37 protein-coding genes (1 of these 37 running past the window's edge) are annotated in these 42534 nt (G+C 64.6%); 27 read left to right on the forward strand and 10 right to left on the reverse strand.

Annotation, left to right across the window (positions count from 1 at the left end; all coding sequences use genetic code 11):
• From rplJ to KVY23_RS03160, 16 genes are all read left to right on the forward strand, one after another.
• Positions 1 to 74, forward strand: partial view of a 50S ribosomal protein L10 gene (gene rplJ, locus KVY23_RS03085; RefSeq protein WP_206509364.1) — the final stretch only. It extends 478 nt beyond the left edge of the window; the window shows 74 of its 552 coding nt (coding positions 479-552); its start codon lies beyond the left edge, outside the window; its stop codon occupies positions 72 to 74.
• A gap of 79 nt (positions 75 to 153) precedes the next feature.
• A complete protein-coding gene (gene rplL, locus KVY23_RS03090) occupies positions 154 to 540 on the forward strand; it encodes a 50S ribosomal protein L7/L12 (RefSeq protein WP_206509365.1) in 387 nt (128 codons plus the stop codon).
• A 314-nt stretch (positions 541 to 854) separates the two neighbouring features.
• Entirely contained in the window at positions 855 to 2072 is a 1218-nt protein-coding gene (locus KVY23_RS03095; protein WP_230555244.1) for an ABC transporter ATP-binding protein, read from the forward strand.
• 5 nt (positions 2073 to 2077) lie between these two features.
• Positions 2078 to 2872 (forward strand): ABC transporter permease, encoded by a 795-nt coding sequence (locus KVY23_RS03100; RefSeq protein ID WP_230555245.1) that lies wholly within the window; start codon positions 2078 to 2080, stop codon positions 2870 to 2872.
• Positions 2873 to 2877: 5 nt separating this feature from the next.
• A complete protein-coding gene (locus KVY23_RS03105; RefSeq protein WP_230555246.1) occupies positions 2878 to 3738 on the forward strand; it encodes an ABC transporter permease in 861 nt (286 codons plus the stop codon).
• Entirely contained in the window at positions 3735 to 5099 is a 1365-nt protein-coding gene (locus KVY23_RS03110; RefSeq protein ID WP_230555247.1) for an MCE family protein, read from the forward strand. The genes KVY23_RS03105 and KVY23_RS03110 overlap by 4 nt, the downstream gene beginning before the upstream one ends.
• Positions 5096 to 6163, forward strand: a complete 1068-nt coding sequence (locus KVY23_RS03115; protein ID WP_206509370.1) for an MCE family protein — start codon at positions 5096 to 5098, stop codon at positions 6161 to 6163. Before KVY23_RS03110 ends, KVY23_RS03115 begins: the two co-directional genes overlap by 4 nt.
• Positions 6160 to 7173, forward strand: coding sequence for an MCE family protein (locus tag KVY23_RS03120; RefSeq protein ID WP_206509371.1), 1014 nt, complete (start codon positions 6160 to 6162; stop codon positions 7171 to 7173). Before KVY23_RS03115 ends, KVY23_RS03120 begins: the two co-directional genes overlap by 4 nt.
• Positions 7173 to 8471: an MCE family protein gene (locus tag KVY23_RS03125; protein ID WP_075837616.1), complete on the forward strand. Its 1299-nt coding sequence runs from the start codon at positions 7173 to 7175 to the stop codon at positions 8469 to 8471. The genes KVY23_RS03120 and KVY23_RS03125 overlap by 1 nt, the downstream gene beginning before the upstream one ends.
• Positions 8472 to 8569: 98 nt before the next feature.
• Positions 8570 to 9835 carry an MCE family protein gene (locus KVY23_RS03130; RefSeq protein WP_075837651.1) on the forward strand — a complete coding sequence of 422 codons (1266 nt, stop codon included), beginning with the start codon at positions 8570 to 8572 and terminating at the stop codon, positions 9833 to 9835.
• Entirely contained in the window at positions 9832 to 11079 is a 1248-nt protein-coding gene (locus KVY23_RS03135; protein WP_230555248.1) for an MlaD family protein, read from the forward strand. The genes KVY23_RS03130 and KVY23_RS03135 overlap by 4 nt, the downstream gene beginning before the upstream one ends.
• Positions 11080 to 11211: 132 nt before the next feature.
• A complete protein-coding gene (locus KVY23_RS03140; protein ID WP_230555249.1) occupies positions 11212 to 11946 on the forward strand; it encodes a hypothetical protein in 735 nt (244 codons plus the stop codon).
• Between the two features lie 78 nt (positions 11947 to 12024).
• Positions 12025 to 12756: a hypothetical protein gene (locus KVY23_RS03145; protein ID WP_230555250.1), complete on the forward strand. Its 732-nt coding sequence runs from the start codon at positions 12025 to 12027 to the stop codon at positions 12754 to 12756.
• A 205-nt stretch (positions 12757 to 12961) separates the two neighbouring features.
• Positions 12962 to 15520 (forward strand): aminotransferase class III-fold pyridoxal phosphate-dependent enzyme, encoded by a 2559-nt coding sequence (locus KVY23_RS03150; protein ID WP_230555251.1) that lies wholly within the window; start codon positions 12962 to 12964, stop codon positions 15518 to 15520.
• 426 nt (positions 15521 to 15946) lie between these two features.
• On the forward strand, positions 15947 to 19453 hold the full coding sequence (locus tag KVY23_RS03155; RefSeq protein WP_230555252.1) for a DNA-directed RNA polymerase subunit beta: 3507 nt from the start codon (positions 15947 to 15949) through the stop codon (positions 19451 to 19453).
• A 96-nt stretch (positions 19454 to 19549) separates the two neighbouring features.
• Positions 19550 to 23506: a DNA-directed RNA polymerase subunit beta' gene (locus KVY23_RS03160; protein WP_230555253.1), complete on the forward strand. Its 3957-nt coding sequence runs from the start codon at positions 19550 to 19552 to the stop codon at positions 23504 to 23506.
• A gap of 120 nt (positions 23507 to 23626) precedes the next feature.
• Here KVY23_RS03160 and KVY23_RS03165 read toward each other — a convergent pair whose 3' ends face one another.
• Both KVY23_RS03165 and KVY23_RS03170 read right to left on the reverse strand, forming a co-directional pair.
• On the reverse strand, positions 23627 to 23983 hold the full coding sequence (locus KVY23_RS03165) for a DUF2568 domain-containing protein (protein ID WP_075837619.1): 357 nt from the start codon (positions 23981 to 23983) through the stop codon (positions 23627 to 23629).
• A gap of 13 nt (positions 23984 to 23996) precedes the next feature.
• On the reverse strand, positions 23997 to 25619 hold the full coding sequence (locus KVY23_RS03170) for a GMC oxidoreductase (protein ID WP_230555254.1): 1623 nt from the start codon (positions 25617 to 25619) through the stop codon (positions 23997 to 23999).
• Positions 25620 to 25755: 136 nt separating this feature from the next.
• On the opposite strand from KVY23_RS03170, the gene KVY23_RS03175 reads away from it, so the two are divergent.
• Complete coding sequence (locus tag KVY23_RS03175) at positions 25756 to 26709, forward strand: endonuclease/exonuclease/phosphatase family protein (protein WP_206509380.1); 954 nt, start codon at positions 25756 to 25758, stop codon at positions 26707 to 26709.
• Here the strand turns inward: KVY23_RS03175 and KVY23_RS03180 are convergent.
• Positions 26706 to 27071, reverse strand: coding sequence for a VOC family protein (locus tag KVY23_RS03180; RefSeq protein ID WP_206509382.1), 366 nt, complete (start codon positions 27069 to 27071; stop codon positions 26706 to 26708). The genes KVY23_RS03175 and KVY23_RS03180 overlap by 4 nt on opposite strands.
• A 105-nt stretch (positions 27072 to 27176) precedes the next feature.
• Here KVY23_RS03180 and KVY23_RS03185 point away from each other — a divergent pair, with 105 nt between their 5' ends.
• Both KVY23_RS03185 and KVY23_RS03190 read left to right on the forward strand, forming a co-directional pair.
• Positions 27177 to 28178 (forward strand): MsnO8 family LLM class oxidoreductase, encoded by a 1002-nt coding sequence (locus KVY23_RS03185; protein WP_206509974.1) that lies wholly within the window; start codon positions 27177 to 27179, stop codon positions 28176 to 28178.
• Between the two features lie 26 nt (positions 28179 to 28204).
• Complete coding sequence (locus KVY23_RS03190; RefSeq protein ID WP_075837621.1) at positions 28205 to 28408, forward strand: hypothetical protein; 204 nt, start codon at positions 28205 to 28207, stop codon at positions 28406 to 28408.
• 1 nt (position 28409) lies between these two features.
• Here KVY23_RS03190 and KVY23_RS03195 read toward each other — a convergent pair whose 3' ends face one another.
• On the reverse strand, positions 28410 to 28916 hold the full coding sequence (locus tag KVY23_RS03195; RefSeq protein ID WP_230555255.1) for a histidine phosphatase family protein: 507 nt from the start codon (positions 28914 to 28916) through the stop codon (positions 28410 to 28412).
• A 162-nt stretch (positions 28917 to 29078) separates the two neighbouring features.
• Here KVY23_RS03195 and KVY23_RS03200 point away from each other — a divergent pair, with 162 nt between their 5' ends.
• From KVY23_RS03200 to KVY23_RS03225, 6 genes are read left to right on the forward strand one after another with little or no spacing between them, the layout of a single operon-like run.
• The gene (locus KVY23_RS03200) at positions 29079 to 29609 is read left to right on the forward strand and encodes a biotin transporter BioY (protein WP_230555283.1); all 531 of its coding nucleotides are present in this window, start codon (positions 29079 to 29081) and stop codon (positions 29607 to 29609) included.
• Positions 29606 to 30706, forward strand: a complete 1101-nt coding sequence (locus KVY23_RS25070) for an AMP-binding protein (protein WP_230555256.1) — start codon at positions 29606 to 29608, stop codon at positions 30704 to 30706. Before KVY23_RS03200 ends, KVY23_RS25070 begins: the two co-directional genes overlap by 4 nt.
• Positions 30703 to 31851 carry a thiolase family protein gene (locus KVY23_RS03210; RefSeq protein ID WP_230555257.1) on the forward strand — a complete coding sequence of 383 codons (1149 nt, stop codon included), beginning with the start codon at positions 30703 to 30705 and terminating at the stop codon, positions 31849 to 31851. Before KVY23_RS25070 ends, KVY23_RS03210 begins: the two co-directional genes overlap by 4 nt.
• Positions 31848 to 32528, forward strand: a complete 681-nt coding sequence (locus KVY23_RS03215) for an energy-coupling factor ABC transporter ATP-binding protein (RefSeq protein ID WP_230555258.1) — start codon at positions 31848 to 31850, stop codon at positions 32526 to 32528. Before KVY23_RS03210 ends, KVY23_RS03215 begins: the two co-directional genes overlap by 4 nt.
• 13 nt (positions 32529 to 32541) lie before the next feature.
• Positions 32542 to 33192 (forward strand): energy-coupling factor transporter transmembrane protein EcfT, encoded by a 651-nt coding sequence (locus KVY23_RS03220; protein ID WP_230555259.1) that lies wholly within the window; start codon positions 32542 to 32544, stop codon positions 33190 to 33192.
• A 6-nt stretch (positions 33193 to 33198) separates the two neighbouring features.
• Positions 33199 to 34602, forward strand: a complete 1404-nt coding sequence (locus KVY23_RS03225; protein WP_230555260.1) for a class I adenylate-forming enzyme family protein — start codon at positions 33199 to 33201, stop codon at positions 34600 to 34602.
• On the opposite strand, the gene KVY23_RS03230 is transcribed toward KVY23_RS03225, so the two are convergent.
• Both KVY23_RS03230 and KVY23_RS03235 read right to left on the reverse strand, forming a co-directional pair.
• The gene (locus KVY23_RS03230; RefSeq protein WP_075839243.1) at positions 34521 to 35300 is read right to left on the reverse strand and encodes an acyl-[acyl-carrier-protein] thioesterase; all 780 of its coding nucleotides are present in this window, start codon (positions 35298 to 35300) and stop codon (positions 34521 to 34523) included. The two genes, KVY23_RS03225 and KVY23_RS03230, sit on opposite strands and share 82 nt — an antisense overlap.
• 82 nt (positions 35301 to 35382) lie before the next feature.
• Positions 35383 to 36828 carry a bifunctional lytic transglycosylase/C40 family peptidase gene (locus tag KVY23_RS03235; RefSeq protein ID WP_230555261.1) on the reverse strand — a complete coding sequence of 482 codons (1446 nt, stop codon included), beginning with the start codon at positions 36826 to 36828 and terminating at the stop codon, positions 35383 to 35385.
• 185 nt (positions 36829 to 37013) lie between these two features.
• Here KVY23_RS03235 and KVY23_RS03240 point away from each other — a divergent pair, with 185 nt between their 5' ends.
• A complete protein-coding gene (locus KVY23_RS03240) occupies positions 37014 to 37397 on the forward strand; it encodes a RidA family protein (protein WP_230555262.1) in 384 nt (127 codons plus the stop codon).
• 15 nt (positions 37398 to 37412) lie between these two features.
• Here the strand turns inward: KVY23_RS03240 and KVY23_RS03245 are convergent, their stop codons facing one another.
• The 3 genes from KVY23_RS03245 to aroQ all read right to left on the reverse strand — a co-directional run bounded on the left by KVY23_RS03245 (position 37413) and on the right by aroQ (position 39248).
• The gene (locus KVY23_RS03245; protein ID WP_075839242.1) at positions 37413 to 37976 is read right to left on the reverse strand and encodes a vitamin K epoxide reductase family protein; all 564 of its coding nucleotides are present in this window, start codon (positions 37974 to 37976) and stop codon (positions 37413 to 37415) included.
• A gap of 8 nt (positions 37977 to 37984) precedes the next feature.
• Positions 37985 to 38710, reverse strand: a complete 726-nt coding sequence (locus KVY23_RS03250; RefSeq protein ID WP_230555263.1) for a thioredoxin domain-containing protein — start codon at positions 38708 to 38710, stop codon at positions 37985 to 37987.
• A 100-nt stretch (positions 38711 to 38810) separates the two neighbouring features.
• Entirely contained in the window at positions 38811 to 39248 is a 438-nt protein-coding gene (gene aroQ / locus KVY23_RS03255) for a type II 3-dehydroquinate dehydratase (RefSeq protein ID WP_230555264.1), read from the reverse strand.
• A gap of 67 nt (positions 39249 to 39315) precedes the next feature.
• Between aroQ and KVY23_RS03260 the strand changes: the two genes are divergently transcribed.
• Positions 39316 to 40602: a nitrate/nitrite transporter gene (locus KVY23_RS03260; RefSeq protein ID WP_230555284.1), complete on the forward strand. Its 1287-nt coding sequence runs from the start codon at positions 39316 to 39318 to the stop codon at positions 40600 to 40602.
• 26 nt (positions 40603 to 40628) lie between these two features.
• Here KVY23_RS03260 and KVY23_RS03265 read toward each other — a convergent pair whose 3' ends face one another.
• Positions 40629 to 42347 carry an HNH endonuclease signature motif containing protein gene (locus KVY23_RS03265; protein ID WP_230555265.1) on the reverse strand — a complete coding sequence of 573 codons (1719 nt, stop codon included), beginning with the start codon at positions 42345 to 42347 and terminating at the stop codon, positions 40629 to 40631.
• Positions 42348 to 42534 lie beyond the last annotated feature (187 nt).

Consider the following 42534-nt stretch of genomic DNA (forward strand, 5'->3'; position numbering starts at 1 on the left):
GTTTGGCCGCAGCGTTGGCAGAGAAGAAGGCCAGCGAAGCACCGGCAGAAGCAGAAGCTCCCGCCGAAAGCTGATCCGCACACAGCGACAGCTCCACACCCGAACCTGTGTCGCGGATCAGCGACTCGGTACATATAGGAAGGACCCGCCACCATGGCGAAGCTCAGCACCGAAGAATTGCTCGACCAGTTCAAGGAGCTCACCCTCCTCGAGCTCAGCGAGTTCGTGAAGGCATTCGAGGAGACCTTCGAGGTCACCGCAGCCGCTCCCGTCGCAGTTGCAGCAGCCGGCGCAGCCGGTGCTCCGGCTGAGGCCGCCGAAGAGCAGGACGAGTTCGACGTCGTCCTCGAGTCGGCCGGCGACAAGAAGATCCAGGTCATCAAGGTCGTCCGTGAGGTCGTCTCCGGACTGGGTCTGAAGGAAGCCAAGGACCTCGTCGAGAGCGCTCCGAAGGCCATCCTGGAGAAGGTCGCCAAGGACGCAGCCGAGGCTGCCAAGGAGAAGCTGGAAGCAGCCGGCGCGAAGATCACCGTCAAGTAGTCATTGCCGGAGCTCGTACGAAGGGCCATCCCCGACAAGGGGGTGGCCCTTCGTCTTTGTCTGTTCTGTGTTCTTTCCCTGTCTCTGTCGATCGAACTGTGCGACGACACAAACATCGCGAATTGGAATTGTTCACAAATCGGGCGAGTCTTGAGCGTGTCGCGGTGAGATGAGCCACACTGTTCCGGGGATCGAAGCCCGACTCGGAGAAGTTCTTACCGGGCAGTAAGCTCCAGTGTCGGTGGGGACACTCACGTGCGATAGAGTGACCCAACCCACATCCGGGTCGATGTGTACGAACTGTGGAGGTCAGAGTGGGAGTCGAGGTTTCGGTCGAGGGATTGACCAAGTCTTTCGGTGTACAGAAGATTTGGCAGGACGTTTCCTTGACGCTGCCGTCCGGTGAGGTCAGCGCGTTGCTGGGACCGTCGGGCACGGGAAAGTCTGTGTTTCTCAAGTCGCTGATCGGACTGTTGCGGCCCGAGCAGGGCAAGATCTTCGTCGACGGAACCGACATCCTGCAGTGCTCGTCACGCGATCTGTACGAGATCCGCAAGCTGTTCGGAGTGCTGTTCCAGGACGGTGCGTTGTTCGGTTCCATGAATCTCTACGACAACGTCGCGTTCCCACTTCGCGAGCACACCAAGAAGTCCGAGTCGGACATCCGCAAGATTGTCATGGAGAAGCTCGAACTGACCGGTCTGATCGGTGCTGAGGAAAAGCTGCCCGGCGAGATCTCCGGCGGTATGCGCAAGCGCGCAGGACTGGCGCGCGCGTTGGTGCTCGATCCCGAGATCATCCTCGTCGACGAGCCCGACTCGGGACTCGATCCCGTTCGCACCACCTACATCTCGCAGACGCTGATCGACATCAACGCCGAAATCGATGCGACCATTCTCATCGTCTCGCACAACATCAACCTCGCCCGAACGGTTCCGGACAACATCGGAATGCTGTTCCGGCGTCAACTGGTGATGTTCGGTCCGCGTGAAGTTCTGCTCACCAGCGACGAGCCGGTTGTCAAGCAGTTCCTGAACGGCACGATGATCGGGCCGATCGGCATGTCGGAGGAGAAGGACGAGGCGCAGATGGCGCAAGAGCAGGCGATGGTCGATGCCGGGCACCACGCCGGTGGTGTCGAAGACGTCGAAGGCATCGTTCCCCAGATGAAGGCAACGCCCGGCACGCCGGTGCGTCAGGCGGTCGGACGTCGGCAGGAAAGAGTGCGCCAGATCATGCACACGTTGCCGCACAGCGCGCAGGTAGCCATTCAGGAGAGCCTCGACAGCACCGACCCGGGGCAGCCGACTCCCGCCTACAGCGAAGCGGGCAGCCACTCGTACGAGGCCGCGGGCTACGAGAACGCGGCACCTGACAACACCGGCTACGACAACACGGGCTACGACAACTCGGGATACGACGAGGCGGGTTACGCGAGTTCGGGATACGACCAGACCGGTTACGACAATTCGGGGTACGAAGCCGGACACCGCGATCAGGGCCAGGGCCCTGCGCAAGGGCGGGGACAGTAAGGATTATGGGGGGTTCCAAGAAATCAGCTCTCGCTCCGGCGGGCGCCGCACTGACGCAAGCCGGAAACATCGTCGAACTGTTCATGGACGTCGTGCGAGCCACGTTCAGGCGACCGTTCCAGTTTCGTGAGTTCATCGAGCAGGCCTGGTTCATCGCCAGCGTCACCATCCTCCCGACGGCTCTCGTGGCCATTCCGTTCGGTGCAGTGGTGTCGCTACAGACCGGTTCGCTGATCAAGCAGCTCGGCGCGGAATCGTTCACTGGCGCGGCCAGCGTGCTCGCCGTCATCCAGCAGGGCAGTCCCATCGTGACGGCGCTCCTTATCGCAGGAGCTGCTGGATCCGCTGTGACTGCCGATCTGGGCTCACGCACCATCCGCGAGGAAATCGACGCCATGCGGGTGCTGGGCATCGATCCGGTGCACCGGCTCGTCGTGCCCCGAGTGCTGGCGATGATTCTCGTTGCGGTGCTCCTCAACGGACTCGTCTCAGTTGTCGGCATCACCGGTGGCTACTTCTTCAACGTCATCCTCCAGGGCGGAACACCCGGCGCCTACCTCGCGTCGTTCTCCGCACTGGCGCAGCTGCCGGACCTGTACGTAGCGGAGCTCAAGGCCGCAATCTTCGGTGTCATCGCCGGAATCATCGCCTGCTACAAGGGGCTCAACCCCAACCCCGGGCCCAAGGGCGTCGGCGAGGCAGTGAATCAGACGGTGGTCATCACCTTCCTGCTGCTGTTCTTCGCGAATCTCATTCTCACCCTGGTGTACCTCCAGGTCGTGCCCGCGAGAGGAAGCTGACCGCAATGACCATCGCCAAAGGTCGTGGCGACCGTACTCTCCTGCGCGCAAAACGCGTTGCGAGCGCGCCACTGAACATTCTCGACAGCGCCGGCGAACAGATGTCGTTCTACGTGCGCGCCATCGGCTGGGTCCCGCGCACCCTGGTCCATTACAAGAAGGAAGTTCTGCGACTGCTCGCTGAGGTCACCTTCGGCACGGGCGCACTGGCCATCATCGGTGGCACCATTGGCGTGATCGTGATGATGTCCGGTGCCACCGGTGTGGTCGTCGGTCTGCAGGGCTACGCCGCACTCGAACAGCTCGGTAGCTCGGTGCTCACCGGCTTCCTGTCCGCGTACATCAATACCCGAGAGATCGCGCCCATCGTCGCCGGTCTGGCGCTGTCGGCGACCGTAGGCGCAGGGTTCACCGCCCAACTCGGCGCCATGCGAATTTCGGAGGAAATCGACGCACTCGAGGTGATGGCTGTCCCAAGTGTGCCGTTCCTGGTCACCACGCGCATGATCGCCGGCTTCGTCGCTGTCATCCCGCTGTACATTGTGGGCCTGTTGGCTTCGTATATAGCCTCGCGAGGAATCAGTACGATCTTCAATGGTCAATCGGGTGGCTCATACGATCACTACTTCAATCTGTTCCTGCCCCCCGAGGACGTTATTTACTCGTTCTTGAAGGTGCTGATCTTTGCCTTCGTTCTCATCATGATTCACTGCTACTACGGGTTTCACGCGTCGGGCGGACCCGCGGGCGTGGGCGTGGCAGTGGGTCGCGCCGTGCGAACTGCCATCGTCACGATTGCGGTTCTGGACTTCTTCCTCAGTCTCGCGATCTGGGGAACCACCACCACAGTCAGGGTTGCGGGATGATCGACTCGACGTCGCGTTTGCGACGACTGCTACTGGGCCTTGCGTTCTTTTTGGTCTTGATCCTCTTTCTGGGTTGGTCGATCACCAGTTACAACAAGACGTTCAAAGAGGTGGTCAGTGTGGATCTGATCACCGATTCGGTGGGTAATGCGTTGCCGCTGAACGCCGATGTGAAGGTTCGCGGTCTGATCGTGGGCGAGGTTCGCTCGACCTCGGCGGTCGACGGTGTGGTGACCGCGCGGATGGCGATCGATCCGGACAAGGCGGAGATGATTCCGTCCAACACCACCGCCCGGTTGCTGCCGAAGACTCTGTTCGGTGAGCGATACGTGGCATTGATGGTGCCGGAGAACTCCACTGCGTCGCCGGTCGTCGACGGCACCGTGCTGCGGCAGGATGTCAGTGGCAATGCGATCGAGGTCGGTCAGTTGCTGGACAATCTGTTGCCGTTGCTCGAAGCGATTCCGCCGCAGGATCTGGCGAGCACGCTCGGCGCGCTCTCTCAGGGTCTCGATGGTCGTGGCGCGGAGTTGGGGTTGACGATCGATCGGCTCGAGAACATCTTCGCCGGCTTGAACACCGAGTTGCCGAACATTCAGCAGGGGTTGCGCGGTCTCGCGGACTTCTCGCAGACGTACGCCGATGCGGGGCCGCAGTTGATCGATGCGTTGGACAATCTGTCGGTCACGGGCAACACCTTCGTGGAGCAGCGTCCGGCGGTCGATACGTTGATCGGCTCGCTCACGGCGACGAGTGCGTCGACGGCGGACTTCTTGGAGGCCAACGCGGACAACCTGATTCGAATCTCGGCCGATTCCCGTGAGGCGCTCGAGCTGCTGGCACAGTATTCGCCGTCGTTCGGGTGCACGTTCTCGCAGTTCGTCCCCATCGTCGAACGCGCTCAGACGGTCATCGGTGTCGGCGACGAATACCGAGGCATCAACGTACACATACCGGTGGTCAACCCCAAGGGCCGTTACCTGCCCAACCAGGACGAGCCGAGGCTCTTCGACGATCGTGGACCGCGTTGCTACACACCGGCCGACACCGAGGCGGGGGAGTTCTTCCCGCAGTACCCGGGAGGCTCGCCCAACGACGGCTCCTACCAGGTTCCCTCGCGCAACCCCGGTCCGCAGGACATCCCTGAGCTTCCGGCGCCGCAGTACTCAGCAATTCCCGGGTCACTGGTGGGTGCGCCCGGTGGCGCGGCCCCGGCGAGCTACGAGGGCTCGGACTTCGAACGTGACACGCTGGCCGTGATCTACGGCCAGGCAACTGGAACATCTCCGACAGAGGTTCCGTCGTGGGTGACATCGGCGGGAGCGCCGGCGCTTAGAGGGGTGGAGGTGACAATCAAATGAGGGGACTTCTTGCGCCGCTCGTCAAACTGGTCGTGTTCGCAGTGGTGACCATTCTCGCCACGGCAATGTTGGCGTTCTCGATCGCCAACATCAGCGGAGGCGGCGGAAACAACTACAGTGCGATCTTCAGTGACGTCACGCTCCTGCAGAAGGGCGACGAGGTGCGCATTGCCGGCGTCCGCGTTGGAGATGTGAAGTCGATCGAAATCGTCAACGAGCGCGAAGCGAAGGTCGAGTTCTCGGTAGACGGCCGCGACTGGCTGCCGTCGACGGTGACCGCGAACCTGCGGTTCCGCAACCTTGTCGGTCAGCGTTACATCGACATCGAGCAGGGTGCCGGGGATCAGGGCGGCAAGCTCAACCCCGGCGACACGATCCCGCTGTCGCAGACCAACCCGGCGGTCAACCTCACCACTTTGTTCAATGGCTTCCGGCCGTTGTTCCAGATGCTGAGCGCCGACGATGTCAACAAGCTCTCCTACCAGATCATCCAGGTCTTCCAGGGGCAGTCAGGCACCATTTCCGAACTCGTGCGCAGTACATCCAGTCTCACCAACACGGTGGCGGACAAGGACGCCGTGATCGGGGCGGTCATCACCAATCTGAACACGGTGCTGGACACGGTCAACCAGAACGACGACCAATTGGATTCGCTCATCGTCAACACTCAGCAACTGGTCTCGGGCTTGTCCGCTGATCGTGATGTCGTCGGCTCGGCGGTCACCTCGCTCGCCGGACTCACCGACGCCACCGCAGGTCTGCTCGAGCCCACTCGGCCGTCGATCCAAGGTTCGGTCGCGGCCCTGAATACGCTGGCCACGACACTCAACGCGCGAGAGGACGACCTCACGAAGGTAGTCCAGACCTTGCCGAAGAAGCTCGACAAGCTGATTCGTACCGCACAGCAGGGTTCGTGGTTCACGTTCTACCTCTGCGGGCTCGACATCAAGGCCGGTCCGGGCACGTCACCGAATCTCAATCTTCCGACGGGGCTCCCGACTGTGAATCAGCCGCTGTACACGAACTCGGCGGAGCGTTGCAAAGCTGGGGGGATCCAAGAATGAACAAGCGTAGCCCGATGGTGGCAGGCGCCTTGGGAATCATGATCGTGTTGCTCGCGACGATGGCAGTGTTCTCGTTGGAGCGGCTCCCGATTCTGGGAGCTGCATCGAACTACACAGCGCACTTCCAGGAAGCTGCGGGCCTCGAACCCGGCAACGAAGTGCGTATCGCCGGAGTCAAAGTCGGCGTCGTCGATTCGGTCGAGCTCGATGGCGACAAGGTCGACGTCGCCTTTCGCGTGAAGGATGCCTGGGTTGGCAACAACTCGTCGGCGTCGATCCAGATCAAGACGCTTCTCGGCCAGAAGTATCTGGCCATCGAGCCGCGCGGCGACGAAGTGCTCCGTCCCAAGGATCCGATCCCACTCGAGCGCACCACCTCGCCGTACGACGTGATCGACGCGTTCAGTGATGCCGCCTCGACCATCACCGATATCGACACCGATCAGTTGGCGTCGAGCTTCGAGACGCTCTCGCAGGCGTTCTCGGAAACACCCGCAGATATTCGCGCGTCGCTGGATGGGGTGAGCAGGTTGTCACAGACCATCGCGAGCCGCGACACCGAGCTGCAGCAGCTGTTCGAGGCCACCGGCGCGACCTCGCGCGTCCTCGCGGACCGGAACCAGGAGTTCAATCGCCTCATCGCCGACGCAGGTCCGCTGTTGGAGGAACTCAACAATCGTCAGCAGTCGATATCGCAGCTGCTGACAGGTGTGCAGCGGTTGTCTCAGCAATTGACCGGTCTGGTTCGTGACAACGAAGAGCAGATCACGCCGATGCTGCAGCAGCTCAACGGTGTGATCGACATTCTCAACGAGAACAACGACGCCCTCGTGCGCGGCATCGAACTCTATGCGCCGTTCGTCCGCCTGTACGCAAACGTCGTCGGAAACGGGCGTTGGCTCGACATCACGCTGGCCAACCTGGCGCCTCCTGGCCTGCCGCTGATTCCGGGGTACCGCGAGCCGGCTCAGGACCTGCGCAATCCCGTGCAAGATGTGGGAGCCAACTGATGAGTGACAACCAACTGACGACCGACAGCGGAGACAACGTGAAGAAGACGGGCGGCTCGCGCGCCGTCATCGCAGGTGTCGTGGTGGCTGCGCTCATCGTCGCCGGCGGTCTCTGGTGGCTGTTCAACCGTGCCGGAACAACCGAGATCACCGCCTACTTCGACAAGTCGGTCGGTATCTACGAAGGCTCGAACGTGCGTGTGCTCGGCGTGCAGGTCGGTTCGGTCACCTCGGTGGTCCCGCAGGGCGATCAGGTCGAGGTCAAACTTCGGGTCGATCGGGGCATCGACATCCCAGCCGATGCTAAGGCCGTGCAGATAACGCCGTCCCTGGTGTCCGATCGATACGTTCAGCTCGCCCCCGCCTACTCCGGTGGCGACACGATGGCCGATGGTGCGGTGATCCCACGGGAACGCACCGCGACCCCCGTCGAGGTGGATCAGATCTACGCAAGCATCGACGAGTTGTCCATGGCGCTCGGGCCGGACGGCGCGAACGCGAACGGTGCGCTGACCGATCTGGTCAACACCGGGGCGGCGAATCTCGAGGGCAACGGCGCGGCTTTGGGAGAGACGATCACGCAGCTCTCCGATGCCTCGCGCACGCTCAGCGATTCTCGCGGGGATCTGTTCGACACCGTCAAGAACCTGCAGGTTTTCGTCTCGGCTCTCGCGGCCAACGATCAGCAGGTACGCCAGTTCAACAACCAGCTAAGCAATCTCACGAGCTTCCTCAACGGTGAGCGCGACGATCTCGGGGTAGCGCTGAATCAGCTGTCGATATCGCTGGGCGATGTCGCAAAGTTCGTGGCTGACAACCGGGATCAGTTGGTGCAGGCGGCCGACGGACTGGTTCAACCGACTCAGACGCTCGCCGACGGCAGAGAGAATCTGGTCGAGACACTGACGATTCTTCCGCTCGCCATCAGCAACCTGGTCAACTCGTACGACGCCGAATCCGGCACGCTCGCGACCCGCGCGAACCTGCAGGACGAGACCCAGGATCCGCTCGGCATCGTGTGTCGCCTGATCGATCTCGGCAAGCTGGTCCCGGGTGATCCGCGATTCGAACAACTCGGCGCGCAGATTCAGCCCGTCATCGATCGCTGCAACGAGTTCGCGACGTTGGTTCAGGGGCCGGTACGGGAGTCGAATCTGGTCCTTCCGTTCGGCGTTCTCACCAACGAGACACAACAGGGCAATGTCGTGCCGGGGACCGTTCCTGGTGTTGTCTCGGAGCGGCTGGCCGAGAACAACAACATGCCTGGTCTGCAAGAATCGATTGGAGGGGGACAGTGAACCCGCTGAGGACACCGTCGTTCTGGGGATCTTCCTCGGGTGCATCGTCACCGAGTGAACGGTCATCGCGTGCAGCACGGCAGGTCAAGCGTCCGCTCGTGGCGATCGTCGGTGCGTCCCTGGTGACGTTGTCCGTCGCCTCGTGCTCGCAGGGCATCTACGCCATCCCGCTTCCCGGTGGTGCCGACCTCGGCGACAACCCGATGCGCCTGACCATTCAGTTCGAGGACGTGTTGGACCTGGTGCCTCAGTCGACGGTCAAGGTCGACGGAGTTGAGGTCGGGCGGGTCGATTCGATCTCCGTCGCGGACAACGAGTGGACGGCGAATGTCGGTGTGATCATCAACGATTCGGTCGATCTGCCCGCCAACGCAATCGCGGGGATCGAGCAGACGAACATTCTCGGTGAGAAGTTCGTTCAGCTGACCGTTCCCGCTGGCGACGCTGATCCGGAGAAGCTCACCGACGGTGACACGATTCCGCTGGCTCGCACATCGGCCACCACCAATATCGAGCAGGTTCTCGGTGCGTTGTCGCTGCTGCTCAACGGCGGCGGCGTGGGTCAGTTGGCTCCCATCGTCAAGGAGCTCAACGCAGCCTTCGACGGTCGCGAGGGTACGACGCGTCAGCTGCTCGAGGAAGCCAACACGTTGATCACCGGGCTCGAGCAGCAGCGTGAGGACATCACGCGGGCTCTCGACGGTCTCGACGTGCTGACCACCCAGGTCAGTGCACAGACAGACAAGATCGATCGCGTCCTCCAGGATCTCCCCATCGCGACCGAGGTGCTCGAGCAGCAGCGGCCGCAGCTGACCGCCATGCTCGGCCAGCTCGACCGACTCGGTGCAGTGGGAACCGATGTCATCAACCAGTCCCGGGACGACTTGATCGCGGACCTTCGCGCTCTGCGGCCCACGCTGCAGGCGCTTGCGGCTTCGGGCGACGACATCGTCACCTCGTTGCCACTGGTTCTGACGCTGCCGTTCCCGGATGGCGTCGAAAAGGTCATTCAGGGCAACTCCGCGAACCTGTACCTTTCGCTCGATCTGTCGATCGGAACCGCGTTGCGCAACTTCGGTGTGGGCGAGGGCGATCCGGTCTACATCCAGCCGAAGTTCGGGCCCCGTATTCCGTTGGTAGATCCGGCGAACCCCTACTACAACGGCAACGGGCCACGCCCGGGGTGGCCGACCATTTCGCTGCTGCCCCTCCCGCCGATCATTCCGGCCCCGACGCCTGCGCCCGGCGTCCCTGTGGCCCCTGGGACGGAGCCGGACAATGAGCTGGTCGATGCGGCAGCCGCCCCACCGACGCCGTTCGCGCCACTGAACGATCTGATCGAACAACTCGGAGGTGGGCTGTGAGATCGCGGCTGGTCAAATTTCAGCTCATCGCGTTCGTATTGGTCGCCGTCTTCGGCATCCTGTACGTCGGCGGCAAGTATGTCCGCATCGACAATCTGCTCGGTTTCGGCCAGTACGCCGTCGACGTCCGGTTTGCCGATTCCGGTGGCATCTTCACCAATGCTGAGGTCACCTATCGGGGCGTTCCAGTGGGAACGGTCGGGCCGCTGTCGCTGACCCAGGACGGCGTGAACGTCCGGCTCATGCTCAACGACGGGGGGCCGGACATTCCGGCCTCGGCGCTGGCTGTCGTCGCCAACAGATCGGCGATCGGTGAGCAATATGTCGATCTGCGGCCACCGAGTGATGCCGGGCCCTATCTGGAAGAGGGTTCGGTCATCGCGACCGAGGACACCGAGACTCCGGTCCCGATCGAGGAAGTGCTCGCCAGCACCGATCAGCTCGTCAGCTCGGTCCCCTTGGAGAGCTTGACGACGGTGGTGCAGGAATTGGGAGCGGCCTTCGACGGCAAGGGCGAGGACCTTCAGGTTCTCGTCGATTCGCTCGGGACTTTGAGCGAAACGGCTGACGAGGCACTTCCGGAGACGCTGGCGTTGATCCGCGACAGCCGAACGGTGTTGGACACGCAGTCCGAGCAGTCGTCGGCGATCAGGCAGTTCAGTACCGATCTGAACGCGGTGACCGCGCAGCTGCGCAGCAACGATCCGGACATCAGGCGCCTGATAAACACCGGCACCGCTGCCAGCGATCAGATCGGAGCTCTCATCGCTGAGGCCGGTCCGTCGTTGACCACGGATCTGACCAATATCAATGCGCTGACCTCGTTGGCGGCCCCGAAGACGCTCGCGCTCAAGCCGCTGCTGATCTTCTTGCCCGCCCTCTCGGCCGGTGCAGGCACACTTGTTCCCGGTGACGGCACCATCCATCAGGGCCTGTTGCTGGAGACGAACAACCCGCCGCCATGCACGATCGGATACGAGGGCTCGCAGGCGATTCTCGACGAGGAGAAGGCCAAGAACCCCAATTTCGATCTCACCGAGGAGAACTACCCGCTGAACCTCGAGGCGAACTGCACGACCCCGCAGGGCAGCGTGACGGGTGTTCGTAGCGCGAACCGCATCGTGTTCGCCGACCCGGACGTCCCGCAGCCGTGGGACGACATCCCCAAGGTCGATCCGGACAAGCTGAACCTGAACCCGATCGCGTCGCAGCTCGCTCCGTTGATCGGAGTGACCCCGAAGTAGTCGGTCGAGGTACGTCGATGGCGGCGGTACTGTCGGAAAACGGCAGGCCCGCCGCCATTTTCGTCATCGGGTGGTGTCAGCGGTCGCATCCGCGGGATCGAGTACGTGTTACCGGAGGGTAAGGTTGGTTGTGTGATGTCAAACACCGAGGTCCGAGATTCGACTGCGTCGGGCTCCGGGCCGGAGAACACCGGGCCGAAGAACAAGGCAAAGCCAGTATTGATCGCGGCGTCCATCGTGGCGGTGCTCGCGTTGGCCGCGAGTGTGTGGTTCGGCATCGGCTGGAAGGATGCGATCGACGATCGTCAGATGGCGCAGACGCGGGATTCGGCTCTGACGGGAGCACAGCAAGCTGTTCTGAACATGACGACGCTGGACTCGGCGAATCTCGACGAATCGTTCGACACGATTCTGACGTCCGTGACGGGCGAGGAGATGAACCAGTTCATCGAGGACATGCGCACCTCGTTCACCGAGGATCAACGCGACCTGTCGGCCAAGACGACGTCAGAACTGTTGACCGGCGCCCTCACCGAGCTCTCCGCAGACGACGGCACTGCCGAAGCTGTGGTCGTAGTGGCAACCACCACGACGCGTGACGGCTTGGATCCGTCTCGTCAGAGACTGGTCATGGAGGTCGGCATGCAGGACGTCGACGGGACATGGAAGGCATCGCGGGCGGCGCCCGTCGGCAACCCGGTTCCGCTCAACCCGACGGCCGACCCGAACGCGGTAGACCCGAATGCGGTCGATCCGAACGCGGTCGACCCGAACGCGGTCGATCCGGAGGCCGGTTCCGATTCGCCGCCACCGGCTGACGCCACCGAGCCCGAGGTTTCCGAGCCCGAGACTCCCGCCGGTCCGTAAGCATCTTCCTTATCGGAGTCCGTCGGGTCTTGCATCAGAGTTTTTCGCAGTAGACGTAATCGAGGAGTTGTCCTTCCAGTGCCACCACAGCGTCGCAAAATCGTTCCCCCCACCACCACGAGCAAGGCGCGGAAGAAGGTTGCGGGCTCGGGACGCAAGCCCGAGGCCACGCAGGCCCCGGACGCCGTCGAGACTCCGGACCTCACGAAGTCCGAGCCGGCCCGGGACACCGCCGCCGACACGGCCGCCGCCGCCGACACCAAAGCCGTGTCCGGCCCGGCCACTTCTGAGCCGACCGCTTCTGAGTCGGCCACTTCGGGGCGGACGAACTGGGTGCCGGCGATTGTCGTCGGCGCGGTCGCTGTCGTCCTGGTGGCGTTCGCTGCGGTGGCTGCGGTGAAGCCGGGCACCGAGGTCGACAACATGGCGTGGGTCGATCAGGGTGCGTCCTCGGAGGTGACGAGGGCGGCGTCGAAGGGTTTGACGGCTCTGTATCGCTACAACTGGGAGACCATCGACGAGGACCTGGAGTCGGCTCGTGCATTCATGGGCCCGGATCTGCAGGAGGAGACCAATCAGTTCCTCGACGCGATCAAGTCGGGCGCTGAGCAGACGCAGACGGCCACCGAGGTCGACGTGATGGATATCGGTCTGGTCAGGCTGGAGTCCGATCGGGCCGAGCTGCTCGCGAACATGAACGTCAGCTCCACCCGCGCCGGGGTGGCGTACGACAGTGTCATGTTCCCGATCGTGGTCAACATGGAGACCCTCGACGGTCGATGGGTCGTCTCGGCAACCGAGCTGAAGTAGTCCTGTCGGTCGACGCTCGAAGCGGGCTGAAAGTCCGAAATTGTCGATGTCGACGTGAGCCCCGAATCTTTTGCGTCCGGAACGAAGCACGAGGGGAATTACGATCGCGCATGCGTCCCGATGTGGGGCGAGCTCTGGTTGCCCGAGATCGCCTCCGGGCCTCCTCGCGTGGCCGGAGGCGGTTTCGCGACGACAGGGAGTGCTCATGACCGACACAACCATCGGAAGACTTTCCACCCGGTTCGCTCCTGGCCGCAGGGGATATGCGGAGAAGGTCAATCCTGAACTGTTTCGACTGCTCGAGGCAGTCGATCTCGATATCGAGTACGTATCCGGCCGAGGCACCGAGCTCTACGACACGTTCGGGCGAACGCATCTCGACTTTGCGGGTGCCTACGGCGCACTGCCGTTCGGTCACGATCCGCAGTGCGTGTGGCGTGCGATCGACGCTGTGCGCGAGCGGAGCGAGGCCATTTTCGTGCAGCCTTCCGTGCTGCATCCTGCGGGTGAACTCGCCGAGAAATTGGTGGCAGTCGCTCCGCCAGGTTTGGGCAGGGTGACGTACGTCAACAGCGGCGCAGAGGCGATGGAAGTCGTGTTCAAGATTGCGCGCGCCGCGACCGGCAGGCTCGGTATTCTCAGTACCCGCAACAGTTTTCACGGAAAAACGCTCGGTGCGCTGTCGGCCACCGGGAACAGCAGATACCAGGTCGGCTTCGGGGCACCGGTCGACGGATTCGACACCATCGAGTTCGGTGACAGCGACGCCTTGGACGAGACGCTCCGCGCGTCGGGTGGACGCTTCGCGGTGTTCGTCGTCGAGCCCATTCAGGGCGAGGGAGGCGTCGTGACCCCGCCCGAGGGTTATCTGTCACGGGTGCGCGAGATCTGCTCGCGGCACGGCGTTCTCATGGCTGTCGACGAGGTGCAGACGGGATTGGGACGAACCGGACAGCTCTTCGCGTGTGATCACGAGGGGGTCGTGCCGGATATCCTGGCGCTCGCAAAGGCGTTGGGGGGCGGGGTACTTCCCAGTGGCGCGGTGCTGTGCAAGCCCGAGCTCGTGAACGAGAGCTTCGCGCTCCGGCACACGTCCACGTTCGCCGGCAATGCACTCACCGCACGTGTGGGTATCGCAGTCGTCGACGAACTCACGGCGCACAGTCAAGCGTTGGTGACGAGGGTCAGGGAGGTCGGCGAGGTTCTGAAGTTCGAGCTGCAGAAGCTGGCATTGAAGTACCCCTCCGTCGTCACCGATGTGCGTGGCCGCGGTCTGCTCCTAGGGGTGGAGGTCACCGAAGACATCAATTTCCTCGGCCGTCAGGGGCTGCTGGGATCGATCGCCGATCAGCAGAACCTCGCAGTGATGCTGTCCTCGTATCTGTCTCGGGTGGAGGGCATTCGCATCGCTCCGACCCTGTTCGGGGCGCGTGTCCTGCGGGTGGAACCGCCGCTGACGGTGACGGATTCGGAGTGCAGGCGACTCGTCGCGGCCCTGGACCGGGCGTTGGCCTTCGTGGCTGCGGGTGATCTCAGCGGTCTCGTCGGGCACCTGGTCGGCAGGGCGCCGGCGCAGGCACCGATGCAGGTGTCGAACGTGGGTCGGCGGCCGCCTGCCGTCCCCGCGCTGACGGGCGACAACAGGTTCGGCTTCATCGCGCATCCGTTGAATCTCGAGGTGTTCGAGGCATTCGACAGTTCGCTGGTCGATTTCTCGCACAGCGAGCGCGCGGAACTGCTGGACCGGTTCGCATCGGCCACCTCGGAGTTGAATCCGTCGCCGTTCGTCATCGGTAGCGGACGCATCGTGACAGCGCACCACGGCGCCGCCCACGGCAACCTCATCGGCATTCCGTTCACCTCGAAGGCTCTGTTGAAGTTGCCCGCCGACGCTGCGGTTGCTGCCGTGGCAGCGGCGGCGAATCTCGCCTTCGAACGAGGCGCAACGGTCGTTGGTCTCGGCGGGTACTCGTCGGTGGTCACCACTAACGGTCTGGCGCTGGGGGAGATGGCCGGAGTGCTGACGACGGGTAACTCGTTCACCGCGGCAGCGAGTATTCGCGCGGTGCGACGTGTGTGCGCGGAGCGTGGCATCGACCTGAGCGATGTCCGGCTGACCGTACTCGGTGCCGCTGGGGCGATCGGGCGGACCATCGCCCGCGCGTTGGCTCCCGATGTGGGCCACGTGACTCTCGTCGGACGTCCAGGCGAGCAGGGGCAGATCGCGCCCAAGCTGTGGGATGCGGCGGGAGAGATCGCGGCCGCAGCTCGCGGTGGCCGCGGTGGTTTGGCTGCTGCCGCGGCGGGCGGGTCCGTCGACGACTTGGTCGCGTCGGGCCACCTCGAGTTCTTCGACGATCCGGCCGCGGGGGTGGCTCGCGCGCACATCGTGATCGCGGCCACCTCGGCTCCGCACGCGTTGATCGACGCCGCGGATCTCGCGCCGAACGCGATCGTCTGCGATGTCGCGCAACCGCCGAACATCCCGCACGATGTCGGACGGATACGACCCGATGTCACGGTGTTCGACGGCGGCATCGTGCGGCTGCCTGCCGGCTCGGATTTCGGTCTGGATTTCGGTCTTGCACCGGGTCTGACGTACGCATGCTTCGCCGAGACGATGTTGCTGTCGTTGTCCGGCGAGTTCGATCTGCGCAGTATCGGCACTGCTCTCGATACAGCCAATGTCGAGCGGCTCGGTGTACTGGCCGACCGGTACGGCTTCGAGTTGGCCGAAGCGACACGGTGGCGCGAGGCCGAGTAGCCCTGCTCACGGGTCGTAGCCGGGGGAGTTCTCCGGCTACGACCCGCTTCGAAAGGCCGAGCGAGTTCGCACTGTTCGGCCCTTTCCTCTTGACGCACGCGCGTGCAGGGGTCACTCTTGTCTCGAAAGCACCCCGCGGCGATCGGAATGCACCGGTCGCTGGGCCCGCGACACGCCGCTCTCATGGCCACGCCGGTCCTGATCTCGGGTGCTACTTTTGATGCCCCTGTTGCACTGTGTGCGCGTTTGGGGTACCTTTGGACGTTGCGCTGGCTGCCTCCTGTCCACCTCTCGATTGCTTGTCTGTAAAGCGTTTGCTTTGCCGATGTTGCAGTGGGGATTCGGTCTGGTCGCGACCAGCGAATTCGCCCCACATAAAGCAAGCAGATACAGCGGCGGTCGCACTGCACGAGCGGCCCGCGTGAGGTGCTGGAAGGACGCATCTTGGCAGTCTCTAGCCAGACCAAGGCAGTTGTCGGAACACCGGGAGCCCCGAGGAGGGTTTCGTTCGCGAATATTCGCGAGCCGTTGGAGGTACCCGGTCTCCTCGATGTACAAACGGATTCTTTCGAATGGCTGGTAGGTGCGCAGAGTTGGCGCGACCGTGCCGCCGCACGCGGAGACAGCAGTGTCTCCGGTGGTCTCGAGGACATCCTGACCGAGCTATCTCCCATCGAGGATTTCTCGGGCTCGATGTCGTTGTCTTTCTCCGATCCACGGTTCGACGAGGTCAAGGCCTCGATGGACGAGTGCAAAGACAAGGACATGACGTACGCGGCTCCGCTGTTCGTCACGGCCGAATTCATCAATAACAACACCGGTGAGATCAAGAGCCAGACGGTCTTCATGGGCGATTTCCCCATGATGACCGGCAAGGGCACCTTCATCATCAACGGAACCGAGCGCGTCGTCGTCTCGCAGCTCGTCCGTTCCCCCGGCGTCTACTTCGACCACTCGGTCGACAAGACGACGGAGAAGGACCTGCACAGCGTCAAGGTCATCCCCGGTCGCGGTGCCTGGCTCGAGTTCGACGTCGACAAGCGCGACACGGTCGGTGTTCGTATCGACCGTAAGCGTCGCCAGCCCGTCACGGTGCTGCTCAAGGCTCTCGGCTGGACCACCGAGCAGATCACGGAACGCTTCGGCTTCTCCGAGATCCTCATGGCCACCCTCGAGAAGGACAACACCGCCGGAACCGACGAGGCGCTTCTCGACATCTACCGCAAGTTGCGTCCGGGCGAGCCGCCCACGAAGGAGAGCGCGCAGACTCTTCTGGAGAACCTGTTCTTCAAGGACAAGCGCTACGACCTCGCTCGCGTGGGTCGCTACAAGATCAACAAGAAGCTCGGCCTCAACTCGGGTCAGCCCATCGTGGCGTCGACCCTGACCGAGGAAGACATCGTCGCCACCATCGAGTACCTGGTGCGTCTGCACGGCGGTGACACGTCGATGACGGCTCCCGGTGGCGTCGAGGTTCCCGTCGAGGTCGACGACATCGACCACTTCGGCAATCGTCGTCTCCGCACGGTGGGCGAACTGATCCAGAACCAGATCCGCGTGGGCCTGTCCCGCATGGAGCGCGTCGTTCGCGAACGTATGACCACTCAGGACGTCGAGGCCATCACGCCGCAGACCCTGATCAACATCCGTCCCGTCGTCGCGGCGATCAAGGAGTTCTTCGGAACCTCCCAGCTGTCGCAGTTCATGGACCAGAACAACCCGCTGTCGGGTCTGACGCACAAGCGTCGTCTGTCAGCTCTTGGACCTGGCGGTCTCTCTCGTGAGCGCGCCGGCCTCGAGGTCCGCGACGTGCACCCGTCCCACTACGGACGTATGTGCCCCATCGAGACCCCTGAGGGCCCGAACATCGGCCTGATCGGTTCGCTGTCGGTGTATGCGCGGGTCAACCCGTTCGGCTTCATCGAGACTCCGTACCGCAAAGTCGTCGATGGCAAGGTCACCGACGATGTCAGCTACCTCACGGCAGACGAAGAGGATCGCCACACGCTCGCACAGGCGAACGCGCTCATCGACGACAGCGGCCGCTTCACCGAGGACAAGATTCTCGTCCGTCGTAAGGGTGGCGAGGTCGAGTTCGTCTCGTCCTCCGACATCGACTACATGGATGTCTCGCCTCGCCAGATGGTGTCGGTCGCAACCGCGATGATTCCGTTCCTCGAGCACGACGACGCAAACCGTGCACTCATGGGTGCCAACATGCAGCGTCAGGCCGTTCCGCTGGTGCGGAGCGAGTCCCCGCTCGTCGGTACCGGCATGGAACTGCGTGCCGCTGTCGACGCCGGTGACGTCGTCATCAGTGAGAAGACGGGCGTCGTCGAAGAGGTCTCCGCGGACTACGTCACGGTCATGGCCGACGACGGCAGCCGCAAGACGTACCGGATGCGCAAGTTCGCCCGCTCGAACCAGGGCACCTGCGCCAACCAGCGTCCGATCGTGGACGAGGGGCAGCGCGTCGAGACCGGTCAGGTCCTCGCCGATGGTCCCTGCACCGAAGACGGTGAGATGGCTCTGGGCAAGAACCTGCTCGTGGCGATCATGCCGTGGGAAGGCCACAACTACGAGGACGCGATCATTCTGTCGCAGCGCCTCGTGGAAGAGGACGTTCTCACCTCGATCCACATCGAGGAGCACGAGATCGATGCCCGCGACACCAAGCTCGGTGCCGAGGAAATCACCCGTGACATCCCGAACGTCTCCGACGAGGTCCTCGCGGATCTCGACGAGCGCGGCATCATCCGAATCGGTGCCGAGGTTCGTGACGGCGACGTGCTGGTCGGAAAGGTCACGCCGAAGGGCGAGACCGAGCTGACCCCCGAGGAGCGCCTGCTGCGCGCCATCTTCGGTGAGAAGGCGCGTGAGGTTCGTGACACGTCGCTCAAGGTGCCGCACGGCGAGAGCGGGAAGGTCATCGGCATCCGCGTGTTCTCACGCGATGACGACGACGATCTGCCTCCCGGCGTCAACGAGCTCGTCCGTGTCTACGTCGCCCAGAAGCGCAAGATTCAGGACGGCGACAAGCTGGCCGGCCGCCACGGCAACAAGGGCGTCATCGGCAAGATCCTTCCGCAGGAGGACATGCCGTTCCTGCCCGACGGCACTCCGATCGACATCATCCTGAACACCCACGGTGTTCCGCGTCGTATGAATATCGGTCAGATCTTGGAGACCCACCTCGGGTGGATCGGCAAGACCGGCTGGAACGTACAGATCGCGGCGGACGGCACGAGGCCCGATTGGGCCGAGCGTCTGCCGGAGGAGATGCTCTCGGCACCGGCGGACAGCAACATCGCCACCCCGGTGTTCGACGGCGCCAAGGAGAATCAGCTGACCGGCCTGCTCGGCAGCACGATCCCCAACCGCGACGGCGAGCAGATGGTCGGCTCCGACGGAAAGGCCACCTTGTTCGACGGTCGTTCCGGCGAGCCGTTCCCGTACCCGGTGTCGGTGGGCTACATGTACATCATCAAGCTGCACCACTTGGTCGACGACAAGATCCACGCTCGTTCGACCGGGCCGTACTCGATGATCACGCAGCAGCCCCTCGGTGGTAAGGCTCAGTTCGGTGGTCAGCGCTTCGGTGAGATGGAGTGCTGGGCCATGCAGGCCTACGGCGCCGCGTACACGCTGCAGGAGCTTCTCACCATCAAGTCCGACGATGTCGTCGGGCGCGTGAAGGTGTACGAAGCCATCGTCAAGGGCGAGAACATCCCGGAGCCCGGTATCCCCGAGTCCTTCAAGGTGCTCCTCAAGGAGCTCCAGTCGCTGTGCCTCAACGTGGAGGTGCTGTCCTCGGACGGTGCTGCCATCACGATGGCCGACGGTGACGACGAGGATCTCGAGCGCGCCGCAGCCAACCTGGGTATCAACCTCTCCCGCAACGAAGCTGCGACCGTCGACGACCTAGCGCAGTAGTTCTCGGTCTGCCGGACCTGCTCAGCGCAGGTCCGGCAGGCGTTTTTCTCATTTGCTCTTCCAGCACAACACCCATAAACGGGGAAAGGAAGTTACGTGCTCGACGTCAACTTCTTCGATGAACTTCGCATTGGCCTTGCCACTGCGGACGACATCCGTCAGTGGTCCTACGGCGAGGTCAAGAAGCCGGAGACCATCAACTACCGCACGCTCAAGCCCGAGAAGGACGGCCTCTTCTGCGAGAAGATCTTCGGCCCCACCCGGGACTGGGAGTGCTACTGCGGTAAGTACAAGCGTGTCCGCTTCAAGGGCATCATCTGCGAGCGCTGCGGCGTCGAGGTCACCCGCGCCAAGGTTCGCCGTGAGCGCATGGGCCACATCGAACTGGCCGCACCCGTCACGCACATCTGGTACTTCAAGGGCGTTCCGTCGCGCTTGGGCTACCTGCTCGACCTGGCACCGAAGGATCTCGAGAAGATCATCTACTTCGCCGCCTACGTCATCACCACGGTCGACGACGAGCTCCGCCACAACGAGCTCTCGACGCTCGAGGCCGAGATGGAGGTCGAGAAGAAGGCCGTCGCAGATCAGCGCGACGCCGACCTCGAGGCCCGCGCGCAGAAGCTCGAAGCCGACATCGCCGAGCTCGAAGCCGAGGGCGCGAAGTCCGATGTGCGCCGCAAGGTCAAGGATGGTGGCGAGCGCGAGATGCGTCAGCTCCGTGACCGCGCGCAGCGTGAACTGGATCGTCTCGAGGAGATCTGGACCACCTTCACGAAGCTGACGCCGAAGCAGCTCATCGTCGACGAGCTCATCTACCGCGAGCTCATCGACCGCTACGGCGAGTACTTCACCGGCGCCATGGGTGCCGAGTCGATCCAGAAGCTCATGCAGACCTTCGACGTCGACGCCGAGGCCGAGTCGTTGCGCGAGACCATTCGTAGCGGCAAGGGCCAGAAGAAGCTTCGTGCGCTCAAGCGTCTGAAGGTCGTGGCAGCATTCCAGGCCGGGCGCAACTCGCCGATGGGCATGGTTCTCGACGCCGTTCCGGTCATCCCGCCGGAGCTTCGTCCGATGGTGCAGCTCGACGGTGGACGTTTCGCGACGTCCGACCTCAACGACCTGTACCGCCGTGTCATCAACCGCAACAACCGCCTCAAGCGACTGATCGACCTCGGCGCGCCCGAGATCATCGTCAACAACGAGAAGCGGATGCTGCAGGAGTCGGTCGACGCACTGTTCGACAACGGCCGTCGTGGACGTCCGGTCACCGGACCGGGCAACCGTCCGCTGAAGTCGCTGTCCGATCTGCTCAAGGGCAAGCAGGGTCGTTTCCGTCAGAACCTGCTCGGTAAGCGCGTGGACTACTCGGGCCGTTCGGTGATCGTCGTCGGTCCTCAGCTCAAGCTGCACCAGTGTGGTCTGCCGAAGCTGATGGCTCTCGAGCTGTTCAAGCCGTTCGTGATGAAGCGTCTGGTCGATCTGAACCACGCGCAGAACATCAAGTCGGCCAAGCGCATGGTCGAGCGTCAGCGTCCGCAGGTGTGGGACGTTCTCGAAGAGGTCATCGCCGAGCACCCTGTGCTGCTGAACCGTGCACCTACCCTGCACCGGTTGGGCATCCAGGCGTTCGAGCCACAGCTCGTCGAGGGCAAGGCCATCCAGCTGCACCCGCTCGTCTGTGAGGCGTTCAACGCCGACTTCGACGGTGACCAGATGGCTGTCCACCTTCCGCTGTCCGCGGAGGCTCAGGCCGAGGCTCGCATCCTGATGCTGTCCTCGAACAACATCCTCTCGCCTGCCTCGGGTCGTCCGCTCGCCATGCCGCGTCTGGACATGGTCACAGGCCTGTTCCACCTGACGCGTCTCGACGACGGTGCCATCGGTGAACGTGCCGATGCCAAGACCGACGTGGCCGAGTTCGGTGCGTACTCCAGCCCGGCCGAGGCTCAGATGGCTGTCGACCGTGGATCGCTCACGGTGCAGTCACTGATCAAGGTCCGGCTGACGCAGCAGCGTCCGCCGCGCGACATCGAGACCGAACGGTTCCCCGAGGGTTGGCGTCGCGGCGAGGCCTGGATCGCGGAAACCACTCTGGGACGCGTTCTCTTCAACGAGCTGCTCCCGGCGGACTACCCGTTCGTCAACGAGCAGATGCCGAAGAAGCGTCAGGCGACCATCATCAACGATCTCGCCGAGCGTTACCCGATGATCGTCGTCGCGCAGACCGTCGACAAGCTCAAGGACGCCGGCTTCTACTGGGCCACGCGTTCGGGTGTCACCATCTCGATCTCCGACGTGCTCGTGCCGCCGGAGAAGCCGCAGATCATGGAGACGTTCGAGGCTCAGGCCGATCAGATCGAGAAGAAGTACCAGCGTGGCGCCCTCGACAAGGTCGAGCGCAATTCCGCACTGGTCAAGATCTGGCAGGACGCGACCGAGCAGGTCGGTAAGGCCATGGAGGCGCACTTCCCCGACGACAACCCCATCCCGATGATCGTGAAGTCCGGTGCCGCCGGAAACATGACGCAGGTGCGGTCGCTCGCCGGTATGAAGGGCCTGGTGACCAACCCGAAGGGTGAGTTCATCCCGCGTCCGATCAAGTCTTCCTTCAAGGAAGGCCTGACGGTCCTCGAGTACTTCATCAACACGCACGGTGCTCGTAAGGGTCTGGCCGACACGGCGCTTCGTACCGCCGACTCGGGCTACCTGACGCGTCGTCTCGTCGACGTCTCGCAGGATGTCATCGTTCGGGAAACCGACTGTGGCACCGAGCGCGGCATCAACACGACCATCGCGGAGAAGCTGGCCGACGGCACGATGATTCGTGACGCTCACGTCGAGACCAGCACGTACGCCCGCACATTGGCGAGCGATGCGGTCGACGCGGACGGCAAGGTCATCGTCGCTCGTGGACACGACCTCGGCGATCCGGCCATCGACGCGCTGCTCGAAGCGGGCATCACGTCGGTCAAGGTGCGCTCCGTGCTCACCTGCACCACCGGTACCGGCGTCTGCGCCACCTGCTACGGCCGCTCGATGGCCACCGGCAAGCTCGTCGACATCGGTGAGGCCGTCGGTATTGTCGCCGCACAGTCCATCGGTGAGCCCGGCACCCAGCTGACCATGCGTACCTTCCACCAGGGTGGTGTCGCCGGAGATGACATCACCGGTGGTCTGCCTCGCGTGCAGGAGCTGTTCGAGGCACGTGTGCCGAAGGGCAAGGCTCCCATCGCGGACGTGTCGGGACGCATCCAGCTCGAGGACGGCGATCGTTTCTACAAGATCACCATCGTCCCGGACGACGGCGGCGAAGAGGTTGTCTACGACAAGCTCTCCAAGCGTCAGCGTCTGCGCGTGTTCAAGCACGACGACGGCACCGAGCGCCTGCTGGCGGACGGTGACCACGTCGAGGTCGGCCAGCAGCTGATGGAAGGTGCTGCCGATCCGCACGAGGTTCTACGTGTGATGGGTCCTCGCCAGGTGCAGATCCACCTGGTCAACGAGGTCCAGGAGGTGTACCGGTCGCAGGGTGTGTCGATTCACGACAAGCACATCGAGACGATCGTGCGCCAGATGCTCCGTCGTGTGACGATCATCGACTCCGGCTCCACCGAGTTCCTGCCCGGTTCACTGACCGAGCGCAGCGAGTTCGAGGCGTCCAACCGCCGCGTGGTGTCCGAGGGCGGCGAGCCCGCAGCCGGACGTCCGGTCCTGATGGGTATCACCAAGGCGTCGCTGGCGACCGATTCGTGGCTGTCGGCAGCGTCCTTCCAGGAGACCACTCGTGTGCTCACCGATGCGGCGATCAACACCCGCTCGGACAAGCTCATCGGTCTCAAGGAGAACGTCATCATCGGTAAGCTCATCCCGGCTGGTACCGGCATCAACCGGTACCGGAACATCCAGGTGCAGCCCACCGAGGAGGCACGTGCCGCGGCATACGCGGTGCCGTCCTACGACGATCAGTACTACAGCCCGGATGGCTTCGGAGCCAACACCGGTGCCGCAGTGCCGCTCGACGACTACGGTTTCTCCAACGAATACCGCTAGGCGACTTCGTCGCATGTGAGTGGAAGTACATAGCCCGCTATGTACTTCCACTCACATTGGAAAGCCCCGCAACCTCTTTCGAGGGTGCGGGGCTTTTCTCATCTCAGTAGGGTCCCGGAACTACAGCGTCGTGGTGCTCACCGGTGGAATCAGTGCGAGGGCATTGATGACCACCGAGAACACGGCGAAGCCCACCACGATGGACGTGCGCGCACCCGCGACGGCGAGGAGCACGGTGGCACCTCCGTAGAGTCCGAGCTTCACCACCCACACCATCGCCGGGATGTCGAACGTTGCCTTCGGCGCGGCGAAGAGCCCCCACAGCGTCGCGGCCGCGAGGACGGCGAGCACCGCAACCACCCAGCCGACGGTGCCGCGGCCGCTGAGTCGATACCCGGCGAATGCCAGTGCCGCAAGGATCATCAGTTCGTTGACGAAGAGCAGCAGACTCACGGTCCACACATACACGGTGGTCATCGAGATCGATTCTCTACTCTCCGTCGGCGATGATTTTTGCGATGTTGCGTTCCGCGAGGGCGGTGATGGTCAACGAGGGGTTCGCCGCGCCCGTGCTCCCGGGGATGAGCGCTCCGTCCACGACGTAGAGGCCGGGGTGTCCTTTGACGCGTCCGTAGGAGTCCGTGACGTCGCCGAGCACAGCACCGCCCAGGGGGTGGGCGGTGAACGTGTCGTCCACATCGCGGGTGAACGGCTCCGCCGAGACGACGGTGCGACCTGCCTGCGCCATCCTGTTGTTCACTGCACGCAGCGATTCGACGGTCTCGCGGCTGCCGCCCTTGGGCCAGGAGAGTGACATGGAGTCGGTGGCGGTGTCGAACCGGAAGTCCGCGCGCAGTGGGTCGATGGTCATCCCCAGAGAGGCGAGGAAGCCGAGGTCCGTGGGCACTCCCGGAACGTACCAGTTCTCCACTGTCAGTGGCAGATTGGTCTCGTCGGTGATTCGCGAAGCGCACGGCGACGCCTGCGAGACGGCCGCGATCGGGCCGAGGGAGCGGGTCATCGTGGCATCACCGTTGGTGCCCCAGCCCCGACCGACGAACTCGTTGAGATTGGCGAGAGCTCCCGTGGCCTGAGCGCGCATGAGGAGTTCGGTGGTGCCGATCGATCCGGCGCCGAGTACGAGCTTGTCGCATGTCAGAGTACGGATTTCGAGCACCTCGCCCTCGGGGGAGAGCCGTCGAACCTCGACGCGGTAGCGGCCCGAGGATTCGGTGCCGATGGAGGCGACCTCGTGGCTGTGGCACACACGCGCGCGACCGGTGGCCTCCGCCTGTGGGATGTAGTTCTGGGTGAGGTCGTGCTTGGCGCCGTTGGAGTTGCCGAAGGTGCTGGCGCCGACGGTCGCCGACGGTCGCGAGTGCCCAGATATCTCGTCACGCACGACATTCCAGTTCCAGTTGCCGTCCACGGGCTCGGGCGTGAAACCAGCGCGGCGGGCGTGGTCGTCCCAGACGCGTGAGTGCGTGAAGCTCGGACTGTTGTAGATGTCCGCGGGCATGATCGACGGCAGCAGCATCGAGCGCGCCTTCGGGTACCAGGTGCGTTCCATCTCGTCGTAACCGAGTCGGCCACCGAACGAGAGGTCGAAGTAGCGGCGATCGGGGGCGATGGTGACGCCGGTGTAGACAACCGAGCCACCACCGACGGCGGCCGCTCGCCACACGGACAGATTCTCGTAGCGGGTCGTATCGAGTACCCCGCCGAAGTAATCGACCGGTCCGACGGGAAGGCCGGTGATGTTGGTGAAGGAGGTCTGTCGCCAGAGACCACGACCGTCGGCGGTCATATCGGCGGTGAAGATCTCACGCCGAGGATCGCGCGGCCAGCGTAGGCCGCGTTCGAGGACGGTGACGTCGGTACCTGCCTGTGCGAGACGAAGCGCGGCAGCGCTGGCGCCGAAGCCCGAACCGATGACGATGACGGGGGTGTGATCGGGCGGGCGCGGCGGGTCGGCCCATAATTCCGGTACCAGTAATCGGATGGAGTCGACGCCGATGGGCAACGCTCCCGCGCGCCCGGCCGTCGCAAGCGGAGGAACGGTCAGACCGACCAGACCCGCAGCCGCCAGTTGAAGCAGTTTCCTACGTTTCACGTTGTGTATATCCCCTGCGCTCGAACCCGACTCGATCGTCATTGTTCCTTACCCGACCGAGGAAAAGCGACCGAGCGTCACTGAAACAGTGAAACCTCCCAGGCCCTCCACAGGTGGGGGTGACAGAATCACCGTGATGTACATCGTTATAGGTGCGGTTTTCGTGACGGCCGCGATCCTCGCCATCGCGGTCCACCTCGTCGACTCGACGCGCCAGAGCGTGCTGGTGGCCGGTGCATTGGCCCGCACCCCCATGTGGGCTTCCGTGCCCGGCACGGTGCTGCTCACGATCGGAGTGGGTTGGGTGGGGGCGCTCCTCGGCCTGGCCGTCATGGCGGCGGCAGCGTGGACGCAGTGGCCGCTCGTCGCGCGACGGTTCCGGGCGAAGGAATCGGTCCGGGACACAAACACGCTGGGCACGCCCTTCACCGTGCTGCACGCGAACATTCTGCTCGGCGGAGCCGACGCCGACGCCATCGTCGCACTGCTGGAGCGTCACCGCCCGGACGTTCTCACTGTCGTCGAGTTGACGCCGAGCGCGCACGAGAGGCTCCTCGCCGCCGGCCTGGCCGAGCATCTGCCGTACTCGTTCGTCAGTCTGGCGGGCGGCGGCGAAGGGTCGGGCATCTATTCGCAGCATCCGCTCGACGATGTGATGCGTCACGACGGCTATGCGGCCGAACAGCTCTCGGCCCGGGTCGAGGTGCCGGGTGGACCGACGCCGTTGGTCTTCGCGCTTCATCCGGTCCCGCCGTGGCCGCGATCACCGCAGGGGTGGGTACGGGAGTTGGCGTCGATCCGGCAGATGCTCGCGAAAATTCCAGCCGAGGACGGCCCCGTCATCGTCGGCGGTGACTTCAACGCGACTTTCGATCACAAGCTCTACCGAAACTTGCTGACGGGCTCGTACCGAGACGCGGCAATCGAGGTGGGCGCCGGCCATCTCGCGACCTACCACGCCGACATGCGGATTCCGCCGCTCATCGCGATCGACCACATCCTCGTGCGCGGGGCCGCCGTGACCGAGGTGGGTACCGTCGACCTGCCGGGTTCGGATCACCGCGGCCTCCGCGCCGCCCTCCTGCTCTAGGGCTTGGGCAGTTCTTGGACGGCCCACTCGTTGCCGTCGGGATCGCTGAAGAACACGAACTTGCCCCAACCGAGGTCTTCGACGGGAGCGATGTCCAAGCCTGCTGCGACCAGGTGGTCGCGGGCTTCGTCGACATTGTCGACGACGACGAGCATCCCCTCGACGCTGCCGGGCACTGCCTTGGTGATGCCCTTGCCGATGGCGATCGAGCACGCCGAACCCGGAGGCGTCAGTTGGACGTAGCGGATGTCCTCGGAAGGGCAGGCGTCGTGGTCGGCAACGAATCCGATGCCGGTGTAGAAGTCTTTCGCGCGGTCCACGTCCGAGACGGGAATCATGACGAGCTCGAGTTTCATGTCCATGCTGTTCTCCTCAGGTCGGTGTAGAACAACTATCTCGTCGATTGCGGACAGTTCCGGTCCTCGAACCCAAGAAATATGCGTCTCACAATCGAGGTTGTGGCAAGGGTGCTTCTCTCCATCCTCGATCGCTCCCGCACCCGTATCGGACTTCCGGACGCGGCTGCGCTGACGGCCACGATCGAGCGGGCAGCCCACGCGGAAATGTTGGGCTACCACCGCTTCTGGGTGGCCGAACATCACGGCGTTCCAGGTATCGCGAGCGGCTCGCCGCCGGTGCTGCTGGCCGCGATCGGCGCGAGAACCTCCCGCATCCGAATCGGGTCCGGCGGAGTGATGCTGCCCAACCATCAGCCGTTCGTCGTGGCCGAGCAGTTCGCGATGCTCGAAGCGCTCTACCGCGGACGCGTCGACGTCGGACTGGGGCGTTCGCTCGGATTCACCGAGCCTGTTCGCAAGGCCTTGCGTTCGGGCCGAGAAGAACCCGACGCCTTCGCCGAGGACATCGATGAACTACTCAGCTACCTGACCGGCACCGGCCCGGTGACCGTGCGGCCGGCAGTTCCGCCTGAATGGACAACGCAGCCGCCGATGTTCGTTCTCGCGACCGGGCAGGGTCTCGAAATCGCAGCGAAAGCCGGCCTGCCAGTGGTGGTCGGCGGTCCGATCCTGCAGGGTGACGGGGCCGCGCTCGAGCAGTACCGTCGCGACTTCCGATCGACCGAGCAGAACCCGCACCCCACCGTCATCGTCTCCCTGGACATCACGGTCGCTCGGACAGAAGAACGTGCCCGCGAGTTGGTGCTGCCGGAGGCCTGGGCGATGGCGCAGTCGAGGCAGACGGGGGAGTTCCCGCCCTTGACCTCGCCGCGGGATATCGACCTCGACGCGGCACCGGCCAGGATGCGCGAGCGCGTCGAGAAATCGATCGCGACAGGGTTGCACGGCACACCGGATCAGGTCGCCGACCGAGTAGTCGAGCTGATCCAGCGCACCGGCGCCGACGAGATTCTGGCCTCGACGTCCACCTACGACCGTGATGCACTGTTCGAGTCCGACGCCGCGCTGATCGATCTTTCGATGGCGTTGCGAGCTACTGTGGAGAAATAGACATACCGGACTGATGGAGGTTGGCGATGGCTGGCAAGAAGCTCGACAGAGTGCACGCGCAGACGGCACTCGAAACCGTCCGGGAGAACCCGGGCATCGCATTGATCGCGGCAGCGCCGGCGCTGGTCGTCTTCGCGGTCGTGTGGTGGCTCGCCGGGTTCGGAACTGCGCTGCTGCTACTCATCGCTCTGGGCGTCGTCGGCTTCGTCGTCGCGAAGGTCCGCAGCTGAGCTAGCTTTCTGCGCGGGGGATGCAGAAGTCTGTGATGGTGGCGGTGCCCGCCACCAGGTCCGCCCAGTCGCGGTCGGTGGTCAGCACGGCGAGTGCCGATGTGGGGAATCGATGCCGGATGGTTCGGGCCAGTTCCGAGTCGTCGTCCTCGGCCAATTCCAAGGCGGTCCAGGTTATTCCGGGTTCGTGCCCGACGACGAGCAGTGTGCTCACCTCGGAGTCCGTCAGCAGAATCTCCTCGATGATCTCGTCGGCCGACCCGCCGTAGATCTTTTTCTCGAAACGGGCAGCCCCGCCGAGGCCGGTGGCTGTGAGGGTTTCGCGGGTGCGTTGGGCCGTGGAGCAGAGCACCGCGTCGACGACGCCGACGTGCTCGGTGATCCAGGTCCCGGCGAGACCGGCTTCTCGTCGACCGCGCGGCGCGAGGGGGCGCTCGTGGTCCGGAGTGCCCTCGGGATACCCGGATTTGCCGTGTCGCATGAGGACGAGAGTTCTGGTCTTCTCCATACCTCCACCGTAAACGGTGTTGGCTCGTTGGCTACCGGGTCGGCTCACCTGCTACCTTGAACGCCGTTCAAGTTTTGACGACGAGGAGTCACGGTGGGCGCAGTGAAGCAATCAGTAGGCAAGAAGTCGATGGTCTCGAAGGTGCGGTTCTCTGCCCGAGACATGGCGCAGATCGCGGTGTTCGCCGCGTTGATCGCCGCTCTGGGGCTGCCCGGTGCCATCACCGTCGGTTTCAGCGGCGTCCCCATCACGTTGCAGACCCTCGGCGTCATCCTCGCCGGAGCCATCCTCGGCGCCCGCAAGGGCACCGCCGCCGTCACAGTGTTCATCGCGCTGACGCTGATCGGGCTGCCGCTGCTCTCCGGCGGTCGCACCGGACTCACCGCTCTGGCCGGTCCGAGCGCCGGATACCTGATCGGCTGGATCCCCGCAGCCTTCGTCATCGGACTGCTCACCGCGCGCATCCTGCCGAAGTATCCCCTCGCACTCGGCCTGCTGATCAACGCGCTCGGCGGCATCGTGGTCATCTACGTGTTCGGCACCATCGGGTTGCTGCTGCGCACCGACCTCGCGGTGTGGGCATCGATCTCGACCAACTTCGCATTCGTTCCCGGCGACCTGGCGAAGGTCGTCATTGCCACCGTCGTGGCGAAGAGCGTTCATCGCGCGTACCCGGGCCTCATCACCAAGTGAGGCTCGGCGGCTCGGGGCGGGACCCGGCGATCGACTGGGCCGGCACCGTGCTCACCTACGCCGAGTTCGACGAGGCAGTCGATCGCTGGCCCGCCGCGGCCGTGCACGACGCTTCGGAGCTGTCACCACCCGAGGCGCTCGTCTGTGTATTCGCCGCCGTCCGGCAGGGCGCCGTCGTCCATGTCGAAGATCCGGCCGCCCGGCCACACCGAACTTCCGTGCCCGACGGAGCGTTCCTGCTCGTCGGCACGTCCGGATCCACCGGTACCCCGCGACCGCTCGCGCGGACCGCCGCGTCGTGGACGAGCAGTTTCGAAGAATTCAGCTCCCTCGTCGGTCTCACCCCGGCCGACAAAGTCCTCGTGACGGGACCGCTGCACGCCACGATGCATCTCTTCGGCGCCGTTCACGCGCTGTGGCTCGGGGCCTGCGTCACCGACAACCCTGCCACTGCCACGGCAGCGCATGCCGTACCTGCAGTGCTCAGGAAGCTGCTCGGGACTGCACCCGATCTTCGAACGGTGATCGTCGCAGGGACGGCTCTCGATCGAGCCGCCGAGCAGCAAGCCGACGGTCTGAGAGTTGTCGAGTACTACGGCGCCGCGGAACTCTCCCTCGTCGCTGCCCGCGTCGTTCCGTCTTCACTGACCCTGTTGAAGGACGTCGAAGCCGAGGTCCGCGGCGGACTCCTCTTCGTACGCTCGCCGTACGCAGCGCTGGGGACGGACGAGTGGGTCGGCGTCGGCGATATCGCCGAGCTGGGCCCGGGCCGCGAACTCGTCGTACACGGCCGCGGGGATGCGGCCATCGACGTGGGCGGAACGACCGTCCTCGCCGAGGATGTCGAACGGGTCCTGGGTGATATCGACGGTGTCCGCGCCGCAGCGGCCATCGCCACTCCTCATGCCGTGCTCGGTGCGACGGTGACGGCGGTGATCGAACTCGAGCCGGGCGGACGCCTGGAGCCGATAAAGCAGCAGGCTCGAGCACGCCTGCAGAGCACAGCCCTGCCGCGGCGATGGACCGTCGTCGACGAGCTACCACGTACCGGCAGTGGCAAGATCGCCCGCGGCCGGGTGAAAGACTCGTATTCATGACCGCCGGCCCTAACGCGTTCGGTTCGAGTGCGATGCTCGTCGCTCCCTGGCGTACGCCCATCGGCAACGCCGGTCACGGCTTCGCGGCACTGACGACGACGGATCTCGCTGCCCCGGTCCTGGCCGCCACGCTCGCGACGCTGCGGGAGTCGGGGTGTGACGCGGACGTCGACGATGTCGTTCTCGGCAACTGCCTCGGGCCCGGCGGCGATCCGGCACGGGTATCGGCGTTGCGCGCCGGACTGGGCGCCGAAGTCCCCGGTGTGACGGTGGATCGACAGTGCGGTTCCGGGCTCGATGCGGTCATGCAGGCGGCGATGCGCGTACGCAGCGGCGAGGAAGAACTGATCCTTGGGGGCGGAGTGGAATCCGCCAGCACCGCTCCGTGGCGCTTCTGGCCGCCCGAGGGCGAAGCGGAACCGATCCGATACACGCGCGCGCCGTTCGCTCCGTCCGGTTTCCCGGACCCGGACATGGGTGTCGCCGCCGACGCTCTAGCGCAGGCCTGCGGGATCGGGCGGGAGCGGCAGGACGCGTACGCTGCCCGCTCGCACGCACTGGCGGCGGCGACGGATTTCACGGGTGAGATCGTGCCGGTCGCGGGCATCGAACGCGATCAACGTATCCGCCCCAACATGACGCAGGCTCGGCTCGCGCGGCTGCGTCCCAGCTTCACCGCCGACGGCACCGCGACTGCAGGGAACTCGTGCGGCATCTCCGACGGGGCCGCAGTGGTAGCGGTGACCTCGGAGGCTCTGGCGAAAGGCCTGCCGGCGCTGCGGGTACTCGGGTCGGCTGTGACCGGATCGGATCCAGCACTGCCCGGGCTCGGACCTGTCCCGGCGATCGAGAAGGTACTGCGCCGTACGGGAATCGCACTGTCCGATATCGGGATCGTCGAGATCACCGAAGCGTTCGCCTCGGTGGTGCTGGCGGTGTCCGACCGGTTGGGCATCGACGAGAACACCCTGTGTCCGCAGGGCGGCGCCATCGCGATGGGTCATCCCTGGGGTGCCTCGGGAGCCGTTCTGCTCGTTCGACTGGCGCATCAGATGCTCACCGAGAACGGCCCGGAACTGGGCCTGGCGGCGTGTGCAATCGGCGGCGGCCAAGGGATAGCGATGATCGTGGAGCGTGCGTGGTGAGTGAGATCGTGTTCGATTCGGTGCGCCATGCTTTCGGTGAGCGCGAGGTGCTGCGCGGGATCAGCCTGCGGATCACCGAGCGGCGAGTCGGCATCATCGGCTCCAACGGTTCCGGCAAGTCGACGTTGGCCCGCACCGTCAACGGACTGCTGGCACCCGATTCCGGCACCGTGACCGTCGACGGCGTCGACCCCGCGAAAAAGGGCGCCCAGGTTCGCAAGAAGGTGGGCTTCGTGTTCACCGACCCGGACACTCAGATCGTCATGCCGACGGTGGCCGAGGACCTTGCCTTCTCGTTGCGGCGGTCCGGACTGAGCAAGGTAGAGATCGCGGATCGGGTGCAGGAAATTCTGGTTCGATTCCAGCTCGCCGGCCATGCGGAGCACCCTGCTCACTTGCTCTCCGGAGGCCAGAAGCAGTTGCTGGCGATTGGCGCGGTGTTGATCCGCAGGCCCGAGGTCGTCATCGCCGACGAGCCGACCACTCTGCTCGACCTGCGCAATGCCCGCGTCGTGTCGCAGGCCCTCGACTCGATCGACCAGCAGGTCATCGTCGTCACCCATCAGCTCGCGCTGCTGGAAGGCTTCGAGCGTGTCGTCGTCATAGACGATGGGCTCGTCGCGTTCGACGGCACGCCGAGCGACGCTGTTCCCGCATACCGGGAGCTCGTCGAATGATCGGCCGTGTCAGTTGATAGGTCTGTACCGGCCGGGCACGTCCCCGATACACCGGCTCCCTGCGGGGGCGAAACTGATACTGCTGGTGACGACGATTCTCGCGGTGGCAATTCTGGTGCGAACTCCACTTCAAGTGCTGGCGGTGGCCGCCGCAGTTGCCGCGCTGTTCGCGGTCGCGCGGATCCCGGCGAAAATCGCGGTGGCGCAGTTGCGTCCGGTGCTGTGGATGCTGTTGATCATCGGGACGTTCCAGCTGATCATCACCTCCTGGCAACGCGCCGTCGTCGTCTGCGGAGTCCTGCTCATCTCGGTGGCCCTCGCCGCGCTGGTCACCGTCACCACCCGCGTGACCGCCATGCTCGACACCGTCACCCGTGCACTCGGGCCGTTGCGCCGTTTCGGCGTCGATCCCGAGCGGGTCGGTCTCATGCTCGCCCTGGCGATCCGCTGCATCCCCATGCTGGCGACGATCGTGCACGAGGTCTCGGAGGCACGCAAAGCCCGCGGGCTGCAGTGGTCGATGACGGCGCTGGCCACACCCGTCCTCGTGCGGGCATTGCGCACCGCCGACGCGATGGGCGATGCACTCGTCGCGCGCGGCGTCGACGACGACTGGGATGAGGATGACTGGGACGAGGACGAGTGGGATGACGAGAGTGTGTGAGGTGCCATGTCCGAATTGTTGACCGACCGCATTGCCCGTCGCGTCGTCGAGATCCCGGATGCAGCGGCTGTTGTCGATCGCCGGGAAGTGGTGACGTACGCCGAGTTCTGGCACCGAGTCACGCGCACCGCGGCCGGGATGCGCGGCATGGCGCGGGTAGCGGTGTTGCCGACGTCGGATGTCTCCTCGCTCGTGGCGGTCGCCGCGGCGATGGCGTCGGGAACCGGGGTGGTGCTACTGCACCGGCACCTTCTCCCCGAACACTTCACGCGGGTGATGGATCTCGCCCGCCCCGCCGCGGTACTGGCGGCGCCGAGTCAGCACCGACGGTTGCGGCAGTGGGGGTGTGATCACCCGGTCGCCGGTCTCGATGCAGACGGTTCGCACGGGAGAGCCGAGCCCGGCGACGAGATGCTGCTCGGTGTCACCTCGGGTACCACCGGTGAGCCGAAACTGTTCGTCCGCAACCAGCTGTCGTGGGCACGCACGTTGGACCGCAGCGACGAGGTGTTCGACATCGGCCGCGGTGATCGACTCTGCACCCCTGGTGTGCTCGACCACACCCACTTCCTCTACGGCGCGCTGCACGGGCTGACATGCGGTGCGACGGTCGACGTGCGCCCCCTCGTCGCGGCGGTGGCCGATGAGCCGACCCATCTGTATTCGGTGCCGACCATCGCGTGGGATCTCGTCCGATCCGGCGTCGACTCCGTTCCCAGTGTCCGCGCCGTGCTCTCGAGCGCGGCGCGTTGGCCGACCCAAGGCCGAGTCGCACTGCAGACCGTGCTGCCGAACGCGTCGCTCACGCATTTCTACGGCGCCTCGGAGCTGAGCTTCGTCTCCTACGATCGTGGCGTCGATCCCGGAGCCGGAACCTTGTTCGACGGGGTCGAGGCCGACGTTCGCGACAGCATCGTCCATGTTCGCAGCGACATGCTCTTCGACGGCTACCTCACCGAATCCGGTGTGACAGGCGGGCCGGTGGACGGGTGGATGACAGTGGGCGACAGGGGGACGGTCGACGGCCGCGCGTTGACGCTACTGGGGCGCGGCAGTGAGGTGATCAATCGCTCGGGACTGAAAGTCGAACTGGCGCCGATCGAGGCGGCGGCGCTCGAGGTGCCCGGGGTCGCCGAGGCGGCCTGCATCGGGGTGCCGGACGAGCGGATGGGTGAGGTACCCGGACTGGCGGTGGTGCTCGGCCCGCAGCGGCCTGAGATTGCCGATATCCGTAGGCATCTTCGTGCTGTGCTGCCGAGCCCGAGCATGCCCGCACGCATACTCGTCGTCGACGAGCTTCCGCACACTCCGCGCGGCAAGCTCGACCGTCACAGCTTGGGCGCCACCTTCGCCACCGAGCGCACGGACCCGTCCACCACGAACCACAGGGTGAGCGCGCCGCCCTCGTAGCGGTGGCGGATGATGACGTGCTCGCTCGCGAGGATGGGCGAGAGATACTCGATCACGGCTCGGTGCGGCTCGCGCACCAACTCGGTGTGAGTGACCAGGAACTCTTCGACGGCATGCCAGTACGCGGCATTGTTGACGTGGTTGAACGAGTCGATGTCCGTGGCGCGCAACGGGAACGGTGTGTCGGTCTCGGATGCGTCAGGCACTGGTTCGGTGAGCCATGCTTTCCACCGAAGTCGGTGCTCGTCGGTGGTGCGGGCCAACAGTTCCAGAGCCTCGTCGCTGATGCGCGTGGGCATTCCGGTGGTTGCGCTGATGTTGATCCAGAACCCCTCGGTCTCGATCGAGGCGCCCTTGCCGCTGGAGATCTGCACGCGCATGTTCGACCATCGCGTCGACATCGAGGAACACCAGCGTCGCATGTGCACCCGGTCCGGGAAGTGCACCGGTTCGATGACGTCGATGACCGTGCGGCGGACGATCCAGAACGGATCGGTGGCATGTAGCGGCGTCGCGTCGAGGTTGTCCGAGCCGATGTCCTGGAGATACCGGGCGATGCCGTCGAACCGCAGGCGATTGTCGGGATCGACGTCGGCGGTGCGAACGGTCCAGCCCGTCTCGAATCCTTCGCCGACCGGGGGCGGCGGGGCAAGTTCGTCGGTGAAGCTCTGGGGTTCGGTGCCGGCTCCGGTGGTCACAGGCGTGCTCCTCGTCTCGGGGTCGGTGCTCGCGCTCGAACCTACCCCCTGACTCCGTCAGAGCAATCGCTGGAGCCTTCCGTCAGAGCACCCGGCGCGCTTTCATGCCGTCGAACACGTCGCCGACGCGGACGACGTCGCCGCGCTGGGGTGCGTGGACCATCTGACCGTTGCCGATGTAGATCGCGACGTGTCCGGGGCCGGCCGACTGCCAGTTCCCGAAGAGCAGGTCGCCCGGCTGCGCCATTTCCAGCGGAATCTCGGTGCCCACATTCCACTGGGTTTCAGAGGTGCGGGGGAGCGTCACGGCACCGGCCGACGCGCGGTACATCGCATACGAGGTCAGGCCGGAGCAGTCGAACCCGCCGCCGGACGGACCGTTGATGTTGCCGCCGCCCCAGACGTAGGGGAGGCCGAGGTAGTCCATCGCCGAGTTGACCGCGCGGGCCCCGATGGTGCCGAGATCGAGGGACGAGAACGGGTTGAGCAGCGCCGCGAACTGCCTCTCGGTGGCGCGGATCTTCGCCACGTAGGGCTTGGTCTGATTCTCGTAGTCCGGTAGACCCGAGGGCATTCCGCCCGACCGAAGCACAGCGCCGGCGCCGGCGTTGTAGCCGGCCAGGGTCAGATCCAGGGAATCGCCGGATACCCGGCCCTGCGACTTCCACTGCTCGACCTGCTTGTTGATGTCACAGAGCAGGTTGCCCGAAGCCATGACGGAATCGGCAATGCCGTTGACGTCGGCGACACCGTCTCCGTCGGCATCCTTGCCGTACTTGGCCCAGGTGCCGGGCATGAACTGGCCCGGGCCTCGGGCTCCGCTGCTCGATACCGGGGCGGTGGGCCCGTGACGGAACCCGTTCTCGGCCGCATAGAGGGCGGCGATGGTCGGGGCGTTGACACCGTCGCAGATGGCACCGGCTTTCATCAGCCACGGCACGAAGGCGGTGATCGCGCCGATGGGGGAGGTCGAGACTCCGGTGAACGTGGCGGGCATACCAGGGAACAGTGCGCGCCGAATGGCTTCGGCGGCGGGCATGAACGCGGTCTGGGACGCGAGTTCGCCGAGAGAGAAGGTCGATGTGCCGAATTGCATGCCGCCTGCACTGCTCGGGAAGATCGACGAGAACGCCGCTCCTGCAGAGGGAACCGTCGCGGAGACAGCGGCAGTGGAGACGATGGAGTTGGTCGTCGCGGGCTCGGCGGGCGGCCCGCTCTCGGACTCGGCGGGCTCGGACGGGTCGGACGGCTCTGCGTCCTCGGGCGCCGGGGGTAGCAGGGGTTCGGCCGCGCCCTCGACGGCGGCTGCTGCGTCCTCGAGCATTGTCTCGGCGGTCTCACGAGCCGGCTCGGGTAGTGCGCCGAGCATGTCGTCCAGTTGCTTCTGCAGTGCAGGTGCCGATTCTTCCGCGGATGCGGCAATACCTGCAGCACCGTCCGCGATCTCCGGGGGTAGTTCCGTGCCTGCTGCCACTCCTGCGGCGGACACGATTACCGCAACGATGACTGCGATGGGGTCGCCTGCCATGTAACAACTCCTGGTGCTCGCGCTCTCCCCGACCTTTTCGTACCGAACTCATCTCAGTGAGCTGGCTCACATCATCATGCACTGTCGGTGCGGATTGCGGAGCGTTATAGAACGCGTACCAGTTCTGTGAACCGTTACATTGAGATTCGTATTCGTCACAGAAGGAGCGCGTCATCGACAAGCAGGTGCTGTCACCAAGCACAGTGTGGGATCCGGGTGCCCAGTTGTTGTCCCAATGCGTCGTCGTCCGCGACGTCGAGCGGACGCTCTACCTGTCCGGGCAGACCGCGATCACAGCCGACGGTAGCTTCGCCGGCGTCGGGGACGTGGACGCGCAGATTCGCCTGTCGTTCGAGAACATCCGGCTGATCCTCGACGCGGCGGGCGGTGCGCTGGACAACGTCGTGAAGTTGACGGTCTACTTCCGCGATATCGGCGACCTCGACATCTACACCGGCATCCTCGGCGAGCTGTTCCCCGAGACCAGACCAGCGCAGACCGTCGTCGAGGTCGCTCGTCTCGCGATGCCTGAGTTGCTGGTCGAGATAGATGCGGTGGCGGTGCTGTAGGTCCGGTCGCTGTGGCTAAGGCACCAGGGTTGCCCAGTAGTCGGAGAAGCGGATTCCGATCGCTGCGATCACCACCGCGTACCAGACGGCGAGAATCGTCCAACGCCATTCGACGAACAGGCCGCCCACCCGGGAGTTGCCGACCAGCTGCGAGAGCGCGACCACGAGGATCGGCATTGTCACTGCCCACACCACCATGCAGTACGGACACAACGCGCCGATCACGTACAAGCTTTCGTAGATCAGCCAGTGGACGAACACCGCGCCGAGCAGGGTGCCCAAGGTCAGGCCCAGCCAGTACCAGTGCGGCAGAGCGATGCGTGCGAGCGTCAGTACACCGGTGACGAGGACGACGGTGAATGCGACTATGCCGATGATCGGATTGGGGAATCCGAACAGGGCGGCCTGCTCCGTGGTCATCACCGTGCCGCACGAGAGGACCGGATTCAGGCTGCACGACGGCACGTACGAGGCGTCCTGGAGGAGCTCGATGCGTTCGATGGTCAACGCCAGTGCGGCGAGCAGACCGAGGAATCCGCCGACCGTGAGGACCCAGGCGGTGGCGCGGGCAGGCTTCACTGCGGGGCCTACTTCGCGTCGGCGATTGCGGTGCGCAGGCCGTCCGGACTCGGGTTGGCCACCACGGTGCCGTTGACCGAGACGGTCGGGGTGCCGGTGACGCCGGACTCGAGCACGGTCTGCGTCGTAGTCGCTACGAAGTCGTTGTAGCTGCCGTCGGTGATGCAGCTCGCGAGTTCGGAGCTGTCGACCCCTGCTGTCTCGGCGATGGCGATCAGCTCGTCGTCGCTCAGTCCGGCGCCGCCCTCAGCGGGTTGCTGCGCGAACATTGCCTCGTGCCAGCTCGGCCACGCGGCCATGTCGGCTTCGGCGACGCAGATGCCGGCGTTGGCGGCGCGAGTGGAGTAATTGGTCGACGACGCTCGATCCAGGATCGAGATCGGCGTGTAATCCACGGCGATCGTGTTGTCGGCGGTCAACTCGGAGAGCGTGTCCCCGCTGAGGGCTTCGAACTGCTTGCACGCCGGGCACTGGAAGTCTTCGACGACCGTGACGACGACGTCGGCGTCGGGCTCACCGATTCTGATGGCCCCGTCCGCGGTGACCGCCGACGGGGTGGCACCGGTTGCGGTGTCATCGGAGTTCTTGGAGGCGATACTGAAACCGATGACCGCGATCAGGGCGATGAGTACCGCCGCGACGCCGAGTTGGATCAGCGTGCGGCTGCCCCTGTCCTTCTTGCCCTGCATAGCCGCCGTGGCCGCCTGTGCCTTCTTCTTGCTGTTGTTGCTCACTGCGAAAGGTCCCTTGCTCGCCGAACTCGTCCAAGTCCTAAGCCAGGATAGGGGTACGAACCTGAGCCCTGGCTGTGAGTGCCGGTCAAGTGAAGGCCGGTCAGGTGAGTGAGATGAGCCGTTCGATCGCGTAGCCGTATCCGGCCACGCCGAAGCCTGCGATGACACCGCTGGCGATGGGCGAGACGAAGGAGTGGTGCCGGAACTCCTCGCGGGCGTGGACGTTGCTGATGTGGACCTCGATGATCGGGATCTCCGGAACGACGAGGGCGTCGCGGAGGGCGACCGATGTATGCGTCAGGCCACCGGGATTGATGACGATGCCCGAAGCTACTCCGCGGGCCTCGTGGATCCAGTCGATGAGCTGGCCCCCGTGGTTGGACTGTTCGGCGCGGACTGTGCGGCCGTGTGCAGCGGCGGTCTGCTGGCACAGTGCGACCACGTCGGCGAGCGTTTCCTGGCCGTACACCTCGGGCTGACGGGTACCGAGCATGTTCAGGTTCGGCCCGTTCAACAGCAGGATGTGTCCGTCGGCCATGTCGTCTGCTCACTTTCTCGTCGTCGAGTCGCGCAGGCTGCAATCTTTTCACAGCGCACCCGGCACAATGATTGCAGTGAGAACTGTGTGGGTGGTTTGGGGCGTCGGTGTGTTCGCCTACATCGTCGGGGTTCTGCACCGGACCTCGTTCGGTGTCGCGGGTCTCGACGCCGCCGACCGTTTCGCAGTCAGCCCGTCGTTGCTCTCCCTGTTCGTCGTGTTGCAGATCGTCGTCTACGCCGGGATGCAGATCCCGGCGGGTGCGATCCTCGATCGGGTCGGCTCGCGCAAGATGATCGCGCTCGGGGCCCTGTTGATGGTGATCGCGCAGCTCGTGCTCGCGACGACGGAGTCCCTGCCGGTTGCGGTCGGTGCTCGAGCGCTCGTGGGGGTCGGTGATGCCCTGACGTTCATCTCGGTGCTTCGTCTCGTACCGCAGTGGTTCGACAACCGGCGAGTTCCCATCGTGTCGCAGTTGACCGGCTTGCTCGGGCAGTCGGGGCAGATTCTCTCGGCGGTGCCGTTCCTTATGATTCTGCACGGGTCGGGCTGGACGTTCGCCTTCGCGAGTGCGGCCTCGCTCGGATTGTTGGCGTTCGTGCTGGCGCTGGCGCTGATCCGCAATTCCCCGCCCGGTGCCGAAGTATTGACCGAGCCGACCACGATACGGGAAACGCTGGCGACGATCGGTCGGGTGTGGAAGCGGCCGGGCACCAAGCTCGGCTTCTTCACGCACATGGGCACTCAGTTCTCGATCACGGTGTTCGCGCTGCTGTGGGGAATTCCGTATCTCACCACGGCGCAGGGGTTGTCGACCACTGCGGCAGGAACGCTGCTGTCGCTGTCGGTGATCTCGGCGGTCATCTCCGGTATCGGATTGGGCATTCTGACGGGCCGGTACCCGATGCGTCGGTCGTGGCTGGTGCTCACGATCATGGTCAGCAACGCCGCGATCTGGGCTGTTGTGCTGGCGCTGCCAGGCCCGGCTCCTCTGTGGTTGCTGGTGGTGCTGGTGGTTGTCGTCTCGGTCGGTGGCCCGGGCAGCGTCATCGGGTTCGACTATGCGCGTACGTTCAATCCGAGTGCGAATCTCGGCACCGCGCAGGGCATGGTCAATGTCGGCGGCTTTCTGGCCTCGCTTCTGGTCATCGCGGCCATCGGTGGGGTTCTGCAAGTGATGGGCGGGTACACCTTCGAGGCTTTCCGGGTGGCGTTCCTCGCCCAGTACCCGGTGTGGTTCGTCGCGATCGTCGGCGTTCTGCTCACTCGCCGCTCGACACGCAAGGAACTGGCGGAGGAAGGTATCTATCCGCACACGATGCGCGAGGTTCTGCAGCGCTTCCGCGACCGGTAGTGGCCGACACACATCAGCACGGCACATCAGAACGGCGCCGGATCGGCGGTGTCTGCGGCTGAACCGGCGGCTGCTGTTGCGCTCGCGACGGCCGGCTCGGCGGGATCTGTGCTGCATTTCGCTAACCGTTTTCGCGGAATGTGCGGGATCAGGGATTCGCCGGACAGATCCGCAGTGCCGACCACGCTGCCGGGCAACGTGATTGCGGTTGTCCCCGAGCTCGACACCCAGTAGTCGGCCCCGCCGGCCAGCATCCTTGGAATCCACACACCCATGGTTTTCAGCATGTGGTGGTAGCGACACAGGCAGTGCAGATTGGTCGATACCGTCCAGCCTCCCCGCGCTGGATCTCGGTGACGATAGGGCACGACATGGTCGATTTCGCAACTGGCTGCGGGTACGTCGCAGCCTGGATGACGGCACGTGCGGTCGCGGTGACGTACACAGTCGGCGAGGGCAGCGCTGGGCCGGTAGCTGAGCGCGCCTGCGGGCGGTTCGGTGAAACCCCCGTGGCCATCGGGGTGAACCGCTTCCGCCAGCGCGGGATTGGACGCGATAGCGGCCTCCATTGCGGCGATGAGCGTGTACGAACCGCGATAGCACCCACCGACAGGCACCTTCGGGCCGCGATCGAGTGATCCCGACGCTGCGCGCTCTGGAAAACTCGAGCCGCGCCGTCGCAGCCCCCTGCCCAGCGGATGGAAGGTGACAGGAGTGCCCGCCGCTCCTCCGCCACCCAAACCGACGCTGCTAGCAAGACCGGCCGCCTTGTCGCCATCGACCCCCAGCTTTGCTGCCAGGTTCGAGGCTTCGGTCAGGATGAGCTGCCAGTCTCCGTTGGCGGCAAGTTCTCGCGCGTATTCGGCATCGATGAGTCCGTGTCCCGCGAGATAACCGGGCAGGTCCGACAGGCCCGCCAGGGTCGTGAGGTCAATAGTCACGGTGGTCAGCGGTGCGCGCCTGTCCGGCACCTCCCGTTTCGCCGAACAAGGGTGGTCCTCGTCTTCCGTACAGCTGCACGGCAGGTACTCCTCGCGGCGCAGCAGCGCCGAATATGCCGCGGCGAGTCGTTGGTTGCGCGTGCGGGGATCCCGGTTGCACACGGTGGCAGCCATCTCGTTGATCAGTTGCCAGCAGGCTGCGGCATCGGCGGCTTCCAGATCAGCCTCGATAGTGGCGAGTACGTCCTTGTGGCGGTAACGAACTCGCGTCAGGCTGGCCAGCTTCTTGCGCAGTTCAGCTGTCTCGTCCGGGGCGATGCGCTGCATGGTCGCGGCGATCTCGGTCGCGAGTGGACCGGAGGACATGCGTCGCGCAGCATGGAGGATTTCCGATTCCGCGCGCTGCGCGGCCTCGAGTGAGTAGCAGTTCGTCGTTCGGTAGATAGCTCGCACCCGGGCCAGGTCGAGCTCACCCGCCTCGAACGCTGCCTTGACCGCAGGGAGTCGAAGCCGCAGGTCCATGCCCACATCGGCGAGCGTGTCGGCAACGGTCTTGGAGCAACCCAGGGCCTTGGCGGTTTCCGAGGCGGCGTAGTTTCCGGCATCCATGATGTGCTCACCGATCTGAACGGTCTGATGGACGCACGAGTCCCAGATGGCGGCTGCCAGCGCCACTTTGCGGGCGCAGGCTTGGTTCTCCAGGCACGCGACCTCGGATATCTCACGCAGCAGGGAGCCGTCTATCACGGGCTTCTTCTGTGGACCTGCGTACGACGCGAAAGCTCGTCCGTACCCAACCGACATGACCTGTGACCCAACCGACATGACCTGTGCCCCCCAGCATCGCGTCAAACAATCTTAGAACGTATGTGGCGCTCCTGAGGTTTGTGTGGGCGCCATTTCTGCTGTTCAGGGCGGGTTGTGTTGTTGGACGCAGTGTTCGGCGAGTTGCCGGTGAGATGAGGGACGCGCACGTGTTGGGCCTCTAGAT

The sequence above is a fragment of the Rhodococcus sp. I2R genome (assembly GCF_020889545.1).
In the GTDB taxonomy this organism is placed as follows: domain Bacteria; phylum Actinomycetota; class Actinomycetes; order Mycobacteriales; family Mycobacteriaceae; genus Rhodococcoides.

Excerpts from the sequence above, each read along its gene's own strand:
- rplL (WP_206509365.1), top strand. The coding sequence starts at position 154 with ATGGCGAAGCTCAGCACCGAAGAATTGCTCGACCAGTTCAAGGAGCTC.
- KVY23_RS03100 (WP_230555245.1), top strand. The coding sequence starts at position 2,078 with ATGGGGGGTTCCAAGAAATCAGCTCTCGCTCCGGCGGGCGCCGCACTG.
- KVY23_RS03105 (WP_230555246.1), top strand. The coding sequence starts at position 2,878 with ATGACCATCGCCAAAGGTCGTGGCGACCGTACTCTCCTGCGCGCAAAA.
- KVY23_RS03110 (WP_230555247.1), top strand. The coding sequence starts at position 3,735 with ATGATCGACTCGACGTCGCGTTTGCGACGACTGCTACTGGGCCTTGCG.
- KVY23_RS03115 (WP_206509370.1), top strand. The coding sequence starts at position 5,096 with ATGAGGGGACTTCTTGCGCCGCTCGTCAAACTGGTCGTGTTCGCAGTG.
- KVY23_RS03120 (WP_206509371.1), top strand. The coding sequence starts at position 6,160 with ATGAACAAGCGTAGCCCGATGGTGGCAGGCGCCTTGGGAATCATGATC.
- KVY23_RS03125 (WP_075837616.1), top strand. The coding sequence starts at position 7,173 with ATGAGTGACAACCAACTGACGACCGACAGCGGAGACAACGTGAAGAAG.
- KVY23_RS03150 (WP_230555251.1), top strand. The coding sequence starts at position 12,962 with ATGACCGACACAACCATCGGAAGACTTTCCACCCGGTTCGCTCCTGGC.
- KVY23_RS03165 (WP_075837619.1), bottom strand. The coding sequence starts at position 23,983 with ATGACCACCGTGTATGTGTGGACCGTGAGTCTGCTGCTCTTCGTCAAC.
- KVY23_RS03175 (WP_206509380.1), top strand. The coding sequence starts at position 25,756 with ATGTACATCGTTATAGGTGCGGTTTTCGTGACGGCCGCGATCCTCGCC.
- KVY23_RS03180 (WP_206509382.1), bottom strand. The coding sequence starts at position 27,071 with ATGGACATGAAACTCGAGCTCGTCATGATTCCCGTCTCGGACGTGGAC.
- KVY23_RS03190 (WP_075837621.1), top strand. The coding sequence starts at position 28,205 with ATGGCTGGCAAGAAGCTCGACAGAGTGCACGCGCAGACGGCACTCGAA.
- KVY23_RS03195 (WP_230555255.1), bottom strand. The coding sequence starts at position 28,916 with ATGGAGAAGACCAGAACTCTCGTCCTCATGCGACACGGCAAATCCGGG.
- KVY23_RS03200 (WP_230555283.1), top strand. The coding sequence starts at position 29,079 with ATGGCGCAGATCGCGGTGTTCGCCGCGTTGATCGCCGCTCTGGGGCTG.
- KVY23_RS03210 (WP_230555257.1), top strand. The coding sequence starts at position 30,703 with ATGACCGCCGGCCCTAACGCGTTCGGTTCGAGTGCGATGCTCGTCGCT.
- KVY23_RS03225 (WP_230555260.1), top strand. The coding sequence starts at position 33,199 with ATGTCCGAATTGTTGACCGACCGCATTGCCCGTCGCGTCGTCGAGATC.
- KVY23_RS03235 (WP_230555261.1), bottom strand. The coding sequence starts at position 36,828 with ATGGCAGGCGACCCCATCGCAGTCATCGTTGCGGTAATCGTGTCCGCC.
- aroQ (WP_230555264.1), bottom strand. The coding sequence starts at position 39,248 with ATGGCCGACGGACACATCCTGCTGTTGAACGGGCCGAACCTGAACATG.
- KVY23_RS03260 (WP_230555284.1), top strand. The coding sequence starts at position 39,316 with ATGATTGCAGTGAGAACTGTGTGGGTGGTTTGGGGCGTCGGTGTGTTC.
- KVY23_RS03265 (WP_230555265.1), bottom strand. The coding sequence starts at position 42,347 with ATGTCGGTTGGGTACGGACGAGCTTTCGCGTCGTACGCAGGTCCACAG.